This window comes from Mesorhizobium qingshengii, assembly GCF_027563465.1.
Lineage (GTDB): Bacteria > Pseudomonadota > Alphaproteobacteria > Rhizobiales > Rhizobiaceae > Mesorhizobium > Mesorhizobium qingshengii_A.
Genome location: NZ_JAPFQA010000002.1, coordinates 168,724 through 224,664, shown reverse-complemented (window position 1 = coordinate 224,664; position 55,941 = coordinate 168,724). Strand labels below are relative to the sequence as shown.

The window sequence follows — 55,941 nt, the reverse complement described above, 5'->3', positions numbered from 1 at the left end:
CAAGGGCCTGATGAAGACGGCGCTGAGGGCTGGCGATCCCGTCATCATGCTCGAACCCAAGGCGCTGTTCGCGTCGAAGGGCGAGGTGCCCGTGGGCGAACATTATGTACCGTTCGGCGTCGCGCGCATCGCCCGGTCCGGTACCGACATCACCATCGTTGCCGCCGGCCAGATGGTGCAGCGCGCGCTGGAGGCCGCCGAGGGGCTGGCCGCCGAAGGCATCGAGGCCGAGGTGATCGACCCGCGAACCATCATGCCGCTCGACATCGACACCATCGTCGCCAGCGTCCGCAAGACCCATCGTCTGCTCATCGTCGACGAGGCCTGGGCGATGTGCGGCCTTGGCGGCGAGATCGCGCAAGCCATCAACGAACTCGCCTTCGACGAACTCGACGCGCCGCCCGGAAGGCTGCACACGGCGCCGACTTCGCATCCCTTCGCGCCGGTTCTGGAGCGCGCCATGCTGGTCGATACAGCGCGCATCGTCCAAGGCGTGCGCGACGTCATCGCTGGCCAGCCGCCGGTGCCGGATCACTGGTACACGGTCGGCCTGAAAAGCGCTGCGCCGGCTAAGCCTGCGTCTGCTCCGGCCAAGCCACAGCCCACCGTGCCAGCGACTTCCGCTCCTCCCGCGGGCGATGACGAGCCGATAACGATGCCGTTCGGCGATCTCACCGTCAGCGAAGGCACCGTCATAAAATGGCTGAAGGCGGTCGGCGATGCCGTCAAGGAGGGCGAACTGATCGCCGAGATCGAAACCGACAAGGCCGTGGTCGAGATCGATGCGCCGGTCGGCGGCACGCTCGTCGCGATCGACCAGCCGGTCGGCGCCGTGGTGCCAATGGGCGGCCGCATCGGCGGCATCAGGAAATAAACCACCACCAGATATGAAATCCGAAGGGCAAGCATGAAGATCCTGTGCGCCAACTGGCAAGCCGCCGACGAGGCTGAACTCGAGCGCGAGCATTATCCCGACGTCGAACTCATCCTGGCCCGCTCGACGAATGACAAGGCTGCCAGCCTCGATCCCGCGATCTGCGGTTCGGTCGATGCCGTCATCAACTATTCGCCGACCCATAATGTCGCGGCCGCTCCGACCGCCTTTCCCAAGGCGAGGATCGCGGTGCGCTCGGGCGTCGGCTTCGACAACATCGACACCGCGGGCTGGGGCGCGCGCAAAATCCCGGCCTGCAATGTTCCGGACTATGGCACGACGGAAGTCGCCGACCACGCCATCGGGCTGATGCTGGCGCTGACGCGCGGCACCTCCGCCTATGGTGCGGAGCTTTCCGGCAACGGCGCCGAAGGCTGGCATTTTTCCAAGGCGCCGCTGGTGCGCCGGCACAAGGGTGCCATCTTCGGCATTGTCGGGCTCGGCCGCATCGGGCTTGCCACTGCCCGCCGCGCCGCCGCTTTCGACATGAAGGTGGTGTTCCATGACCCGCATCTTCTGTCCGGCGTCGACCTCTCGACCGGCTACGAGCGGGTCCATTCGCTGGCCGAGCTGATGGGGCGGGCGGATGTGGTGAGCGTTCACACGCCGTTGAGCGAGGAAACCCGCAAGCTGCTTGGTGCGGCTGCCTTCGCCGCCGCCAAGCCAGGCCTTGTCCTGGTCAACACGGCGCGCGGCCCGATCGTCGATCTCGACGCGCTGGAAGCGGCGATGCGCGAAGGCACTGTCGCCGGGGCCGGGCTGGACGTGCTGCCGAACGAACCCGGCGATCTCGACCATCCGTTGCTGGTGGCATGGCGGCGCCGCGAGCCGTGGATCGCCAACCGGCTGATCGTCACCCCGCACGCCGCCTTCTACAGCCCGGCGGCGATGCGCGACCTCAGGCTGAAATCGATCGAGGTCGTGCACGCCTACCTCGCCGAGGGCCGGCTCACCAACTGCGTCAATTCCGAGTATCTGAAATGAACATGGCGGTCGGCCAAAGCCAACGTCTGGCGGCGTCGCCCTATGCGCGCCGCCTGGCGCGCGAGCGTGGCCTTCCGCTAGAGACGCTCCGCGGCAGCGGCCCTGGCGGACGTATCCTGGCGGCTGACGTGCAGGGCTTCGTCCCGGTTCCCACCCCTGTAGATTTGCCTGATATCGTCGCCCGTACCGCTGCCGCGCCATATGTTGCGGCGCCCCGCATGGCCGCCTTCGCCGCATCGCTCGCGCTGGGCGCGCTGCGCGACCTGCTGGCCGCGCTGGAGAGCACCGGGAAAGTGTTCGTCATCGACGACGTGCTGCTGCGCGCGGCGGGTCATGCATTCGCTGAAACTCCCGGGGCCGCCAAGCTCGGCGGCGCTCCGGTGGCTCTGGAACTCGCCGGACGGCAAGCGGTCTTCACGGCTGCCTCGCGGGTTACCTTGACGTCACTGCGTTCGACACGGCTTGCGGCTCTGGCCGACGACAATGACGACGCGCAAAAACCGGCCGCGCTGTCCTTGCGGCTCTTGCCTGCGAGCGACATCCGGCCGCTGATGATGCCGCTTCTGCCGGGCCGCGCCATGCGGCTGACCGTCTGCGTCGCCACGGGCGGCGACCATGCCGAATGCCTGCTCACCACAGATACGGCAAGCCTTGACGAGGCGGCCGCGGCCGCGTGGCTCGCCGCCCTGAAATCGGCGATCGAACACCCGCTCCGGCTGTTCGTCTGATGTTCCGGATCGTCGGCGGCATCGCCTAGCCTCGGCGCGAGGAAGCTATTATAAAAGCTTCGACACAGGCGCGACGAGGCTCATGGATCATTCCGTTCCCACCATCGACATACTTCCCCGGCGCGCACTCGGCCGCTCGAACGGGCCGCTTTACCGCCAGCTTGCCGACATCCTGCGCGAGCCGATCGGCGACGGCACCTTTCCCGTTGGCGGTGAACTGCCGAAGGAAGCGACCATTGCCGAGCATTTCGGCGTCAGCCTGATCACCGTGCGCCAGGCCTTGCGTGACCTCGAGGCCGACGGGCTGATCAGGAAGCGGTCGGCCAAACCGGCGGTGGTGACGGCGCGCAATCCGTCGGTCAACCTCAGCTGGAAATTCAAGAACTTCGCCGACATGGCGGCCTTCACCAAGGATGCGCAGCTGACGGTGAAATCCTATCGCAAGGAGGTTTCCCCCGTGCTCCAGCGCCATTTCGGCATGGGCAAGGACGAGGCGGGCTACTGCTTGCGCGGCATCCTGTCGGTGGGTGAGCAGAAGAAGGCTCAGATCACCAGCTATTTCCCGCCAATTGTCGGAGCGAAGCTGAAGCGGGACGATTTTTCCGACGTGCTGATCTTTCGTTCGGTGCAACGGCATCTCGGTCTGCGGCTGGACGTCGCGCATGTCACGGTCCGCGCCGAGATCGCCGACGAGGCCATCGCGGAAGACCTCGGCATCGCGCTGGGCAGTGCGGTCCTGAGCGTGGAGATGCTCTACCAGTCGGCCGACCAGCAGAGCATCGAGTTCACCATCGCGCGGCATCCGGCCGATCTTTTCAGCATCAGCTACGACGCGCCGAACGACCTCGCCTGAACCCGATCGGCGGGATTGCCACGCCGATTTCGTCGTCTCGGCCATGGACAGCTTTATAAAATTATAATAGCATCATAGCTAGGATGGAGGCTGCGTCGGAAACCACGATCAAACGTGGATGCGCAGCCGCATCCGACGTCGAGCATTTGCCTGGTGCGTGTCGTCGCCGAAGTGCGAAGTGGTTCTGGGGTAACGGCATGCACAGAACAAAGTCTGTCCATAAGGGGGTGTGCCGCGAAGGCACTTGACAGGCGGCGGCGTTCGCGCGGCCGACACCAAACACGGGAGGAGGAAATCATGAAAGCAGGCGCATTCTTCGCCGGGCTTGCGGTGATCGCGACGACTTTGCTGTCGATCGATGCCGTGCCGGCCAACGCACAGGACAAGAAGCCCTACACGATCTACCTGTCCAACAATTTCGTCGGCAACGACTGGCGCCAGCAGATGCTGCGCAGCGCCGACATCGCGGTCAAGAAGCCGCCGCTTGCCGGCCGCGTCGACCTCAAGGTCGAGGTGGTCGAGACCACGGTCCAGGCGCAGATCAATTCCCTCAACAACATCATTCGCAACAAGCCCGACGCCATCGTGATCGACGCGGGCTCCGGCGAAGCGCTCAACCCGACGATTGAAAAGGCCTGCAAGGCCGGCATCGTGGTCATCGCCTTCGACCAGATCGTCAGCGCGCCCTGCGCTTACACGATGGAGTCCGACTGGGGCCGGGCGCCGCGCGTGGAGGCCGAATGGCTGGTCAAGAAACTCGGTGGCAAGGGCAAGATCCTCGTTGATCGCGGGCTTGCCGGTGCTCCGATCTCCGCCCAGCTGCAGGGCGGTTTCGAGGAAGTCATCAAGAAATATCCCGGCATTGAAGTGGTCGGCTATTTCAACGGCGACTATGCACTTGGACCGGAGCAGGCCGGCGTCGCCAGCCTGCTGGCGGCGCACCCGCAAGTCGACGCCATCTTCGTTCAGGGCTACGGCGCCGGAGCGATCAAGGCGCTGCAGGATGCCGGTCGTCCGATCGTTCCCATCACCGGCAGTCCGTTCAACCTGACGACGACGACCTGTGCGCAGACCCAGGGCGCCCAGTGCATCCTTGCACCCAACCCTGCCTATCTGTCGGCCGAGGCCTTGAAACTCGCGGTGGAGATACTCGACGGCAAGAAGCCGGCGGAGAAAAAGATCCTGCTGCGCAATGCCTTCCTCACCACCGATCCAGTGCCGTCGGAATTGTATCCCGATGCGACCATGCAGAAGATAGAGGTCGGCAAGAATGCCTTTCCGGACATGGCGCCGGGCCTGTTTCTCCCGGTCAGCCCGGACTGGGTCGAAATCACCCCCGCCGAGGCCGCCGGCTCGAAATGACGATGCCTGCCGATCGGTGACGAAATGGTCGCCTCCGGGCCTCTCCAATGCGCCCTGGCTTAAATTGACAAGGCGCATTGGTACCGGTATCAATTTACACGCAGCACCCACCAAGATGGCGAAGTCCGTCACCGGCTGATGCAGGAAACGCAAGGAGGAGAGATCATGAAACTGAAGACAATTTGCGCCGGACTGGCAAGCCTTGCCGTGTCCGCGATCGCCATCGGCACGGTGCCTGGCCACGCCGAGGATAAGAAGCCCTACACCATCTATCTCTCGAACAATTTCGTCGGCAATGACTGGCGCCAGCAGATGGAGCGTGTCGCCACCGTGTCGGTCAACAAGGGACCGTTGAAGGGCCGCGTCGACCTCAAGATCGAGAACGTCGAGAACACGGTCCAGGCGCAGATCAACTCGCTGAACAACATCATCCGCCAGAAGCCGGACGCCATCCTCGTCGATGCCGGTTCGGATTCGGCATTGAACCCGACCATCAAGAAGGCATGCGACGCCGGCATCGTGGTCATCAGCTTCGACCAGGTGGTGACCGAGCCCTGCGCTTTCGCCGTCGCCTCCGACTGGGACCGCATCCCCTCTGTCATGGCCGAGTGGATGGCCGTGCAGCTTGGCGGCAAGGGCAACATCATCCTCGACCGCGGCCTTGCCGGCGCGCCGATCTCGGCGCAGCTGCGGCAGGGCTACGAGAAGGTGCTGGCCAAATATCCCGACATCAAGGTCGTCGGCTATTACAACGGCAATTACGCGCTCGGGCCGGAGCAGTCGGGCGTCGCCGCACTGCTTGCCGCAAATCCGAAGATCGACGGCATCATGACGCAGGGCTATGGCTCCGGCGCCGTCCAGGCGCTGAAGGATGCCGGCCGGCCGATCGTCCCGGTCGTCGGCTTCTCCTACAATGTCGCCGCGCTCACCTGTGCGCAGACGCAAGGCGCCAAGTGTATCCTCGGCTCGAACCCGGCCTATCTGTCGTCGGAAGCGATCAAGCTGGCGGTCGACATTCTCGACACCGGCAAGAAGCCGGCCGAGCGCTCCGTCTCGGTCAAGGGTGACTTCGTCACCACCGATCCGTTCGAGTCCAAGCTTTACCCCGGCACCAAGATGATCAAGATCGCGGTCGGCGAAAATGCCTTCCCCGACCAGGCGCCCGGCCTGACGCTGCCGATCACGCCCGACTGGGTCGAGATCACCGCTGCGGAAGCCGCCGGCAGCAAGTAACATCCGTCACCGCGACCCTGTCTCCCGGCATCGCAGGATGTCGGGAGAGCTTTTCGGAAGCAGCCCATGGACCTCGTCACTGTCAAAGGCCTGTCCAAACGCTATGGCGGCATCGTCGCGCTGAGCGAGGCGACATTCAGCGCCCGCGCCGGCGAAGTGCATGCGCTGCTCGGCGAAAATGGCGCGGGAAAGAGCACCTTCATCCAGATCCTGTCTGGCGCGGTGCGGCATGACGGCGGCTCGATCCTGGTCGACGGCCAGGACTATCGCCCGGCCAATCCGGATGCTGCCCAGGCGCGCGGCATCGCCGCCGTGTTCCAGGAGCTGTCACTGATCCCCGATCTCAGCGTCGAGCAGAACATCTGGTTCCGCCACGAGCCAAGAACGCTTCTGCGCACCGTCAATCGCGCCGAGATGCGCCGCAAGACGCTGGCGCTGCTCGACAAATACAATTTCCCTGCACTGCGCCCCGACCAGGAATTGCGGCGGCTGACACTGGCCGAACGGCAGATCGTCGAGATCGCTAAGGGGCTGGCCAAGGACCCGCGCATCCTGATCCTCGACGAGGCGACCTCCTCGCTGCCCGCGCGCGAGGCAGAGTGGCTGCTCAAGCTCACCCGGCAGCTCGCCGCCGAGGGCAGGCTGGTCATCTTCATCTCGCACAGAATGGCCGAGGTGCGCGCCATCGCCGACCGGCTGACCATCTTCCGCAATGGCAGCACCATCGCAGTACACGAGGCCAATGCCGTCTCCGACAACGAGATCGTCACCCAGATGATCGGCCGGCACCTCGACCGGCTCTACCCCGAGCGGATTGCCACCGCGACCGATCGCATCGCGCTCAGGGTCAAGGGGTTATCGAGCGACAGCCGGCTCTCCGGGGTCGACTTTGCGCTGCGCGAGGGCGAGGTGCTCGGCGTCGGCGGCCTGCAGGGCCACGGCCAGCGCGAACTGTTCCAGGCGCTGTTCGGCGCCAGCAAGGCCAGCGGCACCATCGAACTCTGGGGCAAGCCGGTTTCGATCGCCAATCCGCGCCAGGCGTTGACCGGCGAGGATGGCATCGCATTGGTGCCCGAGGACAGGCGCGGGCAAGGCCTGCTTCTGACCAAGAGCGTGCGCGAGAACCTGACGCTGTCGGTCATCAAGCGTTTTACAGAAAACGGTTTGCTGAGCCGGCAAAAGGAAGCCGCGCTGGTCAAGGAAATGGTCGACTTCCTGCGCATCAAGGCCGGCACGCCGGAACAGCTTGCCGGCACGCTGTCGGGCGGCAACCAGCAGAAGGTGATCTTCGGCAAGATGCTGCTCACGCAAGCGCGCGTGCTGCTGCTCTACGATCCGACGCGCGGCGTCGATGTCGGCACCAAGGGCGAGATCTTCCAGCTGATGCGCGACCTCGCGGCCAGGGGCTATGCCATCCTGTTCCATTCCAGCGACATGCCGGAGCTTGTCCATGTCGCCGACCGCGTGCTGGTGATGCGCAACGGCCACGTGGCTGCGACGCTCGAGGGCGACCGCATTTCGGAAGCCGGCATTTTGCGCGCCGCCATGCTTGAAAACGAGGCGGCCTGAGGCATGGTGATGGCGATCGCGGAGCAACCTGTGGAGATGGCGCAAAGGCCCGCCGAAATGAAATCCGCCAAGCCGGGCATCGACTGGCGCGGCCGCCTGCTCGACCGGGCGCCGTTCCTCGTCGCGTGCCTGATGCTGGCCTTGATCGTCGCCATCTATGGCAGCCTGCAGTCCGGCGTCTTTTCGCTGGATGAGCTGAACCTCGACACGGCGGCGGCGTTGACGCTCATGCTGGCGGCGACCGGCCAGACCATCGTGCTGGTGCGCGGCGGCATCGATCTGTCGATCGGTGGCATGATCAGCCTCGGCACGGTGATCGCGGCAACGCGCTTCACCGACGACCCCTCGACCACCGCACTTTGGGCATTGGCCGTCCTCGCGCTCGGCTTCCTGATCGGCGCGCTCAATGGTCTGCTGATCTCGTTGCTCAAGCTGCAGCCCTTCCTGGTGACGCTCGCCACATGGTCGATCCTCAACGGCGTCGCCATGATCATCCTGCCGACCGATGGCGGCAGTGTGCCAGCCTGGTGGGTAGGCTTCGGCTACGCGCAACTGTTCGGCCTGACCAGTCCGGTGTGGATGCTGCTGGCACTGCTGCTGTTCTGGTGGTGGTTCCGCGCCACCCGCGTCGGCATCACCATCCAGGCAACAGGCTCCAACGAAAAGTCGGCCTTCCTGTCGGGCGTCTCGATCGCCCGCGTCAACCTCATCACCTATGGCCTCTCCGGCCTGTTCGCGGCGGGGGCGGCACTGTTTCTGACGACGCAGACCGGGGCCGGGTCGCCAACCATCGGCAAGGATTACATCCTGCCTTCGGTGGCGGCGGCGGTCATCGGCGGCGTTAGCCTGTTCGGCGGCCGCGGCCATCTCGCCGGCACGCTGATCGGCGCCTTCGTGCTCACCCTCATCGGCAATCTGGTCTTCGTCCTGCACGTGTCGAGCTACTGGCAGCCGGTCGCTTCGGGCGTCATCCTGCTGCTCTCGGTGCTGGCCAGTTCCGTCGCCGAAAAGGCCGCAAGGGGCCGTGTCCAATGAACGCCTTCCTCGCCCGCAACCGGCTCGTCGTGCTTGCCTATGCCGGCATGGTCGTGCTGCTCCTGGTCACGGCGCTGTTCTCGCCGGGCTTCCTGTCGGTCTCCAACATGCGCTCGACCGTCGTGCTGGCCGCCTTCGTCGGCATCGTCGCGCTCGGCCAGACCTTCGTCATCATCGGCGGCGGCATCGACCTGTCCGTGCCATGGGTGCTCAATTCGGCGGCCATTGTCATGGCGCTGCTGTGCGGCGGCCAGGACCTGCCGCTGGTCTGGGTCATGCCGCTGCTGCTCGCCGGTGGCGCCTTCATCGGGCTGATCAACGGCGTCGGCGTCGCCCAGTTCGGCGTGCCGCCAATCATCATGACGCTGGCCACCAACGTCATCCTGCAAGGGTTGATCCTGGTGCTGACCGGCGGTTCGCCGACACCCTCGGCACCGGCCTTGATCCAATTCCTTTCGGTAGGTCGCATCGGCGCCTTCCCGGTCATCGCGCTGATCTGGCTTGCGCTGACGCTGGTGGCGACGCTGCTGCTCTCCAAGGCGGCGTTCGGCCGCCACCTCTATGCGCTCGGCACCAGCGCCACGGTGGCGGAATTCTCCGGCGTGCCGACGGCGCGCACCACCATCCTGACCTATGTGATCTCGGGCCTCACCGCCGCCTTCGCCGGCATGCTTTTGACCGGCTATTCCGGCCAGGCCTATCTCGGCATGGGCGACGCCTATCTGTTCACCTCGATCGCGGCGGTCGCCATCGGCGGGGCCTCCATCCTCGGCGGCAGCGGCCACTATCTCGGCACCGTCGCCGGCGCCATGGTGCTGACCATCCTCACCGGCCTGCTGCCGGCGCTGAACCTGTCGAGCGGCGCGCTGCTGATCGTCTATGGCGCGGTGATCCTGCTCACCGTGTCGATCGGCAGCGAAACCTTTGCCGGGCTTGGCGGCAAGATGCGCGGAAAGGAGGGCTGACCATGGTCGAAATCACCTGTGTCGTCGATGCCAAGGCCGAGCTCGGCGAAGGCACGCTTTGGGACCCGAAAGCCGGCGTGCTGTGGTGGATCGACATCTGGAAGAAGCTGATCCATCGCTACGATCCATCGACCGGCAAGGACGATGTGTTCGAGACGCCGGAATATCTCGGCTGCCTTGGCCTGCGCGAGAAGGGCGGCCTGGTACTGACCATGACAAACGGCTTCCATTTCTTCGACCCGGCAACCGGCAGGTTCGAGGCGATCGTCGACCCGGAAGCACATATGCCGAAAACCCGCTTCAACGACGGCAAGCCGGACCGCCAGGGCCGTTTCTGGTCGGGCTCGATGTTCGAGGTGCCGGGCCAGCCGATCGAATTCATCGGCGCGCTCTACCGACTCGATCCCGACCTTTCGGTCCACAAGATGATCGACGGCATCGGCTGCTCCAACGGGCTGGCCTGGAGCCCGGATTCGAAAACCATGTATTTCTCCGACAGCCATGCCGGCGCGGTGTGGGCCTATGATTTCGATGCCGCCACCGGCGAGATCGAGAACCGCCGCACCTTCATCGACATGACGGTGACCGGCGGCGTCGCCGACGGCGCCACCGTCGATGCGGAAGGCTGCTACTGGGTGACGATCCCGGTGACCGGCAAGGTCTGTCGCTACGATCCGGACGGCGAGCTTATGCAGACCGTGCTGCTGCCGACGGACCTGCCGACCTGCTGCGAATTCGGCGGCAAGGACCTCGATGTCCTCTATGTGACCTCGGCCGTGCTCCGGCGTCCGGCCAGTCACTTCGTCCGCCAGAAGAATCCGGGCGGGCTGTTCGCGCTCGACGTCGGCGTCAAGGGCCTGACGCTGCCAGCATTCAAAGGCTGACCCTTCCCTACTCCACCGGGGTGACCAGCGGATTTCAGACCTTGCGCGTCATTCCGGTGGCGAAACGACGCTTGGGATAGCCGGTATGCCGTGGATTTCGTCAAGTCGCGGTGCGTGTCGGGTTGCGTCAAGCCATGGCCTGCTGCGCGGGTTGCCGGACCTAGATCAGACCCGACATGTCGGAAAAGGCCATCGCCCTGCGCAGCACCTCGGCGAAGCGCTCGCCAGCCGTTTCGCGCGGACCGCTGTTGTCGATCGAGGTGACGCCAGGTCCCGACAAGGTCACATTGGCGCTGCGCGCCAGCCGCGCCAGCACTTCGCCGCGTGACTCGCGGCCGCGCATTGCCAACCGCTCGGCCAGCACGTCCGGCGAGGCCGTGATCTCGACGATCGCCAGATTGGCATAACGCTCACGCAGCACCGGGATGATTGCGCGCGACACGTTGGCCACGGCGACACGGCCATTGGCGACCGACCAGTCGACGTCGGCGGGGATGCCATAACGCAAGCCGTGCGCCTCCCAGGAGATGGCAAAGGCGCCGTCGGCTTCGGCTTCGACGAAGGCGGCCTCGGCCAGCGTGTCGTGATCCTCGCTTGCGGCATCGCTCGGCCGGGTGATGACGCGGCGGACGAACTCCAGCCGGGTCTCGTCGGCGAAGCGGGCACGGGCGTAACCGATCACCGTGTCCTTGCCGGCGCCGCTCGGGCCCACAACGGCGACGAAGACGCCGTCGCGGATCGGAAACGTCTCGGCGGACAGTTCACGCTCGATCAACGCCGATACCATCATGCAACCCGACGCCCCTGCCGCCAGACCGTGCGCACTACCGGAACATGGTCGTCGACGCGCACGCGCACGAGGTCGGCACGCCGGCCCTGTTCGATGACGCCGCGATCGGTCAGGCCAACGGCTTCAGCCGGATTCTTCGACACCATGGCGACCGCCTGCGGCAAGGTAATGCCCTCGACGACATCGCCAAGGAAGAAGGCGGACTGGATCAGGCTGAAGGGGATGTAGTCGGACGACAATATGTCGAGCAGGCCGTCGCTGGCTAGCGTGCGGGCAGAGACGTTGCTCGAATGCGAGGCGCCGCGCATGACGTTGGGCGCGCCCATCAGCACGCCGAGCCCGGCCTCTTTCGAGGCCCTGGCGGCCTCCTCCGTGGTCGGGAACTCGGCGACACGCACGCCTTGCTCGATCGCTTCGTCGACATGGCCAATGGTGGCGTCGTCATGGCTGGCCAGCACGATGCCGCGCTCATGGCAGGCGGCGGCGATCACCGCCCGGTTCGGTGCCGAATTCCGCGCCGATTCCGCCATCCGCTTTTCACAGAACACTTTGAAATCGCGGTCGGTCAACTTCAGCTTGCGCTGGTAATAGTAGGCATAGGTTTCGAGATTGACGAACTGGCGCTGGCCGGGCGCATGGTCCATCAGCGATGCCAGCTTGACCCGCTCGTCGCCGTCGAAATTGGCGAAGGCCTTGAGGCAATCCGGTGCCGAAACCTCGCAGCGCAGATGGATGAAATGGTCGGCGCGCAGCCGATCCTGCTGCACACTGTCCTCGATCGCGTCGGCCAGCTTGCGGATGTCGGTCGACGTCAGGTCGGCGTCCTCGTCCATGCCGACGCGCAAGGCATCGAGCACGGTGGTGATGCCGGCGGTCGCTACCTGTGCATCATGGGCGAGCACGGCGGCGATCGGGTTCCAGCGCACCTTCGGCCGCGGCGCGTAATGGCCTTCGAGATGATCGGTGTGGAGTTCGACCAGTCCCGGAATGATATAGTCGCCGCCCATGTCCTCGCCGGTGCGGCCGGCGCCGGCATCGATGCCGGCGATAAAGCCGTCACGCAGCACCAGGGAACCCTCGACGATCTCGTCGGCGAGCACGATGCGGGCATTGTGGAGAACAGTCTCGGCGGTCATTTCAGGCAGTCCTTGGTTATTCACGCGGTTCTTCTAGCGGCGCGGCGCCCGAGCGCGTGATGGGAGAGCACCATGAACGGCGCGCCCGGTTCGGTTTCGACAAACAGCGTCAGCGCGTCGACCAGGACCGGCTGTTGCAGAACCTCCGCGAACAGGCTGTCGATGGCTAGGCGAAGACGAGGGCTTTCCTGTGACGCCGCCCGGCCGGACAGCGTCATGTGGAAGCGAAAGGTTTCGAAGACGTAGGGATAGCCCCATTGGCAGAGATTGCGGAACTCGGCCGGCTTCAGCGAATCGGGGCTGCGCCTTTCGATCTCGGCCTCGGTCAACGGCGCGCGAAATTGGTCGAAGCCGAGCACGACATCATCGGCGAAACGGTTGAGCGCCGGCAGCGGTCCTTCCGGCACCAGCGCGAAGAAGCCGTCGATCTGGCTGACGACAAGGCGCGGGATTGTCACAACCGGCGTCGCTTCGGCAAAAGTGTCGAGTGCTGCGCGCAACGAGGCTTCCGTCTCGTTGGCAGCCAGGCGGAAGGGCGCTTTCAACGTCGCGTGAAAGCCGTAGCGGCGCGCCGAAGCGGTATGGAAGGCGACTTCCGCCGCCGACAGGTCGCCCACCGCCTCAACCGGCCTTGTCGCGGCACCAAACGGGTCGCGGCCAAGCCAGTTGGCGGCGATCCGCGCCAGCTTCTCGTCCTGCCGGGGGGTGAAATAGATGGCATAACGCATGGAAAGTCCTCGTCAGTCTCGTTGCCATAGGTGATTTCCATGACGGATTGACGAAGCTTTGAAGGGTTTTCGAAGGCAAATCGACCTGGCTGGTCCTTAGCCGACGATTTTTCCAAGCTGAACCAACAGCTTCACGCAAAAGGCACGACCGGAATCCATCGAATGGATGGATCCCGGTTCTTATGCTTGGTCGCATTTGTGCAACGCCAAGTGATCCCACTTGGCTGCGAAATGCGTGGTCAGGCCTTCATCAGCCATTCGTGCTCGGGCGCATTGTGGAATTTCCACGTCCGCTTCGGACCGGCCATGACGTTGAGATAGTAGAGGTCGTAGCCGTGGCAGGCGGCGCAGGGATGATAACCCTTGGGCACCAGCACCACGTCGCCATCCTCGATCGCCATCGCTTCGTCGAGCGCGCGATGGCCATCCTTGTCGGCGTCGGTGTAGACGCGCTGGAAGGCAAAGCCCTGCGGCGGGTTGAGCCGGTGGTAGTAGGTTTCCTCGAGATAGGATTCGGCCGGCAGATTGTCCTGGTCATGCTTGTGCGGTGGGTAGCTCGACGTATGGCCACCGGGCGTGATGACCTCGACCACCAGCAGCGAGTCGGCCGGCTTGCCCTCCGGCAGGATGTTGGTGACGTAGCGCGTGTTGGTGCCCTTGCCGCGCACCTCCTGGCCGAGATCGTCCGGTGCGATCACACGAACCGGCAGGCCGCCGCCAAGGTCCGGCGCCGAGCACACCGCGAGCTCCAGCTCGGTGTCGGCGGTCACCGACCAGTCCGATCCCCCCGGCACGTACACAGACCACGGCTTGCCCTCGAAGGGCGACATGCGCTGGCCGAGCAGGCCGAGCTCCTTGCCGCCGGCGCTGGCTTTGCCCTTGCCGGTGACGAACACCAGGCAGACCTCGCGATCATCCGTTTTTCCGGAAGCCGTCTCGCCGGGTTTCAGCCGATGCAGGTCGAAACCGACATAGGTCCAGCCGGCGCTTTCCGGCGTCACATGGGCGACGCGGCCATGGCCCTTGTCGGCCTTCACCAGCAGCTTCGACATCCGGGTTACTCCTTCGGTTCGGCTTCGGCCGTCGTCTTGGTCTCGTCGGCCGGCTTGTAGAGATAGAAGAACTGCCAGACGCCGTAGCCGGCGAAACCGAGCGCGATGACGCCCCAGAACGGCGTGCCGGTGGCGAACTCGATGACTGACCAGATGACACAGACGGCGACGACCGCGACGCGCCGCCACAGCGGGCGGAAGAACGGGTGTTCGGAATCTTTCATAGGGCCAATCTACAGCAACCGGCTTCACAGGGAACCATCGCATCAGGCATTGGGAAAGCCCTAGGCATTGGGGAAGCCCTAGGCATTGGGGAAGCCTTGTGTCTCGACCGTGTAGCCGGCGGCGGTCATGACGCGCATCAATTCCTTGTGGCCGACCTGCGCCATCTTGAGCGGCGGGTTCTTCTTCGGGTCCTGCTCGGCCTCGACCACGAACCAGCCTTCGTAGCCATGATCGGCGAACCGTTGCACGATGGCGCCGAAATCCAGCGAGCCGTCGCCCGGCACCGTGAAGGCGCCGAGCGCCACGGCGTCGAGGAAGGACTGCTTCGTGCGGTCGAGCTTGTCGATCACGCCCATGCGCACATCCTTCACATGCACATGGCTGATGCGCTTGTGGTGGTTGTCGATGGCGCGCAGCACGTCGCCGCCGGCAAAGGCCAGATGTCCGGCATCGAGCAGCAGCGGGATACCGGCTCCGGAATAGCGCATGAAGGCATCGAGCTCCGGCTCCGTCTCGACCACCGCCGCCATGTGATGGTGATAGGACAGCGGCATGCCTTGCTCGGCGCACCATTCGCCAAACTCGGTCAGGCGCTTCGCATAGGCCTTCATCTCGTCGTCCGAGAGCTTCGGCTTGGTGGCGAGCGGCTTCGAGCGATCGCCCTGGATCGAGCGGCCGACCTCGCCATAGACGATGCAAGGCGCATTCACCGCCCTGAACAGGTCGATCATCGGCTGGATGCGGTCCTTGTTCCTGGCCATGTCCTCATCGACCAGCGTACCCGAGAACCAGCCGCCGCACAGCGTCACATCGGCTGCCTTCAGGATCGGCAGCATGACATTGGGGTCATTGGGAAAACGCCGGCCCATTTCCATGCCGGTAAAGCCGGCCGAACGCGACTGGCGCAAGCACTCCTCCAGCGATACGTCATCGCTGAGTTCCGCAAGATCGTCGTTCCACCACGCGATGGGGGACATGCCCAGTCTGGCTTTCAAGTCGTCGCTCCATTTTTAGTTCGTGTCACCCTCCCCCTTGTGGGAAGGGTCGCTGCGAAGCAGCGAGGTGGGGGTGCGGCGCCAGACCCCCACCCGGACCTTCGGTCCGACCTCCCACAAGGGGAGGTAGGGACTGGCAGCGCGATCATTCAATCGCCAATGGTCTGCATCTGCCGCTTCTCGTCATAGGCCTTGCGCGCCGCGTTCACCTGGCTGCGTGCCGAGACCTCCGGCACCGCCACGTCCCACCAATGGCCACCGGCCTCGGTGGAAACCAGCGGGTCGGTGTCGATGACCAGCACGGTGGTGCGGTCGTTCTTCTTGGCCTTTTGCAGCGCGTTTTCGAGCCCCGCTATCGACGGCACCTTCTCGGCGATCGCCCCCATGCTCGCCGCGTGCGCGGCGAAGTCGATGTCGGGCAGAACCGCGTGGCGCGAGTCCTTCAAGAGATTGTTGAAGTTGGCGCCGCCGGTCGCCATCTGCAGCCGGTTGATGCAGCCATAACCCCTGTTGTCGAGCAGCACGATGGTCAGCTTCAAACCGAGCATCACCGACGTGGCGATCTCGGAATTCAGCATCAGATAGGAGCCGTCGCCAATCATGACGACGACCTCCTCGTCGGGCTTCGCCATCTTGGTGCCGAGCCCGCCGGCGATTTCGTAGCCCATGGTCGAGAAGCCATATTCGGCGTGGTAGGAGCCGGGGGCGCCCGCCTGCCAGAGCTTGTGCAGTTCGCCCGGCAGGCCGCCTGCTGCATTCAGCAGGATCACGCCGGAGCCCATGGCGCGTTGCACGGCGCCGATCACCTGCGCGTCGGACGGGTAGGCGGCATTGGTTGACGCCGTCACCCTGGCGGCGTCGGCCCGCCAGGCCTTCTTGCCGGTGGCAGCATTGTCGGTCCAGGCGGAAGGCGCTTTCCAGCCCTTCAGCGCCGTGCCGAGTTCGGCCAGCCCCTCGGCCGCGTCGGCGACCAAGGGCAGCGCCCGGTGCTTGCCGGCGTCGAAAGGCTGCACGTTGAGCCCGATGATGGTCTTGCCGGAATTCTTGAACAGCGCCCACGAGCCGGTGGTGAAATCCTGCAGCCGCGTGCCGATGGCCAGCACGACATCGGCGCCCTCGGCCAGCCGGTTGGCGGCCGAGGTACCGGTGACGCCGACCGCCGCCATGTTGAGCGGATGATCGTCCGGCAACGAGGATTTGCCGCCTTGCGTCTCGCAGACCGGAATGCCGGCCGTCTCGGCGAACTTCGCCAGTTCGTCCGAGGCTTGCGAATAAAGCACGCCGCCGCCGGCGATGATGAGCGGCTTCTTCGCGCCCTTGAGCGCCGCGACAGCGGCGGCAAGTTCGTGGCGGTCCGGCCGCGGCCGGCGTTGGTGCCAGACCCGCTCGGCAAAGAAGCTCTCGGGATAGTCATAGGCCTCGGCCTGCACGTCCTGGCATAGCGACAGCGTCACCGGGCCGCAATCGGCCGGATCGGTCAGCACAGCCAAGGCACGGCTGAGTGCGGGAATGATCTGCTCCGGCCGCGTGATGCGGTCGAAATAGCGCGAAACCGGACGGAAGCAGTCGTTGACTGTCGCGGTACCGTCGGAGAAATCCTCCGCCTGCTGCAGGACCGGGTCCGGGATGCGGTTGGCGAAGACATCGCCGGGGAGAAACAGCACCGGCAGCCGGTTGACATGGGCGAGTGCCGCCGCCGTCACCATGTTGAGGGCGCCCGGGCCGATCGAACTCGTCGCCGCCATGAAACGGCGGCGGAAGTTGGCCTTGGCGTAGGCGATCGCCGCATGCGCCATCGCCTGTTCGTTGTGGGCGCGGAAGGTCGGCAGTTCGTCGCGCAGCTGGTAGAGCGCCTCGCCGATGCCTGCGACGTTGCCGTGGCCGAAGATCGCCCACACGCCGCCGAAGATCGGTACTTTCTGGCCGTCGATCTCGGTCATCTGCTTGCTGAGAAAGCGGGTCAGCGCCTGCGCCATCGTCAGGCGGATTGTCTTGCTCATGGTGTTTTCCTCCGCAGTCCTACGCCGCGCTTTCTTATGCTGCTTTACGACCGCGCGCGGCAAGCCACGCCTCGGTCAGCTGTTCGAAGCGCGACGCCATGTCGGCCACTGCCTCGTCATCCGACATCTTGCCGGCCAGCCATTGTTCGGCCGCGTGGACGAAGATGGTGCGGCCGACGGCAAAGCCCTTGACGATCGGCGCCTTGGCGGTGGCGGCGAAGGCTGCTTCCAGCTCGTCCTGCGGCGCTTCCAGGCCAAGCAGCACAACGCCGCGGCACCAGGGGTCGTGCTTGAGGATCACCGCTTCGATCCTGGCCCAGGCGCCGGCCGATGCCTGCGGCTCGAGCTTCCACCAGTCGGGCTTGATGCCGAGCGCATAGAGTTCCTCCAGCGCGCGCGGGATGGTCGTGTCGTCGAGCCTGCCATGCTTGCCGGCAATGATCTCGATGAGAAGCTCCCTGCCCACTTTCCGCGCCGCCTCGAACAGCGAGCGCAGCTTCTGCTGCTGCTCTTCCTTCAGCGCCGCCGGATCGTCGGGGTGGTAGAAACACAGGCATTTGATGCAGTGGTCGACCGGCCATTCCACCAGTTGCGAGCCGATGTCCTGTGAGAACTCGAAGCGCAACGGCCGCGAGCCCGGCAGTTCCACCGGCCGGCCAAGCCAGCTGAAGGGATGATGCGCGAATTCGAACATCGCCTTGCGGCCATGTTTCTCGTCGATCAGCATGCCGTAGCCGTCGCGGCCGGCGGCGACCTTTGCCGCCGCCCTGACGGCCAGCACCTTGAAATCGCGGATGCGCGCCGGATCGGCGCCGGCTTTCGCCGCCACATCCTCCAGCTGCACGCGGTGATCGCAGGCGAGCGCCATCAGCGAGGGGATGTCGCGCCGGCGCGTCGTTGCCCAATGGATGTGGTTGATCGCCTCGTCCTTGCGCAAGGCCAGGTGCTTGCTGCCGTTCTTGAGGAAGAACTGCAGCTCCTCGAAGGTCGGATATTCGGGCGCGCAAAGCAGCCGCGACACGGCGAAGGCGCCGCAGGCATTGGCCCAGGTCGCCGCCGTCGCGAAGCTCTCGCCGCCCAGCCAGCCGCGCAGGAAGCCGGACATGAAGGCGTCGCCGGCGCCAAGCACATTGTAGATCTCGATCGGGAAACCCTTGCCGACGACGCCGTCCTCGAGATCGTCGCTGATGGGGCCGTCATAAACGATACAGCCCATGGCGCCGCGCTTGAGAACGATGGTCGCCGAGGACAGCGAGCGGATCGTCTTCAGGGCGCTCAGGCAATCGTCGGCGCCCGACGCGATCATGATCTCTTCCTCGGTGCCGACGATGAGGTCGCAATCGGGCAGCACCGTCTTCAGCTGGGCCGAGACCCGGTCCGACTTGACATAGCGCTCGAACCCTTCGGCATGGCCGGCCAGCCCCCACAGATTGGGCCGATAGTCGATGTCGAACACCACCTTGCCGCCCTTGGCCTTGATGATGCGGATCGCCTTGCGCTGGGCGGCATCGCTGTTGGGGCGGGAGAAATGCGTGCCGGTGACGACGATCGAGCGGGCCGAGGCGATGAAGGCTTCGTCGATATCTTCCGGCGCCAGCGCCATGTCGGCGCAGTCGCTGCGGTAGAAGATCATCGGCGAGACGCCTTCATCCTCGACCGACAGCAGCACCAGCGCGGTCAGACGCTCCTTGTCGGTCTTCAGCCCGTCGACGCAAACGCCTTCGCGCGTCAGCTGTTCGCGGATGAAGCGGCCCATCTGCTCGTCGCCGACGCGGGTGAGCAGCGCCGAGCGCAGGCCAAGCCTGGCGGTGCCGACCGAAATGTTGGCCGGGCAGCCGCCGACCGACTTGGCGAAGGAGGTGATGTCCTCCAGCCGCGAGCCGATCTGCTGGCCATAGAGGTCGACGGAAGCACGGCCGATGGTGATGACGTCGAGCGGCGTATGTTTCGCTTCCACGGCTTCGCTCATTGGAACCTCCCGTCGGCCTTGTTGTCTTCACGCGCGAGCGGCAGCGTGGCACCGGGAATATGAAATAATAATTCCAATACATAGTCAATATGGAATGAGCATTCCCCGGTTTAAAATTGCCTGACCATGATCCCGAAAAGTGGCTGCCGGTTTTCGGAAAAGACCATGGTCGAACAAGAAAAAGGGCCTGATCAGGCCTTGCGCCTGCGACCCGAGTCGCGCCGTTTCTCGCCGACGCCAACGGTCAGCGCCATGGCCAGCGCCATCGTCGCCGATAGCGAGCGGAAGCCGGCGAAATCCGCCTCGGCCACCTCGAACCAGACCCTGGCGAACTGGGCGAGCGGCGAAAACGAGCTGTCGGTGATGGCGACGATCGGCACGCCCCGCTCGGAAATGGCCCGCGCTTCCTCGATGGTTGCAGGCGCATAGGGCGAGAAGGAGATGGCGATGACGGCATCCGCCGGCGTGGCGAAGGCGATCATCTCGGCATTGAGGCCGGCCGCCGATTCGATCAATTGGTTGCGGATCTTCAACTTGCCCAGCGCATAGGCAATGTAGGTCGCCACCGGATAGGAGCGGCGCTTGGCCAGCACATAGATCGTCTCGGCCCTGGCCAGGAGGGAGATCGCGTCTTCCAGATGCGTCTCGTCCAGCGTGCGCGAAATATCGTTGAGCGACGTGCTGGCGGCGGCGACGAAGCCGTCGAAGATCGCGCGGTGGCCGGCGCCGCCTTCGGCCTTGGCGCGCAAGGCCAGCAACCTTTCGTCATAGGACGAGTTGCGCTCGCGCAGCCGCTCGCGAAACACCTGCTGCAGGCTGGTAAAGCCGTCGAAGCCAAGCTGCTGGGCAAAGCGGATCAAGGTCGACGGCTGCACGCCGGCCGAGGCGGCGATGCTGGCGGCGGTACCGAAAGCGATGTCGTCGGGATTGTCGAGCGCATAGGCGGCGATCTGGGCGATGCGTCTCGGCAGGCTTTCACGCCGGTCCAGAATGGTGGCGCGCAGCGTCTCGAAGTCGCGAGGTACCCGTTCGTCCATTGTCGCCCTGTCCAAGCTCATCTGTGGATGCCCTCTCTGCCTCATCATAGCGAGCCTGCGCAAGAACGCCATAAAAAATGAGGCAGACATTCCATTCCTGGGGAAAATGGACTAATTCATCCATCGAACGCTTCAGGCAGTGGAGAAAATGGAAAATGGTTGGCGTCGGTCTTATCGGCACGGGGTTCATGGGCAAATGTCACGCCATCGCATGGAGCGCCGTCGGTGCCGTGTTTCCCGATGTGGCCAAGCCTCGGCTTGTCCATCTCGGCGAGGTCAATGAGGAGCTCGCCAGGCGCAAGGCGGGCGAGTTCGGCTTTGCCAAGGCGTCCGGCGATTGGCGCGCCGTCGTCAACGACCCGCAAGTCGACGTCATTTCCTTGACCACGCCCAACCAGTTCCATCCGGAAATGGCCATCGCCATCCTCGAGGCCGGCAAGCATCTGTGGTGCGAGAAGCCGATGGCGCCAAGCTTCGCCGAAGCCGAGGCCATGGCGGCCGCGGCGAAAAAATCAGGCAAGGTCGCGGCACTCGGCTACAACTACATCCAGAGCCCGGCCATTCGACACATCGGCGCGCTGCTCGACGAGAAGATCATCGGCGAGGTCAACCATCTGCGCATCGAGATGGATGAGGATTTCATGGCCGATCCGGAGGCGCTGTTCTTCTGGAAGCACGAGGCCGCTTCCGGCTATGGCGCGCTCGACGATTTCGCCGTGCATCCGCTGTCGCTGGTCTCGGTGCTGTTTGGGCGCGTCGCCAGCGTCATCTGCGATATGGCCAAGCCCTATGCCGACCGCAAGCTGGCGGCCGGCGGGCGCCGCGCGGTCGAGACCTATGATATCGCCAGCGTGCTGATGCATCTGGAAAACGGCATTGCCGGCACGCTGCTGGTCAACCGCTCCGCCTGGGGTCGCAAGGGGCGCATCGCCATCCAGATCTTCGGCTCGAAGGGATCGATCCTGTTCGACCAGGAGCGGATGAACGAGTTCCAGCTCTACCTTACCGCCGATCGCCCGACCGAGCAGGGCTACCGCACCATCCTGGTGGCGCCGCACCACAAGCCCTATGACGCCTTCCTGCCGGCACCCGGCCATGGCCTCGGCTTCAACGACCTCAAGATCATCGAATGTCATGAGTTGATGACGCGCCTTGCCGGCAGGCCGGCGCGGATCATCGAGTTTGCCGAAGGGCTGGAGATCGAGCGCACCGTGCACGCGATGGCACGCTCGTTCCAGGAAAAGCGCTGGGTGGATGTGAGGTAACGGCCGCCGCCGGCTTCCCCTTCTCCCCTTGTGGGAGAAGGTGGCCGAGCGAAGCTCGGTCGGATGAGGGGTGCTGGACAGATCGCTACTTGGAAGTCTTAAACATTTAAAATCATTCTATATTTTAACGCAGCGTTTCTTCCAGCACCCCTCATCCGTCTCGGCGCTGCGCGCCGATCCACCTTCTCCCACAAGGGGAGAAGGTGTGGCGATGTGCCTTTCTCAGGCGGCTCCCTGACGGCTGTCCATCATGGCGCGGCGCGCCGAGCGGCGCCACTCGACGGCACCGGCAAGGCCGTGCAGCACGGTCTCGGTGGTCGCCCAGTCGATGCAGCCGTCGGTGATGCTCTGGCCGTAGACGAGCGGCTTGCCGGGCACGACGTCCTGCCGGCCGGCGACGAGATTGCTCTCGATCATGACGCCGATGATGCGTTCGTCGCCAGCCGCAACCTGGCCCGCGACATCGGCCGCGACCTTGGGCTGGTTCTCGGGCTTCTTGGCTGAGTTGGCGTGGCTGACATCGATCATCAGACGGGGTGCGACGCCGATGCGGCCGAGTTCAACGCTGGCGGCCTCGACGCTCGCCGCGTCATAGTTGGGCTGGACGCCGCCGCGCAGGATGACGTGGCAGTCCTCGTTGCCGGTGGTCGTGGCGATGCCGCTGCGCCCGCCCTTGGTCACCGCCATGAAGTGATGCGGCTGGGCCGCGGACTTCACCGCCTCGGCGGCGATCCGCAGATTGCCGTCGGTGCCGTTCTTGAAGCCGACCGGGCAGGATAGGCCGGATGCGAGCTCGCGGTGGATCTGGCTCTCGGTGGTGCGCGCGCCGATCGCGCCCCAGGCGACGAGGTCGGCAATGTATTGCGGGGTGGTCATGTCGAGGAATTCGGTCGCCGCCGGCAGGCCGAGATTGTTGACGGCGGAGAGCACATTGCGCGCCATCCTGAGCCCCTTGTCGATGTTGAAGCTGCCGTCGAGATCGGGATCGTTGATCAGGCCCTTCCAGCCGACCGTCGTGCGCGGCTTCTCGAAATAGACCCGCATCACGATCTCCAGCCGGTCCGCCAGGCTCTCGCGCAGCGCCGCCAGACGGCTGGCATAGTCCACGGCGGCGACCGGATCATGGATCGAACAGGGGCCGACGACGACGAGCAGCCGGTCGTCGGTTCCGTTCAAGATGGCGTGGATCGCATTGCGTGACGCGCTGACGGTGCGCGTCGCCGTCAGCGTGCGCGGGATCTCCCGCATCACCTGGTCCGGCGTACTCAATTCTCGGATCTCCTTGACCCGAAGGTCGTCTGTGGTGGTCAACACGGCTTTCTGCTCCTGGTTTGGGAGACCTGTCGGCTGAAACAAAAAAGCCGCCAAGTCTGGCGGCTGTTCGGATCTTGTTGCTGCAATCTTCAGATCGAGCGCAATCCTCCCGCCGCCAGCGAGCTGCTAAAGTACCAATAGGTGGCGGACAGGTGGATCATGCGGCTCATATAGTCGATGCGAAGGCGTTTGTCACCTGCTACTCGCCGACGATCCCGGCGATGTTCTGGTCGTAGTCGACCAGTGACCCGGTCATGACGCCGGCCTGCGGGCTGACCATGTAGGTGATGAGCCGGGCGAGTTGCGCCGGCTTCACCAACTGGCCCATCGGTTGCGCGGCCTCGGCCTTTTCCAGCCAGTCCTCCGGCGCGTCGTGCCACTTCTTCTGCACGATGTCCTCGCCTTCGGTGTCCATCCAGCCGGGCAGCACGGCATTGCAGCGGATGCGATTGCGCCGGTAGGCGCTGGCGACATTCTTGGTCAGCGTCATCAGCGCTCCCTTGCTCGACGAATAGGGCGTAAGGAACGACTGGCCGGCATGCGCCGACATCGACAGGACGTTGACGATCGAACCCGGCGCCTTGCGCTCAAGAAGGTGCGCCACAAGCCCTTGCATGAGGAAGAAGGGGCCGCGCACATTGGTGTTGAAGATCTGGTCGAAGACGTCCTCGGAGGTTTCGACCAGCGAACCGCGCGCCGACGTGGCGGCGGCATTGACCAGCGCATTGACGGTGCCGAAATGCGAGATCGCGGTTGCGACGGCGCGCTTGCAGTCGGCCACCTTGGCGACATCGGCGCTGATGAAGATCGCGTCGACACCTGACTTCTTGAGGCTTGCGACGGCCTTGTCGCCCTTCTCCTGCGAGCGCCCCACCAGTGCCAGTGCCCGGCAGCCCTCTTCGGCCAGGGCCTCCGCGACGGCGAAGCCGATGCCTTGCGCGCCGCCGGTGACGATGGCGCGCGTTTCTGAATTGCGACCGGCTGAACCGTTCATCGCTCTGCTCCTGTGTCTTGGGTCCGGATACCGGTTCTTACTTTGCCGTGTCGAGGCGGACGGTCTTGCCCGATGTGGCTGATTTCAGCGCTGCGTCAGCCAGTTTCAGCGCCACGAGCCCGTCGGCGCCGCTTGGCGCCGCCTTCTTGCCCGAGGTTGCCGCAGTGATGAAGGCGGCGATCTCATTGGCGTACGCGTCGAGATAGCGCGTCATGAAGAAGTCGTGCAGCGGCGGGCGCGTATAGCCCTTCTCGTTGGCCAGTTCGATCGACACCGGCCGCTGGTTCTCGGCCGCGACCATGCCTTTCGAACCATGCACCTCGATGCGCTGGTCGTAGCCATAGGTGGCGCGGCGCGAGTTGGAGATGATCGCCTGCTTGCCGGAAGCGGTTTCCAGGATGACGCTGACGCTGTCGAAATCGCCGGCCTCCCCAATCTTCTTGTCGACCAGCACCGAGGCATGCGCGCTGACCGCCACCGGCTCCTCGCCGAGCAGGAAGCGCGCCATGTCGAAGTCATGGATGGTCATGTCGCGAAAAATGCCGCCCGAGCGCTTGATATAGTCGATCGGCGGCGCGCCCGGATCGCGGGAGGTGATGGTGACCATCTCGACGGTGCCGATGGCGCCGTCGTCGATCGCCTTGCGCACGGCGGCGAAGTGCGGATCGAAGCGGCGGTTGAAGCCGACCATCAGCGTGGCCTTGGTCTTCTCGACCACGGCCAGGCACTTCTCGACGCGCTTGACGTTGAGGTCGATCGGCTTTTCGCAGAAGATCGCCTTGCCGGCCTTGGCGAAACGCTCGATCAGGTCGGCATGGGTATCGGTCGGCGTGCAGATGACGACGGCGTCGATATCCGCGGATTTTTCGATGGCGTCGATCGTACGCACTTCGGCGCCATAGGCCGATGCCAGTTCCTTTGCCGCTTTCTCGAACGCATCGGCAACGGCAACCAGTCTGGCCTGCGGGTTGGAGCCGACGGCGCGGGCGTGGACCTTGCCGATGCGGCCGGCACCGAGGAGGGCGAAGCGGAGAGTCATGGAATGTCCTTTGAGGAGGGTTCGAAACTGTCGGCGCCGGTCATGGGCGCGGGTGATCTTCCGGTCAAGACGGCATCGACAGGGAGGCGATGACCACCGCCTCCGCGCCCGGCCTAGGCCGCGAGTTCCGCCTCTCCGGTCTTGGCGCCGGTGATGTAGGAGACGATATCCTGCCCGTCGGTGTCCTGCTTGCGCAGATTGGCGACGATGCGGCCGCGCCGGAAGACGACGATGCGGTCGCAAAGGTCGAACACCTGGCGCATGTTGTGGCTGATCAGGATCAGCGGCTCGCCATTGTCCTTCAGTGTGCGGATGATGTTTTCGACCTGCGCCGTTTCCTGCACGCCGAGTGCCGCCGTCGGCTCGTCCATGATGATCAGCTTGGAGGCGAAGGTCGCGGTCCTGGCGATCGCCACGCACTGGCGCTGGCCGCCCGACATGTGGCGGATGGTGTTGGACAGATTGGGGATCTTCACCGCCGTGCGGATCAGTGCCGCCTCGGTCGCCTTGCGCATGTACTTGCGGTCGAGGATCGAGAACGGGCCGAGATTGAACAGCACCTTTTCGCGGCCGAGGAACAGGTTCGACGGCACGTCGAGATCGTCGGCCAGCGCCAGGTTCTGGAACACGGTCTCGATGCCCGCCGTGCGCGCCTCGATCGGGCCGGCAAAATTCACTTCCTTGCCGTCGAACCAGATCTGGCCGCTGGTGCGTTGCTCGACCGCGGTGATCTGGCGCACGAAGGTCGACTTGCCGGCGCCATTGTCGCCCATGATGGCGACATGTTCGCCTTTGCGCAGTTCGAAGTTCGCGCCTTCCAGCGCATGCACGCCGCCATAGCGCTTGGTCAGGTTTTCGGTCTTCAGGACGATGTCTGACATGGTCAAGCCCTCAATGCCCGCAGGCGCTGGCGCCACTGGTCGAGAACGACCGCACCGACGATGATCACGCCCTTGACCATTTCCTGGTAGTAGGCGTCGAGGCGCAGGAAGGTGAAGCCGGAGATGATGACGCCGAAGATCAGCGACCCGATCACCGTGCCGACGATCGAGCCGCGGCCGCCCGAAAGCGAAACGCCGCCGATCACCGCCATGGCGATCGCGTCGAGTTCGTACATCACGCCCATGCCGGACTGGGCGGTAAGGTTCTTGGAGCTAAGCACCACGGCGGCGAGCGCGGCAAGCACGCCGGCGATGACGTAGACGAGGATCTTGTGGTTGGCGATCTTGATGCCGGACATGCGCGCGGCGTCCTCGTTGGAGCCGATCGCATAACAGTGCTTGCCATACCTGGTGTAGGTCATGATCAGCTGGAACAGCACGGCCAGCGACAGGAAGATGATGACGGGCATCAGGCCCTTGCCGATCGCGGCGAAGCTGTCGGTGGGAAACGAGATCGGCTGCCCCTTGGACCACCATTTGGCGATGCCGCGCGCGGTGACCATCATGCCGAGCGTGGCGATGAATGGCGGGATGCGCGTGTAGGCGATCAACGAGCCGTTGACCAGGCCGGCGAGCAGCCCGCAACCGATCGCCACCAGCACCGGCACGATGACAGGCAGGTCGGTCCAGCCTTGCGCCAGGAACATCGCCTTGGGATTGGGGTTGCCGTTTACTGTCGCCACCTGGGCGAAACTCATGGCGATCATCGCGGTCGCGCCGACGATGGAGCCCGAGGACAGGTCGATGCCGCCGCAAATGATCACTTGCGTCACGCCGATGGCGATGATGCCGACGATCGACACTTGCAGGATGATGATCTGCAGGCGCGCTTCGTTGAAGATCCCCGAGACGTCGCTGCGGGTGTTGAACAGGAAGCTGTCGCCGAGAAAGATACGGCCGATCAGTTCGAAGACGACAACGAGGATGACAAGCGCCAGGAAAACGTTGAACTCGGCCGGCCATGCGCGCTTCTTCGCGTCATAGCTGAGTCCTCCGACGCCGTGAGATGTCTGTGCCAAATCGTCTATCCTCCGTCGGCCGTGGTCGCCCCTCGTTGCCTTGCTGGCGTTGGGGGAAGAAGAGCGGCGCCGTCTATTGCGTGAGAGCGCCGCTCCGTATGCCCGCTGCTCAGTTCTTCTTCAGGAACTTGTCGATGTTCGCAGGGGTCACCAGCTGGAAGGGGACGTAGACCTTGTGTTCGACCTTCTCGCCCTTGGCCAGCTTGAGCGCTGCATCGAGAGCACCCGCGCCCTGTCCGGCCGCGTCCTGGAACACGGTTGCGTCGAGGTCGCCGGCCTGCATGGCGGCAAGCGCGTCCTGGGTGGCATCGACACCGCCGACGACGACCGACTTCATGTCGACGTTGGCGGCCTTCATCGCCTGGATGGCGCCGATGGCGCTTTCGTCATTGTTGGCGATCACGCCGTCGAACGGCTTGCCGGTCGACAGCCAGTTGGTCATCAGGTTCTGGGCTTCGTCGCGGTTCCAGTTCGACGTCTGCTTGTCGATGATCTTGATGAAGCTGCAATCCGGCGTGGCGATCACTTCTTCGATGTCCTTGGTGCGCTGCACCGCGGCCTGGTTCGACAGCTCGCCCATGATCACATAGACGTTGGCTTCCTTCTTGCCGGCTTCCTTGAACAGGCGGCAGACTTCCTTGGTCTCGAGCGTGCCGGAATCGGCCTCGTTCGAGGCAACGAATGCCTGGTTGTCCGGCAGCGTATTCACGTTGACCGGCTCGCGATTGACGTAGACCAGCGGAATCTTGGCGGCGGCCGCGGCATCGGACATCGCCTGCGTGGCCGAGGTGTCGACCGGGTTGACGATGATCGCGTCGACGCCCGAAGCGGCGAAGTTCTTGATCTGGTCAAGCTGCTTGGCAACGTCGTTCTGCGCGTCCTCGACCTGCAGCTCGACGCCGCTCATGCCCTTGGCCTGCGCGATCATCCCATTGCGCAGCACGGTCAGGAAGTTGTCGTCGAACTTGGCCATCGATACGCCGATCTTGGCGGCCATGGCGGATGAACCCATCAGCGCCGCGAAGGCGACGCCCAAAAGCAGTTTCTTCATTGTATCTCTCCTCCACTCTTGGTGTCCGGTTGCACCGATCTATCCGGAATCCCCGATCTCCCGGGGAATCTCTCCCGATTGCCATTTCCGTCCCGGATGACGCCTTCCAATTGGCTGGAACGTCGAACCCTCTGTTGTTACCGGAACGAAAGAACCAAAATATACAGTTGGTGAAATATTTATTCCATTTTGCGCCAAGGCGTCAAGGGCGATTCCAAAACCGGATGCGCGATTTTCGGATGACGGGCGCTTGCCGCCAGGCCGGACACCGACGATCGGCCGATGTTCTCGCGACGTCGCTTCGCCGCTGCTCCGCTTGAAATGACGAAGCGGCAGGCGTTTCAGCCAATCTCGAAGATCGAGACCCCTAGATATTCTCGGGCAGATAGATGTCGAACGGCAGGAAGGTCTGGCCCGGCGCGTTCGCGGCGCCCGTCTCGATGGCATGTGCCATGAGGTCGACCAGTTCACGGCAAAGTGCTGCAAGTGGCGTGGAGATCACCATGGTCAGGATGTTATCCGCCAGGGCGGAACGCGATACCGCTGTGATCTCGTTGCAGATGACCGCGGGCATCTCGGCCGGCCTCGCCTGCCGGAGCGCCGCGACCGCGCCCTCCATGCCGCCGCCGGCGACATAGAGGCCGGCGAGGTCGGGGTGGCGGCCCAGAAGCTCGATGATGGTGTCATGCGTGATCTGGTTGGCTTCCAGGTTGACCAGCGTTTCAAGCAAGGTGAATTCCGGTGCCTGCTCGCGAAAGAAGGAGCGAAAGCCGATCTCGCGCAGTTCATGGCCGTGGAAGCGGTGGCTGCCGACGAACAGGGCGACCTTGCCTGGCCGCCGGGCGGCCTTCGAGATCATCCATGCCGCGGTGCGGCCGACCTTGCGGTTGTCGAGGCCGACATAGCCCTCGCGAATGCCGGCGGCGAAGTCGGACAGCAGGGAAAACACCGGCAGTCCTTTCGCCTTCATCTCCTCGACCGCGACCGTCAACGTGGGGTGATCCGGTCCGACCAGGGCGACGGCCCTGCATCTGGCCGCCAGCTTGCGCGCGCGCTCGACGATTTCGTCGGGCGCCAGCGAGTCCGCGAAGTCTATTGCTGCGACGCCACGAAAGCGCTGCGATCGCGACACGGCGAGTTCAAGCTCGCGTGCGAACTCGCTGTAGAAGACATAATTGCCCCTGAGCAGCAGGAAGCCGAGCCGATACTCGGGCAACTCATGGCGCATCCGCTGCTTGATCAGGCCCGCGGCGTGGTAGCCGATTTCGGTCGCCGCCTCGTAGACGCGACGCGCTGTTTCCTCGCGCACCGGCAAGCGGCTGTTGAGCACGCGGTCCACCGTGGCGACACTGACGCCGGAGATGCGCGCCAGATCGGTGATGGTCGGCCGTTTCGCCATGCTTGCCTCAGGAATTGTTCGGCCTTCCTACATCATTCTGATAGGAAATGATAGAAACTATCTTTGTGATGTTGAGTCTATCATTCGTCGGCGCTATTTTCACGCCTGAAGCTAATGGAGGATAGGCATTCGTCTTGGCGAGTGCCTTTGCCATGGGAGGCAGCCATGTCCACGACGCCGTCCCGGCGTGACTACAGCCTGATCGGCCGCGACGCCCAGCTCGCCGTCGAGACAGGCCTGTCGGCGGCCGAATGGTATCACACCGAGATTCCGCGCAAGCAGATGAAGGAGCTGATGCAGCGCTCCGACGGGCCGGCGATACGCGATACGCTGATCTGGCCCGCCGCGCTGGTCGTCAGCGGCGCCGGCGGCGCCTGGTTCTGGGGCAGCTGGTGGTGCGTGCCGTTCTTCTTCGTCTATGGCGTCCTCTACGGCTCGTCCACCGATTCACGCTGGCACGAATGCGGCCACGGCACGGCGTTCAGGACGCAATGGATGAATGATGCGGTCTATCAGATCGCCAGCTTCATGATCATGCGCAATCCGGTGACCTGGCGCTGGAGCCACACGCGCCATCACACCGACACCATCATCGTCGGCCGCGACCCGGAAATATCCGTCATGCGGCCGCCGGACCTGGCTCGCGCCGTCCTCGGCTTCGTCGGTGTGCTCGACGCCTGGCATGCGATGAGCGACATGCTGCGCAATGCCGCCGGCAACATCAGTGCGGCGGAAAAGACCTTCATTCCCGAGCAGGAGCAGCCCAAGGCGATCCGCATTGCCCGCATCTGGACGGCGATCTATGCCGCGACGATCGCGCTGGCGCTGTATTCTGGTTCGTTCCTGCCGCTGATGCTGGTCGGCCTGCCCCGTCTCTATGGCGCCTGGCACCACGTCATGGTCGGTCTGCTGCAGCATGGCGGGCTGGCCGACAACGTCACCGATCACCGGCTCAACAGCCGCACCGTCTACATGAATCCGATCAGCCGTTTCATCTACTGGAACATGAACTACCATATCGAGCATCACATGTTTCCGATGGTGCCCTATCATGCGCTGCCGAAGCTGCATGAGCTGATCAAGCACGACCTGCCGGCGCCGACCCCGTCGATCCTGGCCGGTTACCGCGAGATGATCCCTGCCTTCCTGCGCCAGTTGCGCAACGAGGACTATTTCCTCAAGCGCGAACTGCCGCCGACCGCCAGGCCATACCGTGAGGAATTCCACGACGGTGCCGTCGCCGCCGCGGCGGAATGATCTGGTTATCCAAGCCGTCGCCGCCGCGGCGGAATGATCTGGTTATCCAATTTCCAGGAGAGGACTGAATGAGCGACTGGGTTGCGGCCTGTGCCGCCGGCGATATCGACGAAGAGGACGTGATGCGCTTCGATCATGGCGGCCGTACCTTCGCCATCTATCGCAGCCCCGACGACGAATATTTTGCCACCGACGGCCTTTGCACGCACGAAAAGGTGCATCTCGCCGACGGGCTGGTGATGGACGACATCATCGAATGCCCCAAGCACAATGGCCGTTTCAACTACAAGACGGGTGACGCGCGCGGCGCGCCGGTCTGCGTCAACCTCAAAACCTATCCGGTCAAGGTCGACGCTGGCAAAGTCCTCGTTCGGATCAGATGATGGCGCGCGGGATGGTGATTGTCGGGGCCGGCGAATGCGGTGGGCGGGCTGCGCTCACGCTGCGCGATCTCGGCTATGCCGGACCGGTGACGCTGGTCGGTGATGAACCGCATCTGCCCTACGAGCGCCCGCCGCTGTCCAAGGACGCGATGGTCAGCGATGCGCCCGAAATCAGGGCCATCGCCAGCGACGAGGTGCTGGCCGAGAAATCGATCAGTCATATCCATTCCGTCCAGGCCATGGCGATCGATCGCGAGGCGCATAAAGTGCGCCTGTCGGACGGCTCGGTCCTGCCTTACGACAAACTCTTGCTGGCCACCGGCTCGACGCCGCGCAAACTGCCGATGCCTGGCCTTGGCGCGCGTTGCGTCTATCTCCGCACCTTCGCCGACGCGCTGGCCATTCGCGCTCATCTGCACACCGGAAGCCGTATCGCCATCGTTGGCGGCGGCTTCATCGGTCTCGAACTCGCCGCCGCTGCCCGCAAGCTCGGCGCTGCGGTCACCGTCATCGAGGCGCAGCCGCGCATCCTGATGCGCGGCGTGCCGGCCGAGATCGCCGAAATCATCCATGATGCGCATGTCGCCGAGGGCGTCGACATCCTGTGCGGCGACGGCATCGCGTCCATCGCCGACGACGGCAGCGAGGCGCGCGTGACGCTTGCCGGTGGACGAGAGATCGTCGCCGATCTCGCCATCATCGGCATCGGCGCCGTGCCCGTGACCGGGCTTGCGGCCGAAGCCGGCCTGGCCATCGACAACGGCATCGCTGTCGATGCGCAACTGCGCACTGGCGATCCCGATATCTTTGCCGCCGGCGATTGCTGCTCGTTCCCGCTCGCCGTCTATGGCGGCCGCCGGGTGCGGCTGGAAGCCTGGCGCAACGCCCAGGAGCAGGGCGTGCTGGCGGCCAAGAACATGCTGGGTGCCGGCGAGGCGCATGCGGCGGTGCCGTGGTTCTGGTCGGATCAGTATGGCCTGAGCCTGCAGATATCAGGACTTTCCGACGAAGGGCGCAGCATCGTGCGCCGCGATCTCGGCGACGGCGCCTTCATCCTCTTCCACCTCGCCGAGGACGGCAGGCTGGTGGCCGCCAGCGGCATCGGGCCCGGCAACGCGGTCGCCCGCGACATCAGGCTGGCCGAAATGCTGATCGCCAAGCGGGCGAAGCCGGCGCCGGACGCCCTCGGTTCGCAGACTGTCAAGCTGAAGTCGTTGCTGGCGGCTTGAGTTTTACCCTCCCCCTTGTGGGGAGGGTCGCTGCGAAGCAGCGGGGTGGGGGTGCGGCACCGGACCCCCACCCGGACCTTCGGTCCGACCTCCCCACAAGGGGGAGGTAAAGGGCGCCTAGAAAAGCGCCTTGAGCTCCGGCAGCTTGTCGTTGACCAGCCAGCCATAATAGTTCTCTTCCGGCAGCTTTTCGGGCTCGCCGGCGCCGCGGCGCTTGTCGTTCTCCGCCTTCAGTGCATAAGCGCGCTGCTCCGGATTGCCGACATTGTAGAGCGTGGCGGTCAGCCCCGGATTGCCCGAAATGTCGAAGCCGGCGATGCTCTTGTAGGCGTCGATCGATTTCCTGATCGTCGCGGCGACGTAAGGCAGCGTCAGGTCGGGATCCATGATGGTCTTGTAGACAGAATTGGGATCGGCGACGTCGAGCTTGGGCAGGCCTGAAACCTTGTGCACGAGATCGCTCATCTGCAACGCCGTCAAAGGGTTGAGCTGGCCGAGGCCGAAGGTCTGGCCGGCATAGTAGGGTTGGAAGAAGGTGGCGCCGAAACGATCGTCGGGAAAGCTCTCCCCGCCAACGCTCTTGCCGCGGAACGAATGGTTCCACACCTGCTCGCGGCATTCCCACAGATCGTAGCTGTCGGACATCCCGGCGCATTTCTTGAATTCCGGCCGCTGCACGAAATCGGTGATGTCTTCGCCGTCATAGGCGAAGGACAGCTTGCTGGAGAGATAGGAGATCGCCTTGACGTAATAGGTCTGCAGCCGGTCATAGGCGTCGACATTGTAGGTGTGCTCGCCGACAATGGCGCCGACGATGTGCAGGGGATCGATGCCGTAGGCGGTGGCGGCCTTCTTGATCTTGCCGCGCAGGTCGGCGTCGTTCTGCAGCAGGGCGTAGACCTTGCGGTACTTCGCCTGGAAGGTGGTGTTGGTGGCTTGCGTGCGCCGGCTCGAGGCGCCCGGAATATCGGGCTGCTCGGCATTGCGGTTTCCAGCCGGCACCAGTGTTGCCGCGTCGGCGGCGAAGAGCGTCGCCGCCAGCGTCAAGCCGAGAATGACCAGGATCAGTTTTTTCATGCACCGCCGCCTGCAAAAGCACATGACCCGAAATCGGAAACAGATTTCGGAAAGGATCATGTGCCAAATAAAGTGCTACAGCGTCCTTTGCGCGTCCGACGGACGCGCGGCGCTGTAGTGCCGGGCAAACTAGGGTAGTGCTCTGGCTCGAGTCGAGAGCGTCCCTTCACCCGGCAAGACGAAAGGTGGCCAGATGGTACCATCTGGCCACACATGATTGAGCTGCCGGAACGCGTTGCCTGAACCGGCGCCGGAACAGCCCGGCGTCGTTCTTTAAAGAATAAATCGCGACAAATCTGTGTTCCTGGACAGGTCGCCGACATGCTTCTCGACATAGGCGGCGTCGATTGTCACCGCGGTGCCGTTGCGATCCGGCGCGTCGTAGGAGATTTCATCCAGCACCCGCTCCATCACCGTCTGCAGCCTCCGGGCGCCGATGTTCTCGACGCTGGCATTGAGGTCGACGGCGATACCAGCCAGTGAATCGATGGCGTCGTCGGTGAAGGACAGCTCGACACCCTCTGTCTTCATCAGCGCGATATACTGCTTGATCAGGCTCGCCTCGGTCTCGGTCAGGATGCGGACGAAATCGTCCTTCTCCAGCGCGCGCAGCTCGACGCGGATCGGCAGGCGGCCTTGCAACTCCGGCAACAGGTCGGACGGCTTCGAGACGTGGAATGCGCCGGAGGCGATGAACAGGATATGGTCGGTCTTCACCGGCCCATACTTGGTCGCCACCGTGGTGCCTTCGACCAGCGGCAGCAGGTCGCGCTGCACGCCTTCGCGTGACGGCCCGCCCGAAATGTCTGATCTGGCCGCGATCTTGTCGATCTCGTCGAGGAAGACGATGCCGTCATTCTCGGTGGCGTCGAGCGCCAGTCGCACCACTTCGTCCTGGTCGAGCAGCTTGTCGGACTCGTCGCCGACCAGCAGCCCATAGGACTCCTTGACCGTCGTCTTGCGCGTCTTGGTCTTCTTGCCGCCCATCGCCTTCGACAGCATGTCGTTGATGTTCAGCACGCCGATATTGGCGCCCGGCATGCCGGGAATCTCGAAGCCGGGCATGCCGCCATTGCCGGTGTCGGCAACCTCGATCTCGATTTCCTTGTCGTCGAGCTCGCCGTCGCGCAGCTTCTTGCGGAAGCTGTCGCGGGTGGCCGGGCTCGCCGTCTTGCCGACGAGCGCTTCCAGCACACGTTCCTCGGCGTTGATGTGGGCGCGTGCCTTGACGTCCTCGCGCATCTTCTCGCGCACCAGCCCGATGGCGATCTCGACCAGGTCGCGGATGATCTGCTCGACGTCACGGCCAACATAGCCGACTTCGGTGAACTTGGTCGCCTCGACCTTGACGAACGGCGCACCGGCGAGGCGCGCCAGGCGGCGCGAAATCTCGGTCTTGCCGACGCCGGTCGGCCCGATCATCAGGATGTTCTTCGGCATCACCTCTTCGCGCATCTGGCCTTCCAGTTGCTGGCGGCGCCAGCGGTTGCGCAAGGCGATGGCCACGGCGCGCTTGGCGTCCTTCTGGCCAATGATGAAGCGGTCGAGTTCCGAAACGATTTCGCGGGGAGAGAATGTGCTCATATCACTAAATTCCACTTTGCCACTGCTTGATGGCCTCGAACGGATGCAGCAGCATGATCACGTTGAGTGTCAGATTGTCCCGGATGAGATAGCCGGTACCGAGTTCGAAGAGGATGGCGAGGCTGACGATCACCCATATAGGTAGCCTTCGCGCCATCACAAATCCCAGCACCATGGCCAGTGTGTCGGACACCGAATTGATGATGCTGTCACCGTAATAATCGAGCGAGATGGTGCCGGCGCGGTAGCGGTCGATGATGAACGGGCTGTTCTCGAGCAGCTCCCAGCCACCCTCGACGAGGACGGCGAATGCCAGCCTCAGCCCGATTGGCGACCGCGGGAACAGGTATCTCGCCAGCGCGTAGAACAGGAAGCCGTGGATGATGTGCGAGAACGTGTACCAGTCCGAAATGTGCTGGGAGTTCTCGGAACTGTTCACCACGCCGTGCCACAGCTTGACGTAACCGCAGGTGCAGATCGGCGGGTGGCCCATCATGTAGAGCGTGACGGCCTGGACAATGACCAGGCCGAGCACGATCAGAAGTCCCATTCGCCAGCTGTTCTCGTAGGCCGAGAGGTCGTTGGCCTCGCCGGATCCGGATGCGTTCATGCCCTATTGCCCCTCTTCCACGTCGCCCTCTTCGGCGTCGATCGCCATCAGCACGACGTCACCATAGACTGATTGCCGCCGGTCAATCGCCTGGAACCCAGCCTTTTCATAGGCGCGGATGGCTCGGCCGTTGGCGGGATCGGGGTCGATGATGACGCGCGGAACGCCTTCCTCGAACAGGTGTTCGACGAACTGGCGCACGATCGCCGAACCATGGCCGATGCCGACCAGCTCAGGCCGGCCGATCGACAGGTCGATGCCGAGCGTGCCGAACGGCTGGTCGGCATAGGGATGGTCGTCTTCCAGATGCGGATCGTAGCTCTGCAGATAGGCGATCGGCTTGCCGTCGAGCTCCACGATCAGCGGCTCGACGGAAATCGAGTCGATATGTTTGCGAATCTCGGCGATTTCCGTCTCGGGATCGTTCCACCACTGCGCGACATGCGGCTCGGCGAGCCAGCCGGCGATCATCGGCAGGTCTTTCTCGGTCACCGGCCGAAAATCGTAGAGCACCACCTTCTCAGGCGGCATCGAGCGTTTCGACGACGAAATTGTTGTTGGTGTAGACGCAGATGTCGGATGCGATCTGCATCGCCTTGCGGGCGATCTCCTCGGCGTCCTTGTCGGTGTCCATCAGCGCGCGCGCCGCGGCCAGCGCGTAATTGCCGCCCGAACCAATGGCCATGACGCCATGTTCGGGTTCGAGCACATCACCTGTGCCGGTCAGCGCCAGCGAGATCGACTTGTCGGCAACCAGCATCATCGCTTCCAGCCGGCGCAGATAGCGGTCGGTGCGCCAGTCCTTGGCGAGCTCGACGCAGGCGCGCGTCAACTGGTCGGGAAATTGTTCGAGCTTGGCTTCGAGCCGTTCCAGAAGCGTGAAGGCGTCGGCGGTGGCGCCGGCGAAACCGGCAATCACATTGCCGCCCTTGCCGATGCGGCGCACCTTGCGTGCATTGCCCTTCATGATGGTCTGGCCAAGGCTGACCTGGCCGTCGCCGGCGATCACCACCTTGTTGCCCTTGCGCACCGTCACGATGGTCGTTGCGTGCATGGTCAGTTCATTCGACATTTCCTGGCTCCGATTCGCGCGATCCCAAAAGGCGATTGGCGCGGTACGAGTAACTTTGATCGGCCATATGTATGCATGGGGCAAACGATTGCAAATCGCCTCTCCGGCAAGGCCGATACCTTTCCGCATGGCAACTGGCAATCGCCGGATCATGCTGATAGAAGGCTTTCGTTTTCAAGCCCGCGAGCGCTTGGAGCCCGTGAACCGGTCACGATGCGTGAACCCCTGGGACAAGGATAGAGTGATGGCGCCCCGTTCCGCCGAAGCAAGCCGCAAGACCAAGGAAACCGACATCTCCGTGTCGGTCCATGTCGACGGCTCGGGCAAGTCGGACATAACCACGGGGGTCGGCTTCTTCGATCATATGCTGGACCAGCTCTCGCGCCACTCGCTGATCGACATGACGGTCAGGGCCAGGGGCGACCTGCATATCGACGACCACCACACCGTCGAGGATACCGGCATCGCGCTCGGCCAGGCGCTGGCCAAGGCGCTCGGCGAGCGGCGCGGCATCATGCGCTACGCCTCGATCGACCTTGCCATGGACGAGACGCTGACGCGCGCCGCGATCGACGTGTCCGGCCGCCCGTTCCTCGTCTGGAACGTTTCGTTCTCGTCGCCGAAGATCGGCACGTTCGACACCGAGCTGGTGCGTGAATTCTTCCAGGCGCTGGCGCAGAATGCCGGCATCACGCTGCATGTCACCAACCACTATGGCGCCAACAACCACCATATCGCCGAGACCTGCTTCAAGGCGGTGGCGCGCGCGCTGCGCGCCGCTCTGGAACGCGACCCGCGCCAGCCGGACGCGGTTCCCTCCACCAAGGGATCGTTGAAGGGATAGCGTCATGGCCACCTATGTCGTCATGGAACCGCCCGGCCGCAGTGAAAAGGTCGACGCAACGGCCTTTGTCCGCGATGGCTTCACCTGGCTGGGTTTCCTGGTGCCGCCATTGTGGCTTGCCTGGCACCGGCTGTGGATCGAAGCAGCACTGGCCTTCGTCGTCATGGGCCTGCTTTCGATGCTTGGCGAAAAGCTCGGCCTTGGGCTGGCTGGCTCGCTGCTGTCCCTGCTGGTTTCGCTGTATGTCGGGCTGGAGGGACAGGGGCTGCGCGTCGCGGCGCTTCGCCGCCGCGGCTGGCACGAATGGGGCGTGGTCGAAGCCGGTTGGCTCGATGATGCCGATATACGCTATGCGCTGGAAGCCGATGCGCTTGCCGGTGAGGTTGCGCCGCCGCCGCGCATGGTCCCGGATGCGGCCCGGGCACGCCCGGCGCAGCCGGGCATGGCGCTGGGGCTGACCCACATTCCGGGACGAAGCTGACATGCGGGTTGCGATCATCGATTACGGTTCGGGCAATCTGCGCTCGGCCACCAAGGCCTTCGAGCGCGCCGCGCGCGAAGCCGGCATCGCCGCGCAGATCGACCTGACCGCCGATGCCGAATGTGTGCGCACCGCCGACCGCATCGTCCTGCCCGGCGTCGGCGCCTATGCCGACTGCGCCGCCGGACTGCGTGCCGTCGCCGGCATGTGGGAAGCGGTCGAGGAAGTCGCTATTCGAAAGGGCCGGCCCTTCCTCGGCATCTGCGTCGGCATGCAGCTGATGTCCGAACGGGGTCTGGAAAAAACCGTTACCAACGGCTTTGGCTGGATTGCCGGCGACGTCAAGGAGATCACGCCGGCCGATCCGTCCCTGAAGATCCCGCAGATCGGCTGGAACACGATCGAGCTCAAGCGCCAACATCCGCTGTTTTCCGGCATTCCCACCGGGACCAGCGGATTGCACGCCTATTTTGTCCATTCCTATCATCTCGATGCGCGCAAGCCCGAGGAGGTTCTGGCGGTTGCCGACTATGGCGGACCGGTGACGGCCGCTGTTGCCCGCGACAATCTCGTCGGCACCCAGTTCCATCCGGAAAAGAGCCAGGCGCTGGGCCTGGCGCTGATCACCAATTTCCTGCGCTGGAGGCCCTGAAGAATATGAGCAAGAAGGGCTACTGGATGGCGATGATCGATGTCCGCGACCCTGAGGTGTACAAGCAGTACATCGAGGCAAATGCCGTTGCCTTCGCGAAGTACGGCGCGAAATTCCCCGTGCGGGCCGGTCGCTACGAGAATCCGGAAGGACCGACCGGAAACCGACACGTGCTGGTTGAGTTCGACTCCTACGACAAGGCGGTCGAATGCTATCATTCGCCGGAATATCAGCAGGCCTCGAAGTTCCGGCTTGCCGCCTCGACCGGCCATTTCGTCATCGTTGAAGGCGCCTGAACGGATGATCCTCTTCCCCGCCATCGATCTCAAGGACGGCCAATGCGTGCGCCTGAAGCACGGCGACATGGCGACCGCCACGATCTACAACGATGATCCGGCGGCCCAGGCGCTGGCCTTCGAGGAGCAGGGCTTCGAATGGCTGCACGTCGTCGACCTCAACGGCGCGTTCCAGGGCCAGAGCGTCAACAGCGCGGCGGTCGGCGCCATCCTCAAGGCAACGAAGAACCCGGTGCAGCTTGGCGGCGGCATCCGCACGCTGGCGCAGATCGAGGACTGGCTCGACCGCGGGCTCGCCCGTGTCATCCTTGGCACGGTGGCGGTGCGCGATCCCGACCTGGTCAAACAGGCCTGCAAGGCTTTCCCGGGCAAGGTGGCCGTCGGTATCGACGCCAAGGGCGGCAAGGTCGCTGTCGAGGGCTGGGCCGAGGCGTCCAGCCTCGGCGTCATCGAGCTGGCGAAGAAATTCGAGGGCGCCGGCGTCGCCGCCATCATCTACACCGACATCGACCGCGACGGCGTGCTGACCGGCATCAACTGGGACGCCACGATCGACCTCGCCGATGCCGTGTCGATCCCGGTCATCGCATCCGGCGGCCTCGCCTCGATCGCCGACATCGTGCGCATGACCATGCCCGACGCAAGAAAGCTCGAAGGCGCGATTTCCGGTCGTGCGCTCTATGACGGCCGCATCGATCCGGCCGAGGCCCTGGCAATCCTGCAGGGCAGGCCGGCGATGGAGGCGCGGCCGTGAAGCTTTCCATCATCCTGGCGTCCTATGACAGTGGCCACTACCATGGCGGCATGGGCCAGGGTCCGGACGCGCTGATATCAGGTGGTCTCGTCGACGCCCTGACCATGGCCGGTCACGACGTCGCGGTCGAGGACATCGGCAAGGTCGGGGATGACCAGGAGCGCGAGATCGTCACCGGCTTCGCCGTTTGCAACGCGGTTGCGACCGAGGTTCGCCTTGCCCGTGACGCCGGCCGGTTTCCCATCGTTCTCGCCGGAAATTGCCTGACCAGCGCCGGCGCGGTCGCCGGCGAGGGCGCCGATGCGATCATCTGGGCCGACCAGCACGGCGACCTCAACACGCCCGAGACATCCATCTACGGCTTCCTCGACGGCATGGCGCTGGCGACGGTGCTTGGCCTGTGCTGGCGGCCGATGGCAGCCGCCATTCCCGGTTTCAAGCCGATCGACCCGTCACGCTGCGTGCTCGTCAACGCGCGCGACCTCGATCCGGCGGAAAAGCAGCTTCTCCAGACATTGCCGGTCATTCGGACGGAGTGTCCCGGGGTGGCCCAGGCAACCGAAAGACTGAAGGCCGCCGGCGCCAAACGCGTGCACATGCATCTCGACCTTGACGTGCACGACCCGAAGGAACTGCAGGTCAACCGCTATGTCAGTCCAGGCGGGCCCAGCCCCGAGCAGTTGCGCGACGCGGCCTGCGCCATGGCGCTTGCGGTGCCGGTCGTCGGCATCACCGTTTCAGCCTACGATCCGGCCTTCGACGCGCAAGCGGAAGTTCCGCCGCGGGTCGGTCAGTTGCTCAACGATCTCATAGCCACGATAGAGGGAAGGTGATGCTGAAAGCCCGTGTCATCCCCTGTCTCGACGTCAAGAACGGCCGTGTCGTCAAGGGCGTCAACTTCGTCGATCTCATCGACGCCGGCGATCCGGTCGAGGCGGCCAAGGCCTATGACGCGGCCGGCGCCGACGAGCTCTGCTTCCTCGATATCACCGCTTCATCGGACAATCGCGAGACCATCTTCGACGTCGTCGCCCGCACCGCCGAACAGTGCTTCATGCCGCTGACCGTCGGCGGCGGCGTGCGCCAGGTCGCCGATATCAGGAAGCTGCTGCTGGCGGGGGCCGACAAGGTGTCGATCAATACGGCGGCGGTGAAAAACCCGGACTTCGTCGCCGAGGCGGCCGACAAGTTCGGCAACCAGTGCATCGTCGTCGCCATCGACGCCAAGAAAGTGTCAGGCGCCGGCGAGGCCGACCGTTGGGAGATATTCACCCATGGCGGCCGTGAAAAGACCGGCATCGATGCGGTCGAATTCGCGCGCCTGATGGTCGATCGCGGCGCCGGCGAGATCCTGCTGACGTCGATGGACCGTGACGGCACCAAGGCCGGTTACGATATCGCGCTCACCCGTGCGGTCGCGGATGCGGTGCGCGCGCCGGTCATCGCTTCCGGCGGCGTCGGCACGCTCGATCACATGGTCGAAGGCATTCGCGACGGTCATGCCGGCGCGGTTCTGGCCGCTTCCATCTTCCATTTTGGCACCTACACCATAGCGCAGGCCAAGGCCCATATGGCTCAAGCCGGGCTGCCGATGCGGCTGGACTCCCCCGGCGATCGGTCTTAAAGCATGATCCCGGAAAGTGGGAACCGGTTTTCGGAAAAGATCATGCTTAAACAAGCAGATAGATGACGCCATGACCGAGTTTTCGCTGTCCGACCTGGAAAAAATCGTCTGGGAACGCGCCCATTCCGGTGACCCGGACTCGTGGACGGCGAAACTGTTCGCGCGCGGCATCGACAAGGCGGCGCAGAAGCTCGGCGAGGAGGCGGTCGAGACGGTGATCGCCGCCGTCAAGGGCGACAAACAGGCCCTCGTTTCGGAAAGCGCCGATCTTATATATCATTGGCTCGTCGTTCTCGGCCTCTCGGGGGTTCCGCTGAGCGACGTGCTCAGGGAGCTCGAAAGCCGCACCGGGCGTTCGGGCATCGCCGAGAAGGCGTCACGGCCCAAGGGCTGATCGCGAGGGAGGGCAGGTATCTCGATGGATCAGCTCGCGCCAACCGAGAAATATTCCCCCTTTCGTTTCTTCTCCGCCGAGCAATGGTCGCAATTCCGCGCCGACACGCCGCTGACGCTGAGCGCGGATGAATTCCGCCGCCTGCGTTCGCTCAACGACCCAATCGACCTCGAAGAGGTCAAGCGCATCTATCTGTCGCTGTCGCGGCTTTTGTCGGCGCATGTCGAAGCGAGCCAGCTTCTTTTCAGGCAACGCCAAGCTTTCTTCAACGCGGTGGACATCGTCAAGACGCCGTTCATCATCGGCATTGCCGGTTCCGTGGCGGTTGGCAAATCGACCACGGCGCGCGTGCTGAAAGAGCTGCTGGCGCGCTGGCCGTCGAGCCCCAAGGTCGATCTCATCACCACCGATGGCTTCCTGCTTCCCAACGAGGTCCTGCGCCGCGAAAACCTGATGGAACGCAAGGGTTTCCCCGACAGCTACGATGTCGGCGCGCTGCTGCGTTTCCTGTCGGGCATCAAGTCGGCACAGCGCAACGTCCGCGCGCCGGTCTATTCGCACTTGACCTATGACGTCATTCCCGGCGAGTTCGTCACCATCGACCGGCCGGACATCCTGATCTTCGAAGGCATCAATGTCCTGCAGCCGGGCAAGCTGCCGCAAGACGGCAAGATCGTGCCTTTCCTGTCGGACTTTTTCGACTTCGCCATCTATATCGATGCCGAGGAAGAACTGATCCACCAGTGGTACATTGCCCGCTTCATGCGGCTGCGCGAGACTGCGTTCCGCAACCCGGACTCCTTCTTCCACCGCTACTCCCAGCTCTCGGAGGATTCTGCCCGGGCCATCGCCGAAGGCTTGTGGACCAACATCAATCTGAAGAACCTGCGCGAGAACATCCTGCCGACGCGGGCCCGCGCCGACCTCATCCTGCGCAAGGGCGCCGACCATCTGGTCGAGGAAGTGGCGCTGCGCAAGCTCTAGTGGCCGGCCATCAGCCATCAGCCATCAGCCATCAGCTATGAACGCCCTTGCCTGCTGGCTGCTGGAAACTGCGCGACACCAGCTGTCCCGGATCCATCACCTTGCCAGCCTTCATAGCGCCGGGCGTCAGATCGGCTTGTGCTGGAGAGGGTCGTCATCCTCCGGCTTTGTCACTCGTCGCAGCGTCAGATTGATCCGCCCGCCATTTTTCAGCAGTGCCGAGGTCGAGGGATAGATGCGGTCGACGCCGTGAAAGCTGAGGCGTCCTTCGCCGCCGAGCACCACGACGTCGCCGCTTTTCAGCCTGAACGATTTTGTGCCGCCCTCCCGCGTCGTCTGGCCGACCCGGAACAGGCAATCGTCACCCAGCGAGACGGAGACGACCGGCGCCGAGAAATCGGCCTCGTCGCGGTCCTGGTGCAGGCCCATTTTTGCGTCCTGCGTGTAGAAATTGATCAGGCACGCTTCCGGTGGCTTGGGGTAGCCCGAGACCTGCCGCCAGAGCTCGAGCAGCGCTTCCGGGATTGGCGGCCATGGCGTCCCGGTCACCGGGTGCGTCGGCTGGTAGCGGTAGCCGCGTTCCTTGTCGGTGACCCAGCCGAGCGGGCCGCAATTGGTCATGCGCACGCTCATCTCCTTGCCGGTGCGCGGCATCGCCGGCACGAACAGGGGTGCTTGCTGCACGATCCGTCTCACATCCTCGACCAACGCTTCCTGCACGGCGCGCGACAGGTAGCCGGGCATGTGGCGGACGCCTTTGGGCAGGACGAGCATGGCTTCGGTCAATCAATCCGTTTGATGTGGCGGCAAGCGAGATTGCCACGAGGACCCGCAAAGGACGACCCGAAAGCCGCGCTTGCCGACCTGAAAGGGAATAGGAGCGGGCCGCCTCAGTCGTCGCCGACCCGGCCGCGCAGCTTCTTCACGGTCGAGCGGCCGGCCTTGCTCTTCAGCCGCCGCTCGACCGCGCCTTTCGATGGCCGCGTCTTCTTGCGTGGCGGCGGTGGCGGCTCAGCTGCCTTGGCGACCAGCGCGGTCAGCCGCGCCCGTGCATCCGCGCGGTTCTGCTCCTGCGTGCGGAAGCGTCCGGCTTCGATGACGATGACACCGTCCTTGGTGGCGCGCTGGCCGGCCATCTTGATCGTCCGCTCGCGCACGCGTTCCGACAGGCCCGACGCATTTTGCGCGTCGAAGCGCAGTTGCACGGCCGTCGCCACCTTGTTGACGTTCTGGCCGCCCGGCCCGGACGAGCGGATGAAGTCCTCGTGCAGGTCGCCCGGGTGGATCACCGCGTCGTCGGCAATGATGATCTTGTCGTCGGTCGTCATGCCGCAGTCATGGCGCGGCGGATCGAAAAAGAAAAGGCCCGATCGAGACCGGGCCTTCAATGGTGCTGAGCGGCGTGGCGATTATTCCGCCGCTTCCTGCATGTGGGGCGCCGCACCCAGCACGACGGCATCGACATGGCTTTCGAACTTGCCGAAATTGTCGATGAACATGCCAACCAGTCTTGCCGCCTGCCGGTCATAACCGGACTTGTCGGCCCAGGTCGACCGCGGATCGAGAATGGCGCTGTCGACGCCAGGGACGGCCACTGGCACTTCGAAACCGAAATGGGCGTCGGTGCGGAAATCGGCCGTCTTCAGCGAGCCGTCGAGTGCCGCCGCAAGCAGCGCCCGCGTTGCCTTGATCGGCATCCGCTTGCCAGTGCCGTAGGCGCCGCCGGTCCAGCCGGTATTGACCAGCCAGCAATCGACCTGGTGCCGGGCGATCAGGTCGCGCAGCAGATTGCCGTATTCCGACGGATGGCGCGGCATGAACGGTGCGCCAAAACAGGTCGAAAATGTCGCTTCGGGTTCGGTCACGCCCTTTTCGGTTCCGGCCACCTTGGCCGTGTAGCCGGAAAGGAAATGGTACATTGCCTGCGCCGGGGTCAGCCGGGCGATCGGCGGCATCACGCCGAAGGCATCGGCGGTCAGCATGATGATGTTCTTCGGATGGCTGGCGCGCCCCGTCTTGCTGGCATTGGGGATGAACTCCAGCGGGTAGGCGCAGCGCGTATTTTCGGTGAGCCGACCGTCGTCGAAATCCGGCACCCGGTCCGCGCCAAGCACGACATTCTCCAGCACGGTGCCGAAGCGCTGCGTGGTGGCGAAGATTTCCGGCTCGGCTTCCGCTGACAGCTTTATCGTCTTGGCGTAGCAGCCACCTTCGAAATTGAAGATGCCGTGCGGCCCCCAGCCGTGCTCGTCGTCGCCGATCAGCGTGCGTGACGGATCGGCCGACAGCGTCGTCTTGCCGGTGCCGGAAAGCCCGAAGAAGACGGCCGTGTCGCCGGCTGGCCCCTCATTGGCCGAGCAGTGCATCGGCATCACGCCCTTGGCCGGCAACAGGTAGTTGAGCACCGTGAACACCGACTTCTTCATCTCGCCGGCATAGGACGTGCCGCCGATCAGCACGATCTTGCGCGAAAGGTCGACGGCGATCACCGTTTCGGTGCGGGTGCCGTGACGGGCGGGATCGGCGCGGAAAGACGGCAGGTCGATGATCGTCATCTCAGGCACGAACTGCTCGAGTTCGGCGGCACCGGGACGGATGAGCAGATTGCGGATGAACAGCGAGTGCCAGGCAAATTCGGTGACCACCCTGGTGGTCAGTTTCAGTTCCACGTCGGCGCCGCCGACCAGATCCTGCACGTAGAGATCCTTGTCCGCGGCATGCGCCCGGAAATCAGCAAGCAGCGTGTCGAACTGGGCCGGCGACATCGCCTTGTTGTTGTCCCACCAGACATGCGGCTCGGTGGCGCCGTCGCGAACGACGAACTTGTCCTTGGGCGAGCGACCGGTGTGCTGGCCGGTCTCGGCGACCAGCGCGCCATGCGCGGTCAGCCGGGCTTCGCCGCGCCGGATAGATTCCTCGTAAAGGGCAGCCGCGCCGAAATTATAGCGCACCACGCCCGTGGTTTTCAGGCCGATACGATCGATCCCGCAAGCAGGATTGCGTTTGCCGACTTCCGACATGGGGGTCCCTTCTTCAATTTGCCGCATCTGCCGGCGCATTTCCGGCGCGCCCACTACGCGGGCTGAGATGGTCAGAACCAGAAAAGCCAAATGATATCAAATCATTAATCGATTTAAATATTTTGAAAGTTGTTTAAATCGTTTATATGTGCAAGAAGTTCGGCGGTTGCCCAAAGGATTGGCAGGGTTCGATCGTCTAATCCGTAGTGAGGTGCAATTGTGACCGCCGGCACGCCGCCCGTGACAGCGGACAGGGCTTATGCCACATTTTGTACCTAATTTGTCCTGCAAAAGCCCCTTCTCTACGAAAGAAGGGACAGCTCATGAGGGAGCCGCTTGAAATGGCAACAATCGCGCTTGTCGATGACGACCGCAACATTCTGACGTCGGTGTCGATCGCCCTCGAATCCGAGGGCTATCGCGTCGAGACCTACACGGATGGTGCGTCCGCGCTGGAGGGTCTGGCGGCACGCCCGCCGAATCTTGCCATCCTCGACATCAAGATGCCGCGCATGGACGGCATGGAGCTGCTGCGCCGGATGCGCCAGAAGTCCGACCTGCCGGTGATCTTCCTGACCTCCAAGGATGACGAGATCGATGAGTTGTTCGGCCTCAAGATGGGCGCCGACGATTTCATCCGCAAACCGTTCTCGCAGCGTCTGCTGGTCGAGCGCGTGCGCGCCGTGCTGCGTCGCGCCAGTGCCCGCGAAGCCGCGGCCAAGACGCCCAGCCAGCAGGCACGTTCCCTCGAGCGCGGCCAGCTTGTCATGGACCAGGAGCGCCATACCTGCACCTGGAAGGGCGAGCCGGTGACGCTGACCGTCACCGAGTTCCTGATCCTGCATTCGCTGGCGCAGCGTCCCGGTGTCGTAAAAAGCCGTGATGCGCTGATGGATTCGGCCTATGATGAACAGGTCTATGTCGACGACCGCACCATCGACAGCCACATCAAGCGGCTGCGCAAGAAGTTCAAGGCCGTCGATGACGACTTCGAGATGATCGAAACCCTTTACGGAGTCGGGTACCGCTTCCGCGAGGCATGAGTTGATGCACGTCGCACGACGTTATGCATCGAAATAAAGATTAGGCAGGGCCTGCTATTCGATGGCAGTGGAGGCACAGCGAACAAGACCGGCGGGCGCTGCCAGGCGGCCGTCGCGCATCATGCCGTCATTCGTGTCGAAACTCACGGTGCCGATGCGCCGCTTCCTTGGCCATCATATCTTTTCCAGCCTGACGCGGCGCATCCTCTTCCTCAATCTCGCCGGCCTGGCCGTCCTGGTCACCGGCATCCTCTATCTCAACACTTTCCGCGACGGGCTGATCGATGCCCGCGTCGAAAGCCTGATGACCCAGGGCGAGATCATCGCCGGCGCGATCGCCGCCTCGGCGACGGTCGAGACCGACTCGATCAGCATCGATCCGGAAAAGCTGCTTGAGCTGCAGGCCGGCGAAAGTCTCGGCCCGGGCTCGGACCAGCTCGACAATCTGGACTTCCCGATCAACCCGGAGCGGGTTGCGCCGGTGCTGAGACGGCTGATCTCGCCGACCCGGACCCGCGCCCGCATCTATGACCGCGACGCCAATCTGCTGCTCGATTCGCGCCATCTCTATTCGCGCGGCCAGATCCTGCGTTACGACCTGCCGCCGGTCGACGAGGAAGAGCCTGATCTGCTCGAGCGCATCCAGAAGTTCGTCTTCGACTTCTTCCGCAACACCGAACTGCCGGTCTATCACGAGCAGCCGGGCGGCAACGGCGCCGCCTTCCCGGAAGTGGTCAAGGCACTCACCGGCAGCCCGTCGACCATCGTGCGCATCTCGGAACAGGGCGAGCAGATCGTTTCGGTGGCGGTGCCGATCCAGCGCTTCCGCGCCGTTCTCGGCGTGTTGATGCTGTCGACCGAAGGCGGCGACATCGACAAGATCGTCGCCGCCGAGCGCAAGGCGATCCTGCGCGTGTTCGGCATCGCGGCCCTCGTCACCGCCATCCTGTCCATGCTTCTCGCCTCCACCATCGCCAACCCGCTGCGCCGGCTGTCGGCGGCGGCGGTGCGCGTGCGGCGCGGCGTCAAGAGCCGCGAGGAAATCCCGGACTTTTCCGACCGGCAGGACGAGATCGGCAACCTGTCGATCGCCATACGCGACATGACCAACGCCCTCTACGCCCGCATCGAGGCGATCGAAAGCTTTGCGGCGGACGTCTCGCACGAGTTGAAGAACCCGCTGACGTCGCTGCGCAGCGCGGTGGAAACCTTGCCGCTGGCCAAGAACGACAATTCGCGCAGCCGGCTGATGGACATCATCCAGCATGACGTCAGGCGTCTGGATCGTCTCATCACCGATATTTCCGACGCCTCCCGTCTTGATGCCGAGCTGGCGCGTGAAGATGCCGGGACGGTCGACCTGAAGAAATTCATCACCGATCTGGTCGCTGTTTCGCGTGAAGCCACGCGCAACAAGAAGGCGGTCGAGATCGAATTCAAGGTCGCCAAGCTGCCGCAGGGCGTCAAAGGCTATTTCGTCGTCGGCCATGATCTGCGCATCGGCCAGGTCGTCACCAACCTGATCGAGAACGCCCGTTCCTTCGTTCCCGAGGATCATGGTCACATCACCCTGTCGCTGGCGCGCGCCGGCAAGTTCAACATCCTCACCATTGACGACAATGGTCCCGGCATCCGTGCCGACAACATCGACCGCATCTTCGAACGTTTCTACACCGACCGCCCGGCGGGCGAGGCGTTCGGCCAGAATTCGGGGCTTGGCCTGTCGATATCCAGGCAGATCGTCGAGGCCCACGGCGGGACGCTGACCGCCGAGAACATCCCTGGCACCAAGCCCGGCGAGATCAAGGGCGCGCGCTTTGTCGTCACGCTGCCGGCCGAAGCATGATCCCGAAAAGTGGGGACCGGTTTTCGGACAAGATCATGCTTAATTCAAAAACATGAACGGGCAACATCGTGCCTGATCCAGTCGCGCAGCCTGAAAACATTCACGGAACCGCGATCCTGATCGGCGAGCGCGGCGTGCTTATCACCGGGCCGTCCGGCGCCGGCAAGACGACGCTGGCGCTGACACTCCTGGACCATTGCCGCGCGCGCGGGCTGTTCTCGCGGCTGATCGGCGACGACAGGCTGCTTGCCGTGGCCCGCGCCGGGCGGCTGGTCTGTCGCGTGCCGGCGCCCATCGCCGGTCTCGCCGAAGTGCCTGGGTTCATGCCGCACCCGCTGCCGTTCGAGCCGGGCGGAGTGATCGACCTGCATGTGAGGCTGGTGCCCAAGGCAGAGAGGGCCCGTTTCCAGGAGGAAATCAGCGAGCCGGTCGCAGGCTGCCCAGTGCCGCGTATCGACCTTGCCGAGCGTAACGCCGCCACCGCCTTGCCCGCCGTGATGGCGCGGCTGTCGATCGCGCCTTTTCTATGATCCGCTGCGGAATTTTTGCTGCAATGCGTCAAAATGGCATGGGCCTGCGCAATTTTGGGCTTGTCAACCGGCCGCGCGTCGACAAGATAGCGCTCCCGCCGCCTGGAATGGCTGGCGAGCATAAAATACGCCTGTGAAGCGGCGATGACGGGAGCCACCAAAGAATGATCGGACTCGTGCTTGTAACGCACGGTCAACTGGCCGCCGAGTTCCGACATGCCGTGGAACATGTCGTCGGGCCACAAGACAATTTCGAAACCGTGGCGATCGGCGCCGATGACGATATGGAGCAGCGTCGCCGCGACATCGTCGATGCCGTGGCCCGGGTCGATACCGGGACGGGCGTCATCGTGCTGACCGACATGTTCGGCGGAACGCCCTCCAACCTTGCCATTTCGGTCATGGAGTCCGGCCGCACCGAAGTTATCGCCGGCATGAACCTGCCGATGCTGATCAAGCTCTCCTCGATCCGCAAGGGCGACAACATGGCGGCGGCGCTCGACGAGGCGCAGGCGGCCGGCCGCAAATACATCAACGTCGCCAGCCAGCTCTTGAGCAGCAAATGAACGCGCTGTCCCCGGAAAAAGACCAGATCGTCCGGGATTTTCCGATCGTCAACCAGCGCGGCCTGCACGCGCGCGCCTCGGCGAAGTTCGTCCAGCTGGCCAGCGGTTTCGACGCCTTGGTGCATGTCGAGAAGGATGGCGTCCAGGTCGGCGGCACCTCGATCATGGGGCTGATGATGCTGGCGGCAAGTCCCGGCTACTCGATCCGTGTCACCGCCAGCGGGCCGGAGGCCTTGCAGGTCATCGATGCGCTGGAGCAGCTGGTCGCATCCCGCTTCGGCGAGGAAGCCTGATCCCTCGCGGAGCAAAGAAGCTCCCCTCGAGACATGCACGGATAAAGATTTCTTTATATCCCATTGTCGTCTTGAACCTGATCTGCTAGTCAAGCCGGCAATTCGCGCCCTTCGACGCGCCGACCGGCGCGGGCGCATCCGCAACCAATTCGCAGCACAACAATTCGCATCGGAGCACTGCCATGACGGGTAGCAAGGACTATGTGGTCGCCGACATCTCGCTTGCCGGCTGGGGCCGCAAGGAAATCGAGATCGCCGAAACCGAAATGCCGGGCCTGATGGCCTGCCGCGAGGAATTCGGCGACAAGAAGCCGCTCAAGGGCGCGCGTATCACCGGCTCGCTGCACATGACCATCCAGACGGCGGTGCTGATCGAGACGCTGAAGGCGCTCGGCGCCGATATCCGCTGGGCCTCCTGCAATATCTTCTCGACCCAGGACCATGCGGCCGCGGCCATCGCCGATGCTGGTATCCCGGTATTCGCCGTCAAGGGCGAGTCGCTTGAGCAGTACTGGGACTACACCGACAGGATCTTCCAGTGGACCGACGGCGGCACCTCCAACATGATCCTCGATGACGGTGGCGACGCCACCATGTACATCTTGATCGGCGCCCGCGCCGAGGCCGGCGAGGACGTGCTCTCCAACCCGCAGAGCGAGGAAGAGGAGTACTTCTACGCCCAGGTCAAGAAGCGGCTGAAGGCTTCGCCCGGCTTCTTCACCAAGCAGAAGGCGGCGATCCGCGGCGTCACCGAAGAGACGACGACCGGTGTCAATCGGCTTTACCAGTTGCAGAAGAAGGGCCTGCTGCCTTTCCCCGCCATCAACGTCAACGATTCGGTCACCAAGTCGAAATTCGACAACAAATACGGCTGCAAGGAATCGCTGGTCGACGGTATCCGTCGCGGCACCGACACGATGATGGCCGGCAAGGTCGCTGTCGTCTGCGGCTATGGCGACGTCGGCAAGGGCTCGTCGGCCTCGCTCAAGGGCGCCGGCGCCCGCGTCAAGGTCACCGAGGTCGACCCGATCTGCGCGCTGCAGGCGGCGATGGACGGTTTTGAAGTCGTCACGCTGGAGGACGCGGCACCGACCGCCGACATCGTCATCACCACCACCGGCAACAAGGATGTCGTCACCCTCGACCACATGCGCGCGATGAAGGACATGGTGATCGTCGGCAACATCGGCCACTTCGACAACGAGATCCAGGTGGCTTCGCTGCGCAACCTGAAGTGGACCAACGTCAAGCCGCAGGTCGACATGATCACCTTCCCGGACGGCAAGCGGATGATCCTGCTGTCGGAAGGCCGCCTGCTCAATCTCGGCAATGCCACCGGGCATCCGAGCTTCGTCATGTCGGCGTCCTTCACCAACCAGGTGCTGGCCCAGATCGAGCTGTACACCAAGCCCGGCCAGTACGAGAACCAGGTCTACGTGCTGCCCAAGCATCTCGATGAAAAGGTCGCGCGCCTGCATCTCGACAAGCTTGGCGCCCGCCTGACCGAACTGTCCGGCGAGCAGGCCGCCTATATCGGCGTCACTCCCCAGGGCCCGTTCAAGCCGGAACACTACCGCTATTAACCAAAGCTAAATTTCCTACCAGATATTGACGCCGGGCGATTGACTTTTCGCCCGGCTTTATTTTTGCGCGCCATCAGCCTTCACGGCGATTCGGCGAGGGTTTATTGTCAGGTGATTCGCGACGCTTCCGGCCCGAGAGGGGATCAGAGAAGCGCGCATCAGGGCGGTCTTGCATTCAGGCGGCGGAGAGGACCAAGACATGCCGGGGCAACACCCGCACAGAGCGGGACGGGCCGTTTCCGGCGGCCACGACGATTCGGGGATCGCTGGCCCTGCCTCGCAAGGCGGGAGCCTTTCATGGCGCGCTCGCGCCGGAGTTTTCCTTGCCACCTCTGCATTGGCCGGCCCCTTGCTCGGTGCGGTCGCGCATGCCGAAGCCGTGGGCGTCGCCGCCGCCGGCTTGTCGATCAGCGCTGTGGAAGTCATGCAGCTTGCCGTGTTTGTCGGCGTGACGGGCGCAGCGCTTCTGTCGGCCATCGTCCTCATCCGCGAGCGGGCCCGCACCTCGGCGGAAAATGTCGAACTCAGGAGCCGCATCGCCGACATCAACGCGGCTCTGCGCCGCTCTGAAGCGCTGCTCAATCTGCGCGACCAGCGTGTGGTCGTCTGGGCCTCCGAAAACAAGAAACCCGAACTCATCGGTACATTGCCGGTCGAAAGCGGCGCTCCCGACGAGCGTGCCGCCTTCCTCGCTTTCGGTCGCTGGCTGATGCCGCGCTCGGCGGCGGCGCTCGAGCACGCCGTCGCGGGGTTGCGCGAAAAGGCGAGACCCTTCGACCTCGTCATCGAATCGCAGGCCGGCGCACCGCTTGAAGTGCATGGCCGCAAGAGCGCGGCGCATGTGATCGTGCGTTTCGTTTCGCTTTCGGAGACGCAGCGCAGCCAGGCCAGGTTGAAGATCGAAAACCAGCGCCTCGTCGCTGACCACGAGACGATGATTGGCCTGTTCGACGCGCTGAAGATGCCGGCATGGCTGCGCACCGAGGACGGGCGGTTGAAGTGGGTCAACCGGGCCTATGCCGACGCGGTCGAAGCCGACAATGCGGAGACGGCCGTTCGCGAGGCGAAGGAGTTTCTCGGTGGCCAGGCACGCGATGCGATCGCCGCCCAGCACAAGTCGCATCCGGTCTTCGAGCAGACGCTTTCCACCGTGATCGAAGGCGACCGCCGCGTGTTCGCGGTGACCGACTTCGCCGGCCCGGACGGTTCGGCCGGCCTTGCCTGCGACACCAGCGCCATCGAGGCCGTTCGCGGCGAATACGAGCGGACCGTCAGGAGCCACGCCGACACGCTCGATCAGCTCAACACCGCGGTCGCCATTTTCGACACCGACGAGAAGCTGCGGTTCTTCAACCAGGCTTTCCAGAAGCTATGGGGTCTCGACAGCGGCTTCCTGCACAGCGCCCCCGACAATGCGCTGTTGCTCGACCGTTTGCGCAGCGAGGGCAAGATCGCCGAGCAGCCGGAATGGCGCCGCTGGAAGGAAGGCCTGCTTGGCGCCTATCGCGCCGTCGAATCACAGGAACATTGGTGGCACCTGCCGGACGGCAAGACCATCCGCGTCGTCGCCAACCCGCAGCCCAAGGGCGGCGTGACCTGGGTCTTCGAGAATCTGACCGAGAAGATGGACCTCGAAAGCCGCTATCAGACCGCGGTGCGGGTCCAGGGCGAGACGCTCGACAATCTTGCCGAAGGCGTGGCGGTGTTCGGCCCCGATGGCAGGCTTCGACTGTCGAACCCTGCCTTTGCGACACTCTGGGGACTGGGCGCGGAGGCCGCCAAGCCCAATGTCCACGTATCCACCATCCGCGACCTTTGCGACCGGCAGGCGATCGACAGCCCCTGGCCCGGCTTCGTTGCCGCCATCACCGGTTTCGACGACGAGCGCCGCGACCGCCACGGCCAGACTGAACTCAACAATGGCAATGTGCTGAGCTACGCCATGATCCCGTTGCCCAACGGGCAAGTGATGATGACGTTCGTCGACGTCACCGACAGCGTCAACGTCGAACGGGCGCTGAAGGACAAGAACGAGGCGCTGGAGAAATCCGATCAGCTCAAAAACGAATTCGTCCAGCACGTCTCCTATGAACTGCGCTCGCCGCTGACCAACATCATCGGCTTCACCGAACTGCTTTCGCTGCCGGCGACCGGCCCGTTGACGCAGAAGCAGCGCGAATATGTCGAGCATGTCAGCTCGTCCTCCTCGGTCCTGCTGACCATCGTCAACGACATCCTCGACCTGGCGACGGTAGATGCCGGCATCATGCAGCTCGACATTTCCGAGGTGCATGTCGACCGCACCATCGCCGCCGCGGCGGAACTGGTGGCCGACCGCCTGGAGGAGCATTCGATCAGGCTCGAGGTCGACGCCGCCGCGGCGCCGAAGACGTTCCATGGCGACGAAATCCGGGTCCGCCAGATCCTCTACAATCTGCTCAGCAACGCCGCCAACTACGCGCCGGAAGCCAGCACCATCAGGCTCGCTTGCCGCCAGCTGACGGACGGCGTGGAATTCTCGGTCCATGACGACGGGCCCGGCATGCCGCCGGACCTGCTCGATTCGGTATTCCGCCGTTTTGAGCCGCGCACCAACGGCGGCCGCCGGCGCGGCGCCGGTCTCGGCCTGTCGATCGTCAAGAGCTTTGTCGAGCTGCATGGCGGCAACGTGCGCATCGAAACCGGCACGGACAAGGGCACCACCGTCATCTGCACCTTTCCCGACATGCCCGGCATCCGCGCCGCGGCCGAGTAGCGCACTCGATGACGGGATTGGTGCTGGAGCGTTTACTCGCGGACGAGACACAGACAGCGCTGCTGGGCGAGGATCTGGCGCTGGCGCTGCGCGCCGGTGACGTGCTGGCGCTCAAGGGTGATCTCGGCGCCGGCAAGTCGACGCTGGCGCGGGCATTGATCAGGGCCTTGGCCGACGATGCCGGCCTCGACGTTCCGAGCCCGACCTTCACGCTGGTGCAGAGCTACGACACGCGCATCCCGGTCCATCACTTCGATCTCTACCGCCTGTCCTCGGCGGCCGAAATCGACGAGCTGGGTTTCGAGGAAGCCCTGGCGCAAGGTGCCGCCCTGGTCGAATGGCCGGAACGGGCGGAGTCCTATCTGCCGAAAACCTCGGTGCTGATCGAACTCGTCCAGGAAGGCGAGGGCCGGCTGGCGCGACTGTCGGGGCAAGGTCCTGCCTTCGACCGCGCGGCGCGCTCACTGGCCATGCGCGACTTTCTCGGGAGCGCCGGCTGGGGGGAAGCGCGGCGCCGCCATTTCATCGGCGATGCGTCGGCCCGCTCCTATGAGATCGTTTCGCTTGCCGGCCAGGAGCCGCGCGTGCTGATGAACTCGCCGCGGCTGGTGCTCGGCCCGCCGGTGCGCGACGGCAAGCCCTATGCCGTGATCGCGCACACCGCCCAGTCGGTCTCCGCCTTCGTCGCCATCGACCGGGCATTGAAGGCTGGCGGCGTCAGCGTTCCGGAGATCCATGCCGAAGACCAGGATCAGGGGTTCCTTCTGCTCGAACATCTTGGCTCCGAAGGATTCCTCGGCGAGGACGGCCAACCGGTATCCGAGCGTTACGCGGCGGCCGCGGAGCTGCTCGCCATGATGCATGGCAGGACATGGCCGCAACGCATGGAAACGGGGCAGGGCGGCTTCCACGACGTGCCGCCTTTCGACCGCGACGCCATGATGATCGAAGCCGATCTGCTGGTCGACTGGTACGTGCCCGCGATATCGGGCAGCCCGGCAAGCGAAAGCCTGCGCGCCGGCTACGCCAAAGAGTGGAATGCGCTTCTCGACCGGCTGGACGGCCGCGAATACACGCTTATGTTGCGCGATTTCCATTCGCCCAACATCATCTGGCGCGGCGATCGAGCCAGCCATGATCGGCTGGGCATCGTCGATTTCCAGGATGCGCTGATCGGCCCGTCAGCCTATGACGTTGCCTCGCTCGCCATGGACGCGCGCGTCACCATATCGCCGGAAATCGAGAAGCAGACGCTCGACGCCTATGTCGCGGCGCGCCATGCCGCCGGCGCTTTCGATGAGGCAAGCTTCCTGGAATCCTATGCAATCATGGCGGCGCAGCGCAATTCGAAGATCCTCGGCATTTTCGTCCGCCTCGAAAAGCGCGACGGCAAACCCTATTATCTGAAGCACCTGCCGCGCATCCGCGACTATCTGCGGCGCGCGCTGTCCCATCCTGCATTGGCCAGCCTGCGGGATTTCTACAACGCCAATGGTTTGCTCGAGGAGCGAACGCTGTGACAGCAGGACCGGACACTGCCATTGTGCCCAAAACAGCAATCGT

At 64.1% G+C, this 55,941-nt stretch carries 56 protein-coding genes (2 of these 56 cut by a window edge); 32 read left to right on the top strand and 24 right to left on the bottom strand.

The window, feature by feature from the left end:
* From OOJ09_RS05640 to OOJ09_RS05595, 10 genes are all read left to right on the top strand, one after another.
* Positions 1-874, top strand: partial view of a thiamine pyrophosphate-dependent enzyme gene (locus tag OOJ09_RS05640; protein WP_269904248.1) — the final stretch only. It extends 1,523 nt beyond the left edge of the window; only the last 874 of its 2,397 coding nucleotides appear in the window; its start codon lies off the left edge, out of view; it ends in the stop codon at positions 872-874.
* A 33-nt stretch (positions 875-907) separates the two neighbouring features.
* Complete coding sequence (locus OOJ09_RS05635) at positions 908-1,918, top strand: C-terminal binding protein (RefSeq protein ID WP_269904247.1); 1,011 nt, start codon at positions 908-910, stop codon at positions 1,916-1,918.
* Positions 1,915-2,646 (top strand): E3 binding domain-containing protein, encoded by a 732-nt coding sequence (locus OOJ09_RS05630; protein WP_269904246.1) that lies wholly within the window; start codon positions 1,915-1,917, stop codon positions 2,644-2,646. The genes OOJ09_RS05635 and OOJ09_RS05630 overlap by 4 nt, the downstream gene beginning before the upstream one ends.
* A gap of 82 nt (positions 2,647-2,728) precedes the next feature.
* Positions 2,729-3,499: a GntR family transcriptional regulator gene (locus tag OOJ09_RS05625; protein WP_269904245.1), complete on the top strand. Its 771-nt coding sequence runs from the start codon at positions 2,729-2,731 to the stop codon at positions 3,497-3,499.
* Between the two features lie 297 nt (positions 3,500-3,796).
* Positions 3,797-4,861, top strand: a complete 1,065-nt coding sequence (locus OOJ09_RS05620) for a sugar ABC transporter substrate-binding protein (RefSeq protein WP_256752510.1) — start codon at positions 3,797-3,799, stop codon at positions 4,859-4,861.
* Between the two features lie 165 nt (positions 4,862-5,026).
* Positions 5,027-6,094, top strand: a complete 1,068-nt coding sequence (locus OOJ09_RS05615) for a substrate-binding domain-containing protein (protein ID WP_269904244.1) — start codon at positions 5,027-5,029, stop codon at positions 6,092-6,094.
* Between the two features lie 66 nt (positions 6,095-6,160).
* On the top strand, positions 6,161-7,663 hold the full coding sequence (locus tag OOJ09_RS05610) for a sugar ABC transporter ATP-binding protein (protein WP_269904243.1): 1,503 nt from the start codon (positions 6,161-6,163) through the stop codon (positions 7,661-7,663).
* Positions 7,664-7,666: 3 nt separating this feature from the next.
* Entirely contained in the window at positions 7,667-8,698 is a 1,032-nt protein-coding gene (locus OOJ09_RS05605) for an ABC transporter permease (protein WP_269904242.1), read from the top strand.
* On the top strand, positions 8,695-9,663 hold the full coding sequence (locus tag OOJ09_RS05600; RefSeq protein ID WP_269904241.1) for an ABC transporter permease: 969 nt from the start codon (positions 8,695-8,697) through the stop codon (positions 9,661-9,663). The genes OOJ09_RS05605 and OOJ09_RS05600 overlap by 4 nt, the downstream gene beginning before the upstream one ends.
* A gap of 2 nt (positions 9,664-9,665) precedes the next feature.
* Entirely contained in the window at positions 9,666-10,547 is an 882-nt protein-coding gene (locus OOJ09_RS05595; protein ID WP_269904240.1) for an SMP-30/gluconolactonase/LRE family protein, read from the top strand.
* 160 nt (positions 10,548-10,707) lie between these two features.
* Here the strand turns inward: OOJ09_RS05595 and phnN are convergent, their stop codons facing one another.
* The 9 genes from phnN to OOJ09_RS05550 form a co-directional block, all read right to left on the bottom strand.
* Positions 10,708-11,337 carry a phosphonate metabolism protein/1,5-bisphosphokinase (PRPP-forming) PhnN gene (phnN, locus tag OOJ09_RS05590; RefSeq protein WP_269904239.1) on the bottom strand — a complete coding sequence of 210 codons (630 nt, stop codon included), beginning with the start codon at positions 11,335-11,337 and terminating at the stop codon, positions 10,708-10,710.
* Entirely contained in the window at positions 11,334-12,473 is a 1,140-nt protein-coding gene (locus OOJ09_RS05585; RefSeq protein ID WP_269904238.1) for an alpha-D-ribose 1-methylphosphonate 5-triphosphate diphosphatase, read from the bottom strand. The genes phnN and OOJ09_RS05585 overlap by 4 nt, the downstream gene beginning before the upstream one ends.
* A gap of 20 nt (positions 12,474-12,493) precedes the next feature.
* Positions 12,494-13,201 (bottom strand): DUF1045 domain-containing protein, encoded by a 708-nt coding sequence (locus OOJ09_RS05580; RefSeq protein WP_269904237.1) that lies wholly within the window; start codon positions 13,199-13,201, stop codon positions 12,494-12,496.
* 239 nt (positions 13,202-13,440) lie between these two features.
* Positions 13,441-14,253: a 5-deoxy-glucuronate isomerase gene (gene iolB, locus OOJ09_RS05575; RefSeq protein ID WP_269904236.1), complete on the bottom strand. Its 813-nt coding sequence runs from the start codon at positions 14,251-14,253 to the stop codon at positions 13,441-13,443.
* A gap of 5 nt (positions 14,254-14,258) precedes the next feature.
* A complete protein-coding gene (locus OOJ09_RS05570; protein ID WP_269904235.1) occupies positions 14,259-14,477 on the bottom strand; it encodes a DUF3329 domain-containing protein in 219 nt (72 codons plus the stop codon).
* Between the two features lie 78 nt (positions 14,478-14,555).
* Positions 14,556-15,473: a myo-inosose-2 dehydratase gene (gene iolE, locus OOJ09_RS05565; RefSeq protein ID WP_269904234.1), complete on the bottom strand. Its 918-nt coding sequence runs from the start codon at positions 15,471-15,473 to the stop codon at positions 14,556-14,558.
* Between the two features lie 149 nt (positions 15,474-15,622).
* A complete protein-coding gene (gene iolD / locus OOJ09_RS05560) occupies positions 15,623-17,473 on the bottom strand; it encodes a 3D-(3,5/4)-trihydroxycyclohexane-1,2-dione acylhydrolase (decyclizing) (protein WP_269904233.1) in 1,851 nt (616 codons plus the stop codon).
* Positions 17,474-17,507: 34 nt separating this feature from the next.
* Complete coding sequence (locus tag OOJ09_RS05555) at positions 17,508-19,442, bottom strand: bifunctional 5-dehydro-2-deoxygluconokinase/5-dehydro-2-deoxyphosphogluconate aldolase (RefSeq protein WP_269904232.1); 1,935 nt, start codon at positions 19,440-19,442, stop codon at positions 17,508-17,510.
* A 191-nt stretch (positions 19,443-19,633) separates the two neighbouring features.
* Positions 19,634-20,479, bottom strand: a complete 846-nt coding sequence (locus tag OOJ09_RS05550; protein WP_269904856.1) for a MurR/RpiR family transcriptional regulator — start codon at positions 20,477-20,479, stop codon at positions 19,634-19,636.
* A gap of 155 nt (positions 20,480-20,634) precedes the next feature.
* On the opposite strand from OOJ09_RS05550, the gene OOJ09_RS05545 reads away from it, so the two are divergent.
* Positions 20,635-21,744: a Gfo/Idh/MocA family protein gene (locus tag OOJ09_RS05545; RefSeq protein WP_269904231.1), complete on the top strand. Its 1,110-nt coding sequence runs from the start codon at positions 20,635-20,637 to the stop codon at positions 21,742-21,744.
* A 222-nt stretch (positions 21,745-21,966) separates the two neighbouring features.
* Here the strand turns inward: OOJ09_RS05545 and OOJ09_RS05540 are convergent, their stop codons facing one another.
* The 7 genes from OOJ09_RS05540 to OOJ09_RS05510 all read right to left on the bottom strand — a co-directional run bounded on the left by OOJ09_RS05540 (position 21,967) and on the right by OOJ09_RS05510 (position 29,501).
* Positions 21,967-23,058 (bottom strand): 3-deoxy-7-phosphoheptulonate synthase, encoded by a 1,092-nt coding sequence (locus OOJ09_RS05540; RefSeq protein WP_269904230.1) that lies wholly within the window; start codon positions 23,056-23,058, stop codon positions 21,967-21,969.
* Positions 23,059-23,257: 199 nt separating this feature from the next.
* Positions 23,258-24,052 carry an SDR family oxidoreductase gene (locus tag OOJ09_RS05535; RefSeq protein ID WP_269904229.1) on the bottom strand — a complete coding sequence of 265 codons (795 nt, stop codon included), beginning with the start codon at positions 24,050-24,052 and terminating at the stop codon, positions 23,258-23,260.
* A 37-nt stretch (positions 24,053-24,089) separates the two neighbouring features.
* Positions 24,090-25,091, bottom strand: a complete 1,002-nt coding sequence (gene iolG / locus OOJ09_RS05530; protein WP_269904228.1) for an inositol 2-dehydrogenase — start codon at positions 25,089-25,091, stop codon at positions 24,090-24,092.
* A gap of 113 nt (positions 25,092-25,204) precedes the next feature.
* On the bottom strand, positions 25,205-25,972 hold the full coding sequence (locus tag OOJ09_RS05525; RefSeq protein WP_269904227.1) for an ATP-binding cassette domain-containing protein: 768 nt from the start codon (positions 25,970-25,972) through the stop codon (positions 25,205-25,207).
* Positions 25,973-25,974: 2 nt separating this feature from the next.
* On the bottom strand, positions 25,975-27,051 hold the full coding sequence (locus tag OOJ09_RS05520) for an ABC transporter permease (RefSeq protein WP_269904226.1): 1,077 nt from the start codon (positions 27,049-27,051) through the stop codon (positions 25,975-25,977).
* A 109-nt stretch (positions 27,052-27,160) separates the two neighbouring features.
* Complete coding sequence (locus OOJ09_RS05515; RefSeq protein WP_269904225.1) at positions 27,161-28,102, bottom strand: sugar ABC transporter substrate-binding protein; 942 nt, start codon at positions 28,100-28,102, stop codon at positions 27,161-27,163.
* A 367-nt stretch (positions 28,103-28,469) separates the two neighbouring features.
* Positions 28,470-29,501 carry a LacI family DNA-binding transcriptional regulator gene (locus tag OOJ09_RS05510; protein ID WP_269904224.1) on the bottom strand — a complete coding sequence of 344 codons (1,032 nt, stop codon included), beginning with the start codon at positions 29,499-29,501 and terminating at the stop codon, positions 28,470-28,472.
* A gap of 165 nt (positions 29,502-29,666) precedes the next feature.
* On the opposite strand from OOJ09_RS05510, the gene OOJ09_RS05505 reads away from it, so the two are divergent.
* From OOJ09_RS05505 to OOJ09_RS05495, 3 genes are all read left to right on the top strand, one after another.
* Complete coding sequence (locus OOJ09_RS05505; RefSeq protein ID WP_269904223.1) at positions 29,667-30,758, top strand: fatty acid desaturase family protein; 1,092 nt, start codon at positions 29,667-29,669, stop codon at positions 30,756-30,758.
* 68 nt (positions 30,759-30,826) lie between these two features.
* Positions 30,827-31,141: a MocE family 2Fe-2S type ferredoxin gene (locus OOJ09_RS05500; protein ID WP_269904222.1), complete on the top strand. Its 315-nt coding sequence runs from the start codon at positions 30,827-30,829 to the stop codon at positions 31,139-31,141.
* Positions 31,141-32,370 (top strand): NAD(P)/FAD-dependent oxidoreductase, encoded by a 1,230-nt coding sequence (locus tag OOJ09_RS05495; RefSeq protein ID WP_269904221.1) that lies wholly within the window; start codon positions 31,141-31,143, stop codon positions 32,368-32,370. Before OOJ09_RS05500 ends, OOJ09_RS05495 begins: the two co-directional genes overlap by 1 nt.
* A 117-nt stretch (positions 32,371-32,487) precedes the next feature.
* On the opposite strand, the gene OOJ09_RS05490 is transcribed toward OOJ09_RS05495, so the two are convergent.
* The 5 genes from OOJ09_RS05490 to hslV all read right to left on the bottom strand — a co-directional run bounded on the left by OOJ09_RS05490 (position 32,488) and on the right by hslV (position 36,713).
* The gene (locus OOJ09_RS05490; RefSeq protein ID WP_269904220.1) at positions 32,488-33,447 is read right to left on the bottom strand and encodes a DUF1402 family protein; all 960 of its coding nucleotides are present in this window, start codon (positions 33,445-33,447) and stop codon (positions 32,488-32,490) included.
* 273 nt (positions 33,448-33,720) lie between these two features.
* A complete protein-coding gene (gene hslU, locus OOJ09_RS05485) occupies positions 33,721-35,031 on the bottom strand; it encodes an ATP-dependent protease ATPase subunit HslU (protein WP_091584160.1) in 1,311 nt (436 codons plus the stop codon).
* A 4-nt stretch (positions 35,032-35,035) separates the two neighbouring features.
* Positions 35,036-35,641: a DUF2585 domain-containing protein gene (locus OOJ09_RS05480; RefSeq protein WP_269904219.1), complete on the bottom strand. Its 606-nt coding sequence runs from the start codon at positions 35,639-35,641 to the stop codon at positions 35,036-35,038.
* Between the two features lie 3 nt (positions 35,642-35,644).
* Positions 35,645-36,172 (bottom strand): GNAT family N-acetyltransferase, encoded by a 528-nt coding sequence (locus OOJ09_RS05475; protein ID WP_269904218.1) that lies wholly within the window; start codon positions 36,170-36,172, stop codon positions 35,645-35,647.
* Positions 36,162-36,713, bottom strand: a complete 552-nt coding sequence (hslV, locus tag OOJ09_RS05470) for an ATP-dependent protease subunit HslV (protein ID WP_269904217.1) — start codon at positions 36,711-36,713, stop codon at positions 36,162-36,164. The genes OOJ09_RS05475 and hslV overlap by 11 nt, the downstream gene beginning before the upstream one ends.
* A gap of 244 nt (positions 36,714-36,957) precedes the next feature.
* Between hslV and hisB the strand changes: the two genes are divergently transcribed.
* From hisB to coaA, 9 genes are all read left to right on the top strand, one after another.
* A complete protein-coding gene (gene hisB, locus OOJ09_RS05465) occupies positions 36,958-37,557 on the top strand; it encodes an imidazoleglycerol-phosphate dehydratase HisB (RefSeq protein ID WP_269904216.1) in 600 nt (199 codons plus the stop codon).
* Positions 37,558-37,561: 4 nt separating this feature from the next.
* Complete coding sequence (locus tag OOJ09_RS05460) at positions 37,562-38,038, top strand: DUF2628 domain-containing protein (protein ID WP_269904215.1); 477 nt, start codon at positions 37,562-37,564, stop codon at positions 38,036-38,038.
* A 1-nt stretch (position 38,039) separates the two neighbouring features.
* Complete coding sequence (gene hisH / locus OOJ09_RS05455) at positions 38,040-38,690, top strand: imidazole glycerol phosphate synthase subunit HisH (protein WP_269904214.1); 651 nt, start codon at positions 38,040-38,042, stop codon at positions 38,688-38,690.
* Positions 38,691-38,695: 5 nt separating this feature from the next.
* The gene (locus OOJ09_RS05450) at positions 38,696-38,986 is read left to right on the top strand and encodes a DUF1330 domain-containing protein (protein WP_091584180.1); all 291 of its coding nucleotides are present in this window, start codon (positions 38,696-38,698) and stop codon (positions 38,984-38,986) included.
* Between the two features lie 4 nt (positions 38,987-38,990).
* On the top strand, positions 38,991-39,740 hold the full coding sequence (gene hisA, locus OOJ09_RS05445; RefSeq protein WP_269904213.1) for a 1-(5-phosphoribosyl)-5-[(5-phosphoribosylamino)methylideneamino]imidazole-4-carboxamide isomerase: 750 nt from the start codon (positions 38,991-38,993) through the stop codon (positions 39,738-39,740).
* Positions 39,737-40,573, top strand: a complete 837-nt coding sequence (locus tag OOJ09_RS05440; RefSeq protein WP_269904212.1) for an arginase family protein — start codon at positions 39,737-39,739, stop codon at positions 40,571-40,573. Before hisA ends, OOJ09_RS05440 begins: the two co-directional genes overlap by 4 nt.
* Positions 40,570-41,364, top strand: a complete 795-nt coding sequence (hisF, locus tag OOJ09_RS05435) for an imidazole glycerol phosphate synthase subunit HisF (protein WP_269904211.1) — start codon at positions 40,570-40,572, stop codon at positions 41,362-41,364. Before OOJ09_RS05440 ends, hisF begins: the two co-directional genes overlap by 4 nt.
* A 70-nt stretch (positions 41,365-41,434) precedes the next feature.
* A complete protein-coding gene (locus OOJ09_RS05430; protein WP_269904210.1) occupies positions 41,435-41,758 on the top strand; it encodes a phosphoribosyl-ATP diphosphatase in 324 nt (107 codons plus the stop codon).
* 24 nt (positions 41,759-41,782) lie between these two features.
* Positions 41,783-42,742, top strand: a complete 960-nt coding sequence (gene coaA, locus OOJ09_RS05425) for a type I pantothenate kinase (RefSeq protein WP_269904209.1) — start codon at positions 41,783-41,785, stop codon at positions 42,740-42,742.
* A gap of 126 nt (positions 42,743-42,868) precedes the next feature.
* Here coaA and OOJ09_RS05420 read toward each other — a convergent pair whose 3' ends face one another.
* The 3 genes from OOJ09_RS05420 to OOJ09_RS05410 form a co-directional block, all read right to left on the bottom strand.
* On the bottom strand, positions 42,869-43,516 hold the full coding sequence (locus OOJ09_RS05420; RefSeq protein WP_269904855.1) for an alpha-ketoglutarate-dependent dioxygenase AlkB family protein: 648 nt from the start codon (positions 43,514-43,516) through the stop codon (positions 42,869-42,871).
* A 116-nt stretch (positions 43,517-43,632) separates the two neighbouring features.
* The gene (gene arfB / locus OOJ09_RS05415) at positions 43,633-44,070 is read right to left on the bottom strand and encodes an alternative ribosome rescue aminoacyl-tRNA hydrolase ArfB (protein WP_269904208.1); all 438 of its coding nucleotides are present in this window, start codon (positions 44,068-44,070) and stop codon (positions 43,633-43,635) included.
* Between the two features lie 81 nt (positions 44,071-44,151).
* Complete coding sequence (locus OOJ09_RS05410) at positions 44,152-45,762, bottom strand: phosphoenolpyruvate carboxykinase (RefSeq protein ID WP_269904207.1); 1,611 nt, start codon at positions 45,760-45,762, stop codon at positions 44,152-44,154.
* Positions 45,763-46,103: 341 nt separating this feature from the next.
* On the opposite strand from OOJ09_RS05410, the gene OOJ09_RS05405 reads away from it, so the two are divergent.
* The 9 genes from OOJ09_RS05405 to OOJ09_RS05365 all read left to right on the top strand — a co-directional run.
* A complete protein-coding gene (locus OOJ09_RS05405) occupies positions 46,104-46,805 on the top strand; it encodes a response regulator transcription factor (RefSeq protein WP_013528337.1) in 702 nt (233 codons plus the stop codon).
* A gap of 61 nt (positions 46,806-46,866) precedes the next feature.
* Positions 46,867-48,651 (top strand): sensor histidine kinase, encoded by a 1,785-nt coding sequence (locus tag OOJ09_RS05400; protein ID WP_269904206.1) that lies wholly within the window; start codon positions 46,867-46,869, stop codon positions 48,649-48,651.
* A 68-nt stretch (positions 48,652-48,719) separates the two neighbouring features.
* Positions 48,720-49,181 carry an HPr kinase/phosphorylase gene (locus OOJ09_RS05395; RefSeq protein WP_269904205.1) on the top strand — a complete coding sequence of 154 codons (462 nt, stop codon included), beginning with the start codon at positions 48,720-48,722 and terminating at the stop codon, positions 49,179-49,181.
* 164 nt (positions 49,182-49,345) lie between these two features.
* Positions 49,346-49,747: a PTS sugar transporter subunit IIA gene (locus tag OOJ09_RS05390; protein ID WP_056589309.1), complete on the top strand. Its 402-nt coding sequence runs from the start codon at positions 49,346-49,348 to the stop codon at positions 49,745-49,747.
* Complete coding sequence (locus OOJ09_RS05385) at positions 49,744-50,040, top strand: HPr family phosphocarrier protein (RefSeq protein ID WP_269904204.1); 297 nt, start codon at positions 49,744-49,746, stop codon at positions 50,038-50,040. Before OOJ09_RS05390 ends, OOJ09_RS05385 begins: the two co-directional genes overlap by 4 nt.
* A gap of 182 nt (positions 50,041-50,222) precedes the next feature.
* Positions 50,223-51,623: an adenosylhomocysteinase gene (gene ahcY, locus OOJ09_RS05380; RefSeq protein ID WP_269904203.1), complete on the top strand. Its 1,401-nt coding sequence runs from the start codon at positions 50,223-50,225 to the stop codon at positions 51,621-51,623.
* 199 nt (positions 51,624-51,822) lie between these two features.
* Positions 51,823-54,378, top strand: a complete 2,556-nt coding sequence (locus OOJ09_RS05375) for a sensor histidine kinase (protein ID WP_269904202.1) — start codon at positions 51,823-51,825, stop codon at positions 54,376-54,378.
* An 8-nt stretch (positions 54,379-54,386) separates the two neighbouring features.
* The gene (gene tsaE / locus OOJ09_RS05370; protein WP_269904201.1) at positions 54,387-55,898 is read left to right on the top strand and encodes a tRNA (adenosine(37)-N6)-threonylcarbamoyltransferase complex ATPase subunit type 1 TsaE; all 1,512 of its coding nucleotides are present in this window, start codon (positions 54,387-54,389) and stop codon (positions 55,896-55,898) included.
* Between the two features lie 23 nt (positions 55,899-55,921).
* A protein-coding gene (locus tag OOJ09_RS05365; RefSeq protein WP_269904200.1) for a nucleotidyltransferase family protein crosses the window boundary here: on the top strand, positions 55,922-55,941 show its 5' portion. Its footprint extends 700 nt past the window's final position; 20 of the gene's 720 nt are visible here — the first part of the coding sequence; the start codon lies at positions 55,922-55,924; its stop codon lies off the right edge, out of view.

Bases quoted from the DNA above. Each gene is read 5' to 3' on its own strand.
- OOJ09_RS05635 (WP_269904247.1), top strand. From the start codon at position 908: ATGAAGATCCTGTGCGCCAACTGGCAAGCCGCCGACGAGGCTGAACTC.
- OOJ09_RS05630 (WP_269904246.1), top strand. From the start codon at position 1,915: ATGAACATGGCGGTCGGCCAAAGCCAACGTCTGGCGGCGTCGCCCTAT.
- OOJ09_RS05625 (WP_269904245.1), top strand. From the start codon at position 2,729: ATGGATCATTCCGTTCCCACCATCGACATACTTCCCCGGCGCGCACTC.
- OOJ09_RS05620 (WP_256752510.1), top strand. From the start codon at position 3,797: ATGAAAGCAGGCGCATTCTTCGCCGGGCTTGCGGTGATCGCGACGACT.
- OOJ09_RS05615 (WP_269904244.1), top strand. From the start codon at position 5,027: ATGAAACTGAAGACAATTTGCGCCGGACTGGCAAGCCTTGCCGTGTCC.
- OOJ09_RS05610 (WP_269904243.1), top strand. From the start codon at position 6,161: ATGGACCTCGTCACTGTCAAAGGCCTGTCCAAACGCTATGGCGGCATC.
- OOJ09_RS05605 (WP_269904242.1), top strand. From the start codon at position 7,667: ATGGTGATGGCGATCGCGGAGCAACCTGTGGAGATGGCGCAAAGGCCC.
- OOJ09_RS05600 (WP_269904241.1), top strand. From the start codon at position 8,695: ATGAACGCCTTCCTCGCCCGCAACCGGCTCGTCGTGCTTGCCTATGCC.
- OOJ09_RS05595 (WP_269904240.1), top strand. From the start codon at position 9,666: ATGGTCGAAATCACCTGTGTCGTCGATGCCAAGGCCGAGCTCGGCGAA.
- phnN (WP_269904239.1), bottom strand. From the start codon at position 11,337: ATGATGGTATCGGCGTTGATCGAGCGTGAACTGTCCGCCGAGACGTTT.
- OOJ09_RS05585 (WP_269904238.1), bottom strand. From the start codon at position 12,473: ATGACCGCCGAGACTGTTCTCCACAATGCCCGCATCGTGCTCGCCGAC.
- OOJ09_RS05580 (WP_269904237.1), bottom strand. From the start codon at position 13,201: ATGCGTTATGCCATCTATTTCACCCCCCGGCAGGACGAGAAGCTGGCG.
- iolB (WP_269904236.1), bottom strand. From the start codon at position 14,253: ATGTCGAAGCTGCTGGTGAAGGCCGACAAGGGCCATGGCCGCGTCGCC.
- OOJ09_RS05570 (WP_269904235.1), bottom strand. From the start codon at position 14,477: ATGAAAGATTCCGAACACCCGTTCTTCCGCCCGCTGTGGCGGCGCGTC.
- iolD (WP_269904233.1), bottom strand. From the start codon at position 17,473: ATGAGCAAGACAATCCGCCTGACGATGGCGCAGGCGCTGACCCGCTTT.
- OOJ09_RS05555 (WP_269904232.1), bottom strand. From the start codon at position 19,442: ATGAGCGAAGCCGTGGAAGCGAAACATACGCCGCTCGACGTCATCACC.
- OOJ09_RS05550 (WP_269904856.1), bottom strand. From the start codon at position 20,479: ATGGACGAACGGGTACCTCGCGACTTCGAGACGCTGCGCGCCACCATT.
- OOJ09_RS05545 (WP_269904231.1), top strand. From the start codon at position 20,635: ATGGTTGGCGTCGGTCTTATCGGCACGGGGTTCATGGGCAAATGTCAC.
- OOJ09_RS05535 (WP_269904229.1), bottom strand. From the start codon at position 24,052: ATGAACGGTTCAGCCGGTCGCAATTCAGAAACGCGCGCCATCGTCACC.
- iolG (WP_269904228.1), bottom strand. From the start codon at position 25,091: ATGACTCTCCGCTTCGCCCTCCTCGGTGCCGGCCGCATCGGCAAGGTC.
- OOJ09_RS05525 (WP_269904227.1), bottom strand. From the start codon at position 25,972: ATGTCAGACATCGTCCTGAAGACCGAAAACCTGACCAAGCGCTATGGC.
- OOJ09_RS05515 (WP_269904225.1), bottom strand. From the start codon at position 28,102: ATGAAGAAACTGCTTTTGGGCGTCGCCTTCGCGGCGCTGATGGGTTCA.
- OOJ09_RS05510 (WP_269904224.1), bottom strand. From the start codon at position 29,501: ATGGCGAAACGGCCGACCATCACCGATCTGGCGCGCATCTCCGGCGTC.
- OOJ09_RS05505 (WP_269904223.1), top strand. From the start codon at position 29,667: ATGTCCACGACGCCGTCCCGGCGTGACTACAGCCTGATCGGCCGCGAC.
- OOJ09_RS05500 (WP_269904222.1), top strand. From the start codon at position 30,827: ATGAGCGACTGGGTTGCGGCCTGTGCCGCCGGCGATATCGACGAAGAG.
- OOJ09_RS05495 (WP_269904221.1), top strand. From the start codon at position 31,141: ATGGCGCGCGGGATGGTGATTGTCGGGGCCGGCGAATGCGGTGGGCGG.
- OOJ09_RS05490 (WP_269904220.1), bottom strand. From the start codon at position 33,447: ATGAAAAAACTGATCCTGGTCATTCTCGGCTTGACGCTGGCGGCGACG.
- hslU (WP_091584160.1), bottom strand. From the start codon at position 35,031: ATGAGCACATTCTCTCCCCGCGAAATCGTTTCGGAACTCGACCGCTTC.
- OOJ09_RS05480 (WP_269904219.1), bottom strand. From the start codon at position 35,641: ATGAACGCATCCGGATCCGGCGAGGCCAACGACCTCTCGGCCTACGAG.
- OOJ09_RS05475 (WP_269904218.1), bottom strand. From the start codon at position 36,172: ATGCCGCCTGAGAAGGTGGTGCTCTACGATTTTCGGCCGGTGACCGAG.
- hslV (WP_269904217.1), bottom strand. From the start codon at position 36,713: ATGTCGAATGAACTGACCATGCACGCAACGACCATCGTGACGGTGCGC.
- hisB (WP_269904216.1), top strand. From the start codon at position 36,958: ATGGCGCCCCGTTCCGCCGAAGCAAGCCGCAAGACCAAGGAAACCGAC.
- OOJ09_RS05460 (WP_269904215.1), top strand. From the start codon at position 37,562: ATGGCCACCTATGTCGTCATGGAACCGCCCGGCCGCAGTGAAAAGGTC.
- hisH (WP_269904214.1), top strand. From the start codon at position 38,040: ATGCGGGTTGCGATCATCGATTACGGTTCGGGCAATCTGCGCTCGGCC.
- OOJ09_RS05450 (WP_091584180.1), top strand. From the start codon at position 38,696: ATGAGCAAGAAGGGCTACTGGATGGCGATGATCGATGTCCGCGACCCT.
- hisA (WP_269904213.1), top strand. From the start codon at position 38,991: ATGATCCTCTTCCCCGCCATCGATCTCAAGGACGGCCAATGCGTGCGC.
- OOJ09_RS05430 (WP_269904210.1), top strand. From the start codon at position 41,435: ATGACCGAGTTTTCGCTGTCCGACCTGGAAAAAATCGTCTGGGAACGC.
- coaA (WP_269904209.1), top strand. From the start codon at position 41,783: ATGGATCAGCTCGCGCCAACCGAGAAATATTCCCCCTTTCGTTTCTTC.
- OOJ09_RS05420 (WP_269904855.1), bottom strand. From the start codon at position 43,516: ATGCTCGTCCTGCCCAAAGGCGTCCGCCACATGCCCGGCTACCTGTCG.
- arfB (WP_269904208.1), bottom strand. From the start codon at position 44,070: ATGACGACCGACGACAAGATCATCATTGCCGACGACGCGGTGATCCAC.
- OOJ09_RS05410 (WP_269904207.1), bottom strand. From the start codon at position 45,762: ATGTCGGAAGTCGGCAAACGCAATCCTGCTTGCGGGATCGATCGTATC.
- OOJ09_RS05405 (WP_013528337.1), top strand. From the start codon at position 46,104: ATGGCAACAATCGCGCTTGTCGATGACGACCGCAACATTCTGACGTCG.
- OOJ09_RS05400 (WP_269904206.1), top strand. From the start codon at position 46,867: ATGGCAGTGGAGGCACAGCGAACAAGACCGGCGGGCGCTGCCAGGCGG.
- OOJ09_RS05390 (WP_056589309.1), top strand. From the start codon at position 49,346: ATGATCGGACTCGTGCTTGTAACGCACGGTCAACTGGCCGCCGAGTTC.
- OOJ09_RS05385 (WP_269904204.1), top strand. From the start codon at position 49,744: ATGAACGCGCTGTCCCCGGAAAAAGACCAGATCGTCCGGGATTTTCCG.
- ahcY (WP_269904203.1), top strand. From the start codon at position 50,223: ATGACGGGTAGCAAGGACTATGTGGTCGCCGACATCTCGCTTGCCGGC.
- OOJ09_RS05375 (WP_269904202.1), top strand. From the start codon at position 51,823: ATGCCGGGGCAACACCCGCACAGAGCGGGACGGGCCGTTTCCGGCGGC.
- tsaE (WP_269904201.1), top strand. From the start codon at position 54,387: ATGACGGGATTGGTGCTGGAGCGTTTACTCGCGGACGAGACACAGACA.